This window comes from Caballeronia sp. BR00000012568055 (genome assembly GCF_029439455.1).
Lineage (GTDB): Bacteria > Pseudomonadota > Gammaproteobacteria > Burkholderiales > Burkholderiaceae > Caballeronia.
On record NZ_JAQFVG010000306.1, the window covers coordinates 1 to 48,029 of the forward strand.

General features: G+C 60.4%; 45 protein-coding genes and 2 tRNA genes. 26 read left to right on the forward strand and 21 right to left on the reverse strand.

Annotation, left to right across the window (positions count from 1 at the left end; translation table 11 throughout):
• Positions 1-334 precede the first annotated feature (334 nt).
• Positions 335-2,398, reverse strand: coding sequence for a polyphosphate kinase 1 (ppk1, locus tag P7F28_RS20885; protein ID WP_277186492.1), 2,064 nt, complete (start codon positions 2,396-2,398; stop codon positions 335-337).
• Positions 2,399-2,681: 283 nt separating this feature from the next.
• Between ppk1 and ppx the strand changes: the two genes are divergently transcribed.
• Positions 2,682-4,193 (forward strand): exopolyphosphatase, encoded by a 1,512-nt coding sequence (gene ppx / locus P7F28_RS20890; protein ID WP_277186493.1) that lies wholly within the window; start codon positions 2,682-2,684, stop codon positions 4,191-4,193.
• 59 nt (positions 4,194-4,252) lie between these two features.
• On the opposite strand, the gene P7F28_RS20895 is transcribed toward ppx, so the two are convergent.
• Both P7F28_RS20895 and P7F28_RS20900 read right to left on the reverse strand, forming a co-directional pair.
• Positions 4,253-5,077 (reverse strand): GNAT family N-acetyltransferase, encoded by an 825-nt coding sequence (locus P7F28_RS20895; protein ID WP_277186494.1) that lies wholly within the window; start codon positions 5,075-5,077, stop codon positions 4,253-4,255.
• 146 nt (positions 5,078-5,223) lie between these two features.
• Positions 5,224-5,682 (reverse strand): histidine phosphatase family protein, encoded by a 459-nt coding sequence (locus P7F28_RS20900; RefSeq protein WP_277186495.1) that lies wholly within the window; start codon positions 5,680-5,682, stop codon positions 5,224-5,226.
• A 148-nt stretch (positions 5,683-5,830) separates the two neighbouring features.
• Between P7F28_RS20900 and P7F28_RS20905 the strand changes: the two genes are divergently transcribed.
• Positions 5,831-5,907, forward strand: a tRNA-Pro gene (locus P7F28_RS20905).
• 75 nt (positions 5,908-5,982) lie between these two features.
• On the forward strand, positions 5,983-6,138 hold the full coding sequence (locus P7F28_RS20910; RefSeq protein ID WP_277186496.1) for a hypothetical protein: 156 nt from the start codon (positions 5,983-5,985) through the stop codon (positions 6,136-6,138).
• A gap of 456 nt (positions 6,139-6,594) precedes the next feature.
• Here the strand turns inward: P7F28_RS20910 and P7F28_RS20915 are convergent, their stop codons facing one another.
• The 3 genes from P7F28_RS20915 to P7F28_RS20925 all read right to left on the reverse strand — a co-directional run bounded on the left by P7F28_RS20915 (position 6,595) and on the right by P7F28_RS20925 (position 8,659).
• Positions 6,595-6,912 carry a hypothetical protein gene (locus P7F28_RS20915; RefSeq protein ID WP_277186497.1) on the reverse strand — a complete coding sequence of 106 codons (318 nt, stop codon included), beginning with the start codon at positions 6,910-6,912 and terminating at the stop codon, positions 6,595-6,597.
• Between the two features lie 32 nt (positions 6,913-6,944).
• Complete coding sequence (locus tag P7F28_RS20920) at positions 6,945-7,634, reverse strand: peptidoglycan DD-metalloendopeptidase family protein (RefSeq protein WP_277186498.1); 690 nt, start codon at positions 7,632-7,634, stop codon at positions 6,945-6,947.
• Positions 7,635-7,747: 113 nt separating this feature from the next.
• On the reverse strand, positions 7,748-8,659 hold the full coding sequence (locus P7F28_RS20925) for an aldose epimerase (RefSeq protein ID WP_277186499.1): 912 nt from the start codon (positions 8,657-8,659) through the stop codon (positions 7,748-7,750).
• A gap of 543 nt (positions 8,660-9,202) precedes the next feature.
• On the opposite strand from P7F28_RS20925, the gene P7F28_RS20930 reads away from it, so the two are divergent.
• Both P7F28_RS20930 and P7F28_RS20935 read left to right on the forward strand, forming a co-directional pair.
• Positions 9,203-10,033, forward strand: a complete 831-nt coding sequence (locus P7F28_RS20930; protein ID WP_277186500.1) for an undecaprenyl-diphosphate phosphatase — start codon at positions 9,203-9,205, stop codon at positions 10,031-10,033.
• 95 nt (positions 10,034-10,128) lie between these two features.
• Positions 10,129-10,205 (forward strand) — tRNA-Arg (locus P7F28_RS20935).
• 20 nt (positions 10,206-10,225) lie between these two features.
• On the opposite strand, the gene P7F28_RS20940 is transcribed toward P7F28_RS20935, so the two are convergent.
• Positions 10,226-11,296 (reverse strand): methyltransferase domain-containing protein, encoded by a 1,071-nt coding sequence (locus P7F28_RS20940; RefSeq protein WP_277186501.1) that lies wholly within the window; start codon positions 11,294-11,296, stop codon positions 10,226-10,228.
• A gap of 412 nt (positions 11,297-11,708) precedes the next feature.
• On the opposite strand from P7F28_RS20940, the gene P7F28_RS20945 reads away from it, so the two are divergent.
• Complete coding sequence (locus P7F28_RS20945; protein ID WP_277186502.1) at positions 11,709-12,164, forward strand: hypothetical protein; 456 nt, start codon at positions 11,709-11,711, stop codon at positions 12,162-12,164.
• Here P7F28_RS20945 and P7F28_RS20950 read toward each other — a convergent pair.
• Positions 12,064-13,365, reverse strand: a complete 1,302-nt coding sequence (locus P7F28_RS20950) for a cyanate transporter (protein ID WP_277186503.1) — start codon at positions 13,363-13,365, stop codon at positions 12,064-12,066. The two genes, P7F28_RS20945 and P7F28_RS20950, sit on opposite strands and share 101 nt — an antisense overlap.
• Positions 13,362-14,552, reverse strand: a complete 1,191-nt coding sequence (locus P7F28_RS20955; protein WP_277186504.1) for an amidohydrolase family protein — start codon at positions 14,550-14,552, stop codon at positions 13,362-13,364. The genes P7F28_RS20950 and P7F28_RS20955 overlap by 4 nt, the downstream gene beginning before the upstream one ends.
• Positions 14,553-14,664: 112 nt before the next feature.
• Between P7F28_RS20955 and P7F28_RS20960 the strand changes: the two genes are divergently transcribed.
• The gene (locus P7F28_RS20960; protein ID WP_277186505.1) at positions 14,665-15,339 is read left to right on the forward strand and encodes a GntR family transcriptional regulator; all 675 of its coding nucleotides are present in this window, start codon (positions 14,665-14,667) and stop codon (positions 15,337-15,339) included.
• A 60-nt stretch (positions 15,340-15,399) separates the two neighbouring features.
• Here P7F28_RS20960 and P7F28_RS20965 read toward each other — a convergent pair whose 3' ends face one another.
• Positions 15,400-16,956: an acid phosphatase gene (locus P7F28_RS20965; RefSeq protein ID WP_277186506.1), complete on the reverse strand. Its 1,557-nt coding sequence runs from the start codon at positions 16,954-16,956 to the stop codon at positions 15,400-15,402.
• Between the two features lie 253 nt (positions 16,957-17,209).
• Between P7F28_RS20965 and P7F28_RS20970 the strand changes: the two genes are divergently transcribed.
• The 3 genes from P7F28_RS20970 (at position 17,210) to P7F28_RS20980 (ending at position 19,556) form a co-directional block, all read left to right on the forward strand.
• The gene (locus tag P7F28_RS20970) at positions 17,210-18,565 is read left to right on the forward strand and encodes a cytochrome-c peroxidase (RefSeq protein ID WP_277186507.1); all 1,356 of its coding nucleotides are present in this window, start codon (positions 17,210-17,212) and stop codon (positions 18,563-18,565) included.
• A 126-nt stretch (positions 18,566-18,691) separates the two neighbouring features.
• Positions 18,692-19,087 (forward strand): RT0821/Lpp0805 family surface protein, encoded by a 396-nt coding sequence (locus P7F28_RS20975; protein WP_306805963.1) that lies wholly within the window; start codon positions 18,692-18,694, stop codon positions 19,085-19,087.
• A gap of 19 nt (positions 19,088-19,106) precedes the next feature.
• Positions 19,107-19,556 (forward strand): NUDIX hydrolase, encoded by a 450-nt coding sequence (locus P7F28_RS20980; RefSeq protein ID WP_277186508.1) that lies wholly within the window; start codon positions 19,107-19,109, stop codon positions 19,554-19,556.
• Here P7F28_RS20980 and P7F28_RS20985 read toward each other — a convergent pair.
• Positions 19,553-20,485, reverse strand: a complete 933-nt coding sequence (locus P7F28_RS20985) for a transporter substrate-binding domain-containing protein (protein WP_277186509.1) — start codon at positions 20,483-20,485, stop codon at positions 19,553-19,555. The two genes, P7F28_RS20980 and P7F28_RS20985, sit on opposite strands and share 4 nt — an antisense overlap.
• 114 nt (positions 20,486-20,599) lie before the next feature.
• The gene (locus tag P7F28_RS20990) at positions 20,600-22,309 is read right to left on the reverse strand and encodes a glutamine--tRNA ligase/YqeY domain fusion protein (protein WP_277186510.1); all 1,710 of its coding nucleotides are present in this window, start codon (positions 22,307-22,309) and stop codon (positions 20,600-20,602) included.
• 300 nt (positions 22,310-22,609) lie between these two features.
• Here P7F28_RS20990 and P7F28_RS20995 point away from each other — a divergent pair, with 300 nt between their 5' ends.
• Both P7F28_RS20995 and P7F28_RS21000 read left to right on the forward strand, forming a co-directional pair.
• On the forward strand, positions 22,610-22,810 hold the full coding sequence (locus P7F28_RS20995; RefSeq protein ID WP_277186511.1) for an ornithine carbamoyltransferase: 201 nt from the start codon (positions 22,610-22,612) through the stop codon (positions 22,808-22,810).
• A 136-nt stretch (positions 22,811-22,946) separates the two neighbouring features.
• Positions 22,947-24,488 (forward strand): amino acid carrier protein, encoded by a 1,542-nt coding sequence (locus P7F28_RS21000; protein WP_277186512.1) that lies wholly within the window; start codon positions 22,947-22,949, stop codon positions 24,486-24,488.
• On the opposite strand, the gene P7F28_RS21005 is transcribed toward P7F28_RS21000, so the two are convergent.
• On the reverse strand, positions 24,489-25,709 hold the full coding sequence (locus P7F28_RS21005) for a CaiB/BaiF CoA-transferase family protein (protein ID WP_277186513.1): 1,221 nt from the start codon (positions 25,707-25,709) through the stop codon (positions 24,489-24,491).
• A gap of 224 nt (positions 25,710-25,933) precedes the next feature.
• Between P7F28_RS21005 and alaS the strand changes: the two genes are divergently transcribed.
• The 10 genes from alaS to P7F28_RS21055 all read left to right on the forward strand — a co-directional run bounded on the left by alaS (position 25,934) and on the right by P7F28_RS21055 (position 34,716).
• Entirely contained in the window at positions 25,934-28,558 is a 2,625-nt protein-coding gene (alaS, locus tag P7F28_RS21010; protein WP_277186514.1) for an alanine--tRNA ligase, read from the forward strand.
• A 133-nt stretch (positions 28,559-28,691) separates the two neighbouring features.
• Positions 28,692-28,928, forward strand: a complete 237-nt coding sequence (locus P7F28_RS21015) for a hypothetical protein (RefSeq protein WP_277186515.1) — start codon at positions 28,692-28,694, stop codon at positions 28,926-28,928.
• A 137-nt stretch (positions 28,929-29,065) separates the two neighbouring features.
• Positions 29,066-30,124 (forward strand): low specificity L-threonine aldolase, encoded by a 1,059-nt coding sequence (locus tag P7F28_RS21020; RefSeq protein WP_277186516.1) that lies wholly within the window; start codon positions 29,066-29,068, stop codon positions 30,122-30,124.
• Between the two features lie 8 nt (positions 30,125-30,132).
• Complete coding sequence (locus tag P7F28_RS21025; protein WP_277186517.1) at positions 30,133-30,570, forward strand: thioesterase family protein; 438 nt, start codon at positions 30,133-30,135, stop codon at positions 30,568-30,570.
• A gap of 70 nt (positions 30,571-30,640) precedes the next feature.
• Complete coding sequence (locus P7F28_RS21030; protein ID WP_277186536.1) at positions 30,641-31,522, forward strand: branched-chain amino acid ABC transporter permease; 882 nt, start codon at positions 30,641-30,643, stop codon at positions 31,520-31,522.
• Positions 31,515-32,561, forward strand: coding sequence for a branched-chain amino acid ABC transporter permease (locus tag P7F28_RS21035; protein ID WP_277186518.1), 1,047 nt, complete (start codon positions 31,515-31,517; stop codon positions 32,559-32,561). Before P7F28_RS21030 ends, P7F28_RS21035 begins: the two co-directional genes overlap by 8 nt.
• Complete coding sequence (locus tag P7F28_RS21040; RefSeq protein ID WP_277186519.1) at positions 32,558-33,295, forward strand: ABC transporter ATP-binding protein; 738 nt, start codon at positions 32,558-32,560, stop codon at positions 33,293-33,295. The genes P7F28_RS21035 and P7F28_RS21040 overlap by 4 nt, the downstream gene beginning before the upstream one ends.
• The gene (locus P7F28_RS21045; RefSeq protein WP_277186520.1) at positions 33,292-34,008 is read left to right on the forward strand and encodes an ABC transporter ATP-binding protein; all 717 of its coding nucleotides are present in this window, start codon (positions 33,292-33,294) and stop codon (positions 34,006-34,008) included. Before P7F28_RS21040 ends, P7F28_RS21045 begins: the two co-directional genes overlap by 4 nt.
• A 43-nt stretch (positions 34,009-34,051) precedes the next feature.
• The gene (locus P7F28_RS21050) at positions 34,052-34,300 is read left to right on the forward strand and encodes a plasmid stabilization protein (protein ID WP_277186521.1); all 249 of its coding nucleotides are present in this window, start codon (positions 34,052-34,054) and stop codon (positions 34,298-34,300) included.
• Positions 34,297-34,716 (forward strand): type II toxin-antitoxin system VapC family toxin, encoded by a 420-nt coding sequence (locus tag P7F28_RS21055; protein WP_277186522.1) that lies wholly within the window; start codon positions 34,297-34,299, stop codon positions 34,714-34,716. Before P7F28_RS21050 ends, P7F28_RS21055 begins: the two co-directional genes overlap by 4 nt.
• 34 nt (positions 34,717-34,750) lie before the next feature.
• On the opposite strand, the gene iolB is transcribed toward P7F28_RS21055, so the two are convergent.
• The 7 genes from iolB to P7F28_RS21090 form a co-directional block, all read right to left on the reverse strand.
• Entirely contained in the window at positions 34,751-35,557 is an 807-nt protein-coding gene (gene iolB / locus P7F28_RS21060) for a 5-deoxy-glucuronate isomerase (RefSeq protein WP_277186523.1), read from the reverse strand.
• Complete coding sequence (gene iolE, locus P7F28_RS21065; protein ID WP_277186524.1) at positions 35,554-36,456, reverse strand: myo-inosose-2 dehydratase; 903 nt, start codon at positions 36,454-36,456, stop codon at positions 35,554-35,556. The genes iolB and iolE overlap by 4 nt, the downstream gene beginning before the upstream one ends.
• Before the next feature lie 9 nt (positions 36,457-36,465).
• Positions 36,466-38,346, reverse strand: coding sequence for a 3D-(3,5/4)-trihydroxycyclohexane-1,2-dione acylhydrolase (decyclizing) (gene iolD / locus P7F28_RS21070; protein ID WP_277186525.1), 1,881 nt, complete (start codon positions 38,344-38,346; stop codon positions 36,466-36,468).
• On the reverse strand, positions 38,343-40,340 hold the full coding sequence (gene iolC, locus P7F28_RS21075) for a 5-dehydro-2-deoxygluconokinase (protein WP_277186526.1): 1,998 nt from the start codon (positions 40,338-40,340) through the stop codon (positions 38,343-38,345). The genes iolD and iolC overlap by 4 nt, the downstream gene beginning before the upstream one ends.
• Positions 40,341-40,351: 11 nt before the next feature.
• The gene (locus P7F28_RS21080; protein ID WP_277186527.1) at positions 40,352-41,137 is read right to left on the reverse strand and encodes an ATP-binding cassette domain-containing protein; all 786 of its coding nucleotides are present in this window, start codon (positions 41,135-41,137) and stop codon (positions 40,352-40,354) included.
• 22 nt (positions 41,138-41,159) lie between these two features.
• Positions 41,160-42,323 (reverse strand): ABC transporter permease, encoded by a 1,164-nt coding sequence (locus tag P7F28_RS21085; protein WP_277186528.1) that lies wholly within the window; start codon positions 42,321-42,323, stop codon positions 41,160-41,162.
• A 157-nt stretch (positions 42,324-42,480) separates the two neighbouring features.
• Positions 42,481-43,533 carry a sugar ABC transporter substrate-binding protein gene (locus tag P7F28_RS21090; RefSeq protein ID WP_277186529.1) on the reverse strand — a complete coding sequence of 351 codons (1,053 nt, stop codon included), beginning with the start codon at positions 43,531-43,533 and terminating at the stop codon, positions 42,481-42,483.
• 222 nt (positions 43,534-43,755) lie between these two features.
• On the opposite strand from P7F28_RS21090, the gene P7F28_RS21095 reads away from it, so the two are divergent.
• The 4 genes from P7F28_RS21095 (at position 43,756) to P7F28_RS21110 (ending at position 46,954) form a co-directional block, all read left to right on the forward strand.
• Entirely contained in the window at positions 43,756-44,634 is an 879-nt protein-coding gene (locus tag P7F28_RS21095; RefSeq protein ID WP_277186530.1) for a MurR/RpiR family transcriptional regulator, read from the forward strand.
• Positions 44,624-45,628, forward strand: coding sequence for an inositol 2-dehydrogenase (gene iolG, locus P7F28_RS21100; protein WP_277186531.1), 1,005 nt, complete (start codon positions 44,624-44,626; stop codon positions 45,626-45,628). The genes P7F28_RS21095 and iolG overlap by 11 nt, the downstream gene beginning before the upstream one ends.
• Positions 45,625-46,641: a Gfo/Idh/MocA family oxidoreductase gene (locus P7F28_RS21105; protein WP_277186532.1), complete on the forward strand. Its 1,017-nt coding sequence runs from the start codon at positions 45,625-45,627 to the stop codon at positions 46,639-46,641. Before iolG ends, P7F28_RS21105 begins: the two co-directional genes overlap by 4 nt.
• Positions 46,642-46,726: 85 nt before the next feature.
• Positions 46,727-46,954: a sulfurtransferase TusA family protein gene (locus tag P7F28_RS21110; protein WP_277186533.1), complete on the forward strand. Its 228-nt coding sequence runs from the start codon at positions 46,727-46,729 to the stop codon at positions 46,952-46,954.
• A gap of 68 nt (positions 46,955-47,022) precedes the next feature.
• Here the strand turns inward: P7F28_RS21110 and galU are convergent, their stop codons facing one another.
• Complete coding sequence (galU, locus tag P7F28_RS21115; RefSeq protein WP_277186534.1) at positions 47,023-47,904, reverse strand: UTP--glucose-1-phosphate uridylyltransferase GalU; 882 nt, start codon at positions 47,902-47,904, stop codon at positions 47,023-47,025.
• Positions 47,905-48,029: the final 125 nt, after the last annotated feature.

Genomic DNA, 48,029 nt, shown 5'->3' on the forward strand with positions numbered 1-48,029 from the left:
TCTCTGTGTTTCCCTTATAGACCCCTACGGCGATGGCGCGTGAGCGCCGGACGTGCCGCGCTTATGAGCGCGTACCGCTTTGCTAAGGGAAAAGGGATGCTTGAATGGCGCGTACCGAGCGCTTGACAGGCCGGGCAGGCCTCAGTGGCGGCGGGCTATTGTCACCTAGGGAGCCCATTAATCCACTTGCCGTATCAAGAGGCAGTGTCCGGTTGAAAAAGCTGCTTTCTTTGGTGACTTTCTTTGCAGCAGCAAAGAAAGTTACCCCTCCGCCGGGGAGGCGGCTACTGCATAAGCCAAACAACAAACAGCAGCGGCACCCAAACAAAAAGACCTAAGAACAAAACTTAGCCAAAAGCCCAAGCTGCGCATTGCGCACAGACTTCCCCGAACGCCGCTTCCGATAATGCCCATCACTCTGCATGACCCACGCCGACTGATTATCCCCAAGACAAACAGACAAGCCCTCAGCAATCACACGCCGTTTAAGCCGCCGATCGCGAATAGGAAACGCCACCTCCACACGCCGGAAGAAATTCCGATCCATCCAATCCGCACTAGAGAGGAAAACATCCTCCCTGCCGTTGGCATAAAAATAAAAGATCCGATGATGCTCAAGAAATCGCCCGACGATGGACCGCACAGTAATGTTCTCGGACAAATCCTCCACACCAGGCTTAAGCGAACACACCCCGCGCACGATCAAATCGATCTTCACGCCCGCATGCGATGCCTCATAAAGCGCAGCAATCACAGTCGGCTCAAGCAACGCGTTCATCTTGGCAACGATGCGCGCCCGCTTGCCCTGACGCGCATGCTCAGCCTCAGCCCGAATCGCATCGATCAGCTTGGCGTGCAGCGTGAAAGGCGATTGCCACAGTTGATGCAGCGGAATCTCACCGCCAATCCCGGTCAACTGCTGAAACACATGATGCACGTCCTCACAGGTTTCCTGATCGGAAGTCATCAACCCGAAGTCGGTATAAAGACGCGCGGTACGCGGATGATAATTACCCGTGCCCAAATGCGCATAACGCTTGAGCACCATCTTGCCGCCCTGCGATACACGCCGCACGATCAGCATCATCTTCGCGTGGCACTTGTGGCCGACCACGCCATACACCACATGCGCGCCAACTGCCTCGAGCTGTGAAGCCCAGTTGATATTCGTCTCTTCATCAAACCGCGCCAGCAACTCGACAACAACGGTCACTTCCTTGCCGTTGCGCGCAGCTTGCATCAACGCATCCATCAACGGCGAATCGGTGCCGGTGCGATAGATCGTCTGCTTGATCGCCACTACTTGCGGATCTTTCGCCGCCTGAAGCAACAACTCCAGCACAGGCTGAAAACTCTCGTACGGATGATGCAGCAGGATATCGCCCTGATCGATCGCATCGAAGAGATTGGTCGTGTTGGCGATGGCCTTCGGGATCGACGGAATATGCGGGACGAACTTGAGATCGGGGCGATCGACCATCTCGGGCAACTGCATCAATCGCACGAGATTCACCGCGCCTTTCACGCGATAGCAATCGCGCTCGCTCAACTGGCTCTCATCAAGCAGGCGGCGAACCATATGCGGCGGCGTCTCTGCCGATACTTCCAGCCGCACCGCATTACCCAAATGCCGCGCGGGCAGTTCACCCTGAAGCGCGACGCGCAGATTGGTGATTTCGTCTTCATCGACGAACAGTTCGCTGTTACGCGTGATGCGAAACTGGTTGCAGTTCACCACCGTGAGATGCGGGAACAGTTCATTGACGAAGTGCTGCATGAACGAACTCAGCAGCACGAAGCCATGCGGATAACCCGACAGCGCTTCCGGCATACGCACCAGACGCGGCAGCGCGCGCGGCGCCTGCACGATACCCATCACCGCCTGACGGCCGAACGCATCCGTGCCTTCCAGCTCGACGACGAAGTTCAGGCTCTTGTTCAGCACGCGCGGGAACGGATGCGCCGGATCGAGGCCGATCGGCGTCAGCACCGGCAGCAGTTCGTTATGGAAGTAATCGCGGGCCCAGGCGGTCTGCTGTTCGCTCCAGCTTTCCGCGCCGTGAAAATAGATGCCTTCCATTTCCAGCGCAGGCAGGACGATGTCGTGCAGCATCGCGTATTGCTGATGCACGAGGCGTTGCGCGCGTTCGGAAACGAGGTCGTAGACGTGTTGTAGCGACATGCCATCCGGCGATAGCGAGCCGGGATTGTCGCGCATCTGCTCTTGCAGTCCGGCCATGCGGACTTCGAAGAATTCGTCGAGATTGGAGCTGGTGATACAGATGAAGCGAAGGCGTTCCAACAGGGGCACCGATGTATCGGCGGCTTGAGCGAGAACTCGCTCGTTGAAACCAAGAATGCCCAGTTCGCGATTGAAAAGCGGGTAGCGTATGGACATCGGCTGGAAGATATAGGTCTCGGACGAAAACGCAGGGTTGGGGTCTGATGATCTCACAGTATGATGTAATTTTTATGACATGGAATGTGACACAAATTCTACTCACATTCCGGATAGCGTCGCTAGCGCAAGCGGGCGCAACCCGACAGAAATCGGCGCGTTCCATGCTTTTACACCGTTGCCGAAAGGCGATCTTCGCATCGGCATAGAATAGAATTCGTGCGCCGCAACAGCAGCCACGCTGTGACGGTGCTTCCCCCACATCACGATTTCTGGATATCCGATGGTCCAACATCCTCATCTTCTTGCCGCAGTTGACCTCGGATCGAATAGCTTCCGGCTGATCGTCGGCCGCGTCGAGGAGACGCCGGCGGGCAGCCAGATCTATCAGGTCGATGCGCTGCGTGAGCCCGTCCGGCTGGGCGGCGGCCTTTCCAAAGACAAAATGCTCGATCGCGCGTCGCAGGTGCGCGGCTGGGAAGCGCTCAAGCGCTTCGGCGAGCGTCTGCGCGACTTCCACCCCGATCAGGTACGCGCGGTCGCAACCAACACGCTGCGCGTCGCTAAAAATGCGAACGACTTTCTGGTCGAAGCGGAAGCGGCGCTCGGGTTTCCCATCGAAGTGATCGCGGGCCGCGAAGAAGCGCGTCTGATCTATGCGGGCGCGGCGCATTCGGTGCCGGCGAGCGCGGGCAAGCGGCTGGTGGTGGATATCGGTGGCGGTTCGACGGAGTTCATCATCGGCTCGCATTACACGCCGATTCATATGGAGAGTCTGTATATCGGCTGCGTGAGTCATAGCCGCACATTCTTTCCCGCTGGCAATGTCGATGAATACACCATGCGCCAGGCCGAGCTCGCGGCCAAGCGCGAAATTCAGATCATCTCGCGCGAATACAAGCAGACCGGCTGGGATCAGGCGATCGGATCATCCGGCACGGCGCGCGCGCTCGCGGAACTGATCGAAGCGAACGGTTTCAACGACGAAGGCATCACGCACGGCATTTCGCGCGGCGGTCTCGAACGTCTGAAGCGCGCGCTCATCAAGGCGGAGAACGTGAATCGCCTGAAGCTGATCGCGCTGAAGCCGGATCGCATTCCGGTGCTGGCGGGCGGCTTGTCGATCATGCTCGGCGTGTTCGAGGAACTGGGCGTCGAATACGCCGATACCACCGACGCCGCACTGCGCCTCGGCGTGCTGTACGACCTGCTCGGACGTTCGCAGCATCAGGACATGCGCACGGTCACGGTCGAAGGTTTCAAGCGGCGTTATGGCGTGGATGGACCGCAGGCGGATCGCATTGGCGAATTGGCGATCAGTTTCTACGATCAACTCGGCGAATCCGACGAAGACCTGCGCGAAGAGAATCGCATGTTCCTGTCGTGGGCGGCGTCGCTGCATGAGATCGGCTTGTCGATTGCGCATAGCGCGTATCACAAGCACTCGGCGTATATCGCCAGCAACGCGGATATGCCGGGTTTCTCGCGCACCGATCAGGCGCGGCTGGCCACGCTCGTGCTTGGTCACGCGGGCAAGTTGGGCAAGCTCGCGCAGATGCGGGATATCGACTGGACCTTGCTGTTCTGCTTGCGCCTCGCGTCGCTGTTGTCGCGCCGTCGTGTCGATGTCGGATTGCCGGGCATCGAGGTGAGAGAGACGGCGGGCAGTTTCGAAGTGCGTCTGCCGAACGATTGGGTCGCGAGCAATCCGCTCACGGACTACAGCCTCGTGCAGGAAGCGATGGAGTGGGAAAAGATTGGGCGTCCTTATCGAGTGGTGTATACGGGCGATTGATCGATCACTCACGCATGTAAAAAAGCCCCGTTTTTACGGGGCTTTTTGCTTACTGACACTTAGCGAGTCTTGATATCGCCGATAAAGTGACGCGCGTATCGCGCATTGATATCTGACAGCCGGAACAGCGTCAGAAAGTCCGCCGTGTTGAAGTCAGGGTCCCACGCGGGCGCACCGCAAATCTTCGCACCGAGACGCAGATAGCCTTTGACCAGCGGCGGCGGGCTGACTTCCGCGCCCGTGCGCAACTCTTCGACCGGCAGCGGCGTATGCGGAAACGCGCGATATTCCGGCGCGCTCAAGGCATCGGCGGGAAGCGAGGTGTAGAGGTTCGCGGCGTAATGACCACCATCGACCATGCCGACGCTTGCGCAGCCGAGCATCGTCTCGTAGCCGTTGTGCATCATGTATTGCGCGAGACCGCCCCACAGCGACATGATCACCGCGCCGTTGCGATAGTCGGGATGCACGCACGAACGGCCCACTTCGACCAGCTTCGGGCGCAGATGCGTGAGACGCGATACATCGAATTCGCTCTCCGCATACAGCCGGCCGATACGCGCGGCCTGATGCGGCGGCAACACGCGATACGTACCGACCACGGTCAACGTGTCGAGATCGCGCACGAGCAGGTGATCGCAATAGGCGTCGAAGGCATCGACATCGAGACCGGCAGGACCGGACAGACGCGCGCCCATTTCGTCGGAGAACACACGATAGCGCAGGCGTTGCGCCTCGCGCAGTGCATCGTCGGAGCGGGCCCACGATACTTGCAGGCGCTGCTGGCCCGTAACGGTTTCGGACGTGCGCGGAAGATGGCGGCGCGAATCGAGCGAGAGCGAAGACGCTCCGAGTTGCAGAAGGGGCGTCGGCATATCTTGCATTGGCGTTCCTCGGCTGGCGTGGCTTGGGCTTTGTCCTCGCCAATGTAGTAACGCACAATGACGCTCGCATGGCATGGCAATGACGTTTCGATGAAACGACATTCGCATGAACGTGCGCTTACGCTCGCTTCCAGTATTTAAAGGATTTACAGGAGATCGGGGTTCATGATCGCGCGCAGCACGGTTTGACCATCGCCGTTGCGCGAGCGCGACTGAAACCACCACACGCCCGATTTCTTGATCGACCACTCCGCCTGATGGCCGGTCATCAGCAGTGCTGCGACATGGCCGAGCGTCGGCTGATGCCCAATTATCACCACCGTTTCCGCGATGCCATCGGGCCAGCCGGCGACATCGAGCACGGCTTGCGCGCTCGCGCCCGGTGCGAGCTGATCGACTACGCGATATTGATCGCCGAATGCTTCGACCGTTTGAATCGTGCGCGTCGCGGGACTGGCGAGCAAAAGCGCGTCATCGTCGATACGCGTCTTCAGCCATTTGGCGATGCCTTGCGCCTGCTTGCGTCCGCGCGCGGTGAGCTGCCGGGCGAGATCGCTCGATGCGTGATCTTCGGCTTCGGCGTGTCGCCAGAGAATGAGGTTCATCGACTGTCTCCGTTTGATCGATTTGATCGTTTGATTGGCGATGAGGTAAGGGCAACTATTGTGCCCCTGCCATCGGCGAATATTTTTGCGTGAATCGAAATAACCCGTTTGCGGGACGAGGAGAGGCACGCTATAATTTGCGGCTTGTCGGAGCGTAGCGCAGCCTGGTAGCGCATCTGATTTGGGATCAGAGGGTCGAAGGTTCGAATCCTTTCGCTCCGACCACAAAATATGAAGGGGTTACAAGTCACGCTTGTAACCCCTTTGTCTTTTCTGCGCGTCTTTTAGCCAAGGGGTCTCATGCTGCGTTTTGTTCTGTTCGTCGCCATCTCGCTGACGCTCGCCGCCTGCGCCGATTCATCGAATCAACCGAAGAAGCATCCGCCGCAAGATCCGCCTGATTATCACGGCGTGCCTACGGACATGACGCCGCCTTCAATGGCAACGCCCCAGTAACAAGCACAAAAAGCGAAGCCCCGATGCGCGCACACCGGGGCCTCTGACCCGCGCGGACTGTTCGCGCAGAGAGAAGCGCGGGCTGAGGACAATCTACCAAGCGAATACACGCGTGATTGTGTGCGTTGGTATCCGACCGTAACCGCCTGCAAGCAAGCGTGGCACGTTCAAAACGCGCGCTCGCCAAATCAACCGTTTGCGCGGTAAAAGTAACGTCCGGTCATGAATACCCGATGAAATTCTCTACTGCCCATTCGAGCGAAATTATTGCCGCGCGAGTATCATCCGACGACTTTGTTGCAATTCGTTACCGTCATGGATTTGCTCTGGGTGTTTCTGGTGATTGCACCGCTCGCGCTGGCACTGCTGATTGCGTTCGCCGCGCATATCGATCCGTTGTCCGGACGCTGGCGAACGCCTGGCCTCAAGCGTGAAACCACGCGCCGCGACAAGCGCTCATTGCTTGCAGCGAATGACCATCGATCGATTCTTGATGTTGGCGCCGAAAATCCCGCCCACTGAACCGCCCGCGGTTGCGCCGTTGTCCGCATCCTTCGATACGACTTCGTAGCCGTACGACCCACATTCTTCTCCCGCCTGTTTGTAGCACGCCGCCCAGCTCGTGCTGGCATCGCCACCGCTGCAATTGATGGCGAATCCCGTATCGCCCGAGGGCAGATACGTCATGGTCGGGCCGCTCGCGCAACCTACCAGCGCGCCTGTCAAAGTCAAAGCCAGCGCCGTGAGCAGCGTGGCTGTCGTGTTCCTCTTCATCTGAATTTCCTTGTTGATGACCGCGCGGGTTTTCAGCGCGGCGGCAGATAGCGCGCCGGATCGGTTGAGCGGCCCAGATAGCGCACTTCGAAGTGCAGCATGGTCTGATTGGTGTCGGTATCGCCCATTTCGGCGATCTGCTGGCCTTGCTGCACGGTCTGGCCTTCCTTCACCAGCAGCGCGCGATTGTGCGCGTAGGCGGTCAGATAATCGTCGTTATGCTTGACGATCAACATGTTGCCGTAGCCGCGCAAACCGTTGCCCGCATACACGACGCTGCCCGTCGCCGCCGCGAGCACCGGCGTGCCCGCCGAATTGGCGATATCGATGCCCTTGGAGTTCTTGCCGTCGAAGCTGTGGACCACCTGACCCTGCGCCGGCCAGATCAGCGAGACGCCCGGTCCCGCCTTGTTCTGCGCGAGCGAATCGGCGGCGGCATCGCTTTTTGCGCTGTTCGCCGATGAACCCGCGCCCGTCGATGCCGTCGCGCTTCCCGCAGGCGGCGCCACGCGCAGCACTTGCCCGACCTCGATCGCATCCGGATTCGACAGCGAATTCCAGCGCTTGAGATTGGCCACCGTCGTGCGATTCTCCCGCGCGATCTTGCTGACTGTATCGCCGCGTTCTACGCGATAAAACCCCGGCCCGACCGGCGCCGAGCCGCACGCGACCAGCGCCGTGGCGAGCGTGGCGCAAACGAACCGTCGAATTCCTGTGTGCAAAACCAAAACCTGCCCCCGCAGAACGCCGCGGCCCGTGGGAGTCGGGCGCGCGGATCGAAAAGGCAGGATTTTACCGTTTTGATATTGTCGGAACAGAAAGCAGCCGTCGGCGCTCATTCCAGCGGCGTAACGACGAGCCTCAGCGACGCGGTTTCCGTCTTGCCCGGCGCGAGCCAGCGCAGGCCGCGACCGTTGTGAATGGCGTCCGGCAGACCGATCCACGGTTCGACGCAATAGAAGTCGGAGGTGTCCGCTTCGGTCCACGTCGTCACCGCATACCAGGGCACCGAATCCGGCTGATCCAGTTCGAATTCGATCGATCGCTTCAAGCCCGGCAGATTCACTCGCACCGGCTGATCCGACGGCCCGGTCAGACAATGAAAGTTATCGACGATGCTCGCGTCGCCCAGCGAATAGCGCGGCTTGCCGGTCTGCGCCTCGCTGATCGCGCCATCGGGCAATTGATGGCAACGCTCCGTACGCGGCAGTTCGATGCTGCTTTCCTCGCGCTGATCGTGCGGCAGATGAAAATAAAAGTGATGCCCCGCGTAATACGGCAGCGCGACTTCGCCCGGATTCGATGTGGTCAACTCGACTTCGAGCGTATGCGCATCGACGATTCGATACGCCGCCTCGAAGCGAAACGCGAACGGATAGCCGCCGCGCGTGGCGTCGCTATCGACGAGCGTCATGCGCAGGCCGTGGCCGTCGGCATCGCGCCGGCAGGAGAAGGGCAGATTGCGCGCGAAGCCGTGCGTCGGCAGATCGTGGACGACGCCTTCCGGATCGCGCCATTTGTTGATCTGGCCATCGACGAAATGGCGTCCGAGAAACGGAAAGAGCAGAGGATTGCCGCCACGGATCTTGGCGGCGTTGGCCCAGGCGGCGGGATCGAGCGGATCGGGCCAGTGGATGACCGGCTCGCCGCCCACGCGCCAGGTCATGAGCCGACCGCCCGCGCCCGGCGCGAGCTGGATCGCGGCGCCGTCGCGCTCGATTTCGATGACGTCTGCTTCGGATGACATGGCAACGCGCTCCGTGAATGATGTTCGGGGAAACTCGATGATAGAGACGAGCCGGAAAGCGCGCCGGGAATCGTTTCAAATCGCGATGATTTTGCCTGCGTTCTTACTACGGAGAAACCCTTTGCGGGAAATCGCGGCTGTCGAAGCAAACTGCAATATGTTGTTATACGACTCCAATGTTAGGCAGCAGACGGACAGGAGCGATCATGGACTTGGCGATGGCAATGGGTGTCGGTATGTTCGGCCTTTTCGGCGCCGCCACGGCAATCTTTCTTTACAAGCTGAAGGGCTGAAGACCGGCCAGTCTTAGCTTATGTTTTCAGTCGTCCTTTCTGAGTTATTCGATTTAGCTAACGAATAACTGTCAACGTTGTTTGCGGCGCATCTATGTGCGCTGAGGCCTTGGCGCATATAGATGCGCTAGGCATAATCGGTCCGGTCTTGCGCGCCGTACCTTCCTACTTTTCCCCGTTCGATCATCGACATCCGACACATTGCTCGGGGCACGGCGCGTCCTTCCCATTTCACGAAAAGGACCGACGCGTGACTCTCTGGTTTCTCGTTTTTCTCAGCGTCCTGCAGGGCGTAACCGAACTTTTCCCGGTCAGCAGTCTGGGCCATACGCTGCTGGTTCCCGGTCTGATCGGCATGCATATCGACAAACATGCGCCGCAATTGCTGCCGTTCCTCGTCGCGCTGCATCTGGGCACGGCCATCGCGCTGCTCTGGTATTTCCGCACGCGCTGGATCGCGCTGATTCGCGGCTTCTTCGCGTCGCTCGGCGGCCGCAAGAACGATGACGGCCACATGATGTGGGCGCTGATCATCGGCACGATTCCGACGGGTATCGTCGGTCTGCTGCTGGAAAAGCGTCTCGAAGCGATCTTTCACGATCTGCGCATCGTGGCGGCGGCGCTGATCGTCAATGGCGTGCTCCTGTGGCTCGGCGACCGCCTCCAAAAAGCCCGCGCGATGCAGGCGCCCGACAAGCTCACGTTCAAGCAGGCGTTTCTGGTCGGCCTCGCGCAAATTGGCGCGCTGATTCCCGGCTTCTCGCGCAGCGGCCTGACGATGATCGCGGGTGTGGGCGCAGGCCTGACTGCCGAAGCCGCGGCGGAATTTTCCTTCCTGCTCGGCACGCCGATCATCTTCGCGGCGGGCGTGCTGGAACTGCCGAAGCTGTTCCACGCCCCCGGCCAAATGTTCGATGCAGCGCTCGGCGGCGTGCTGACCGGCATCGCCGCGTACCTGAGCGTGCGCTTCCTGATGCGCTATTTCGAAGGCCACGGCAAGCTGGCGTCGTTCGGCGTGTACTGCATGATCGCGGGGATTTTCTTCCTTGGCTGGTTCGTGATGCATCCGCAGCCGGTTTGATGCTTACTCGTCGCGATCGGATTTGAGTCGCGATTGAGGTAAAATCGCGGACTCGCGTGGCGGTTGTTTTTTCTTTTCGACCGCCGCCGCATCACCCGCCCTTAGCTCAGCTGGATAGAGCAACGGCCTTCTAAGCCGTAGGTCACACGTTCGAGTCGTGTAGGGCGGGCCAAGCGTAATCAAGCCACGCAGCTAGGCCGATTTCTTCCTCGCAAACAGCGCGATGCTCGCTCCGTTCGGATGCTGGGTATGGTCGTAATTAGCCGTGACGGTGAATCCAAGATCCTCGATGACGCCCAACAGGCTTTCGCGCGTCAGCCAGTAGCTGAATGGCGCTGCGCCGCCTGAAAAGCCGTCCCACTTCAACGCATCGAGATAAAACTGCTTGTGCATATGAACGGTGCGCGTGCCGCACTGAACAATGGTCGGTGAAGCGTCGAATTTAGGCGTGAGAGCCGGATTACCGGCTATGACTTCCGGGTGGTAGTAGTGCGTCCAGATGAAAAAAGACGAAGCCGCTGCTGCCATGTCTTGCAAGAGGCGAATCGGATCGACCATGTGATACAGGACTCCGCTTGCCACGATCAAATCAAAACGCTCATTCGTGGAAGATAAATACTTGCAGAAGTCACCGAACAGGAAATCAGTCTCGAATTTCAACGCATTTTGAACAGTAAGGCATTTGAGAAACGCTTTCGAGTTCGATTCAATCGAAGTTACTTGCGCGCCCATTTTTGCGAGCATATAGGTATGGCCGCCTTCGAGTGGGCCTAATTCCAACACACGCTTTCCCTTCAGATCTCCGAATTGTTCGGCGACCCAGTGCATTCGACGGTCTTCGAATAATTTGATCGTTCCGAAGCCATAACCTGGAATGTCGGAAGACCATGTGCCATCGAAGAGACCGAGTGCTGGCTTGTGTCCGGGGAACTCGGTCGAATGAAGATCGAGCACGGAAGTTTTGGACGGGGCGGCCTCGGTGGGCTGGGCCCGAAGCTGCGCAAGCTCTAGTTTCGTGCGCTCGAGTTCGGTGCTCGCTTTCTCTAGGTCGGCTTTCGCGTTCTCGAGTTCTGCACGCGATTCATCTGCCTGATTGATCGCAGCGCGAAGGTTTTCGTTCGTCTGATCTATCTGTACACGTTGGCTCGTGGCTAATGCGTCGAGTTGTTGTGTCCGTGTCGCATAGAAATCGCGGTTCGATGCAAGGCGCCGGATCGGCGGTACTGTAAGGACCGTTTGTCGCAATATCGATTTCAGGGTCATGAGTCTCTCGTCGGCGAAAGGGGCGAAAAGCATCATACATGCTGCTTAGCTCTCCATAAATGATTTTGAATCTTGACCCGGCGTTACTTATAGACGCATCGCGATTTTGGTCTGCCAATGCGAATCGCATTACTGTTTCTCTGCTGTTCCCGATTAATTAATCTGCATGTCAGCAAATTCGGGTATGCAGTCTGTTATTCGAGTGAATAATTCCTCGGTTAAAGCAATTATCTGAGTTTTGGCATTGCTCGCTGGCCCACTTCCTGCCCTAACTTCCCCCCATTACCGCCGATGTCCCGCCCCACAATGCATCGGCGGAATCAGCCGTCTCGCGCACGCGCGACACCGCCCTCAAACGGTGCGCCGATGCGCTATCGCAGCGCATTCACGCGCCCGCACGGAGAGCGATGAGGTGAACAATCGGGCCTACGAAACCAGTCCCGCGCAATGTTCGCGGTGGAATCGCAAGCAGTTGCGTCTGCAGCCGGAGGCGCGGCGGGTGCTGCTTGCCTCGTCGGAGCGGATGCTCGGGGCATCGCTCGTGTCGCTGTTCGAGCTGAAGGGCTTTCCGGCGCGGCTGGCGGTGGATGCGGCGTCGGTCCGGCATATCGTCGAGGAATGGCGGCCGCACGTGCTTTTTATCGATACACGCGTCGGCGCGTGCGGCAACTATTCGCTCGCGCGTGAGTTGTCACAGTTCGATGACAGCGCGGATCGGCTCATGATCGCGATGAGCGGTTTTCTGCCCGACGAGCCGATCGCGCATCTCAGGGATGCGGGCTACGACGGGCATTGCCGTCGTCCGTGTCCGGTGTGGCAGATGACCGATCTGCTCGATGAGTTTTTCGCGTGTCACGCGGTGCGCTGAACGTCGCGGACTGCATCGCGCGCGCGTAGCCGCGTGGACCGAACACGATGTTCAGCGCGATCATCGCCGCGACGCTCACGAAGAGCATCGACCAGGAAAGCGTGAAGCCGCCGCTCAGATCGCGCACAATGCCCGCAGCCACCGGCGCGAGTGCCGCGATCACAAAGCCCACGCCTTGCACGAAAGCGACGAGGCGCGCGGCGAGCGCGTGGTCATCGGCGTGATCGAGGGTCAGCACGAGCGTGAGCGCGAACACGCCGCCCAAGCCCGCGCCGAGCAGCGCGACCGCCGCCAGCGGCGCGCTCAGCGGCGCATATAAAAGAATCGCAAAACCGGACAATTGGGCGATGAGACCGAGCGCGAGCCACGGACGGCGGTCGCGTCCGCGTCCGCCGAAGCGCGCGGCGGCCATCGGCAGCAATAACGCGGACGACGCCTGAAACACCGTCAGCAAGGCGAGCAGCGCGCCGCTTTCCTTCACGCCTTGGCCGAGTTGCTGGTAGTACGCGGGCATCCACGCGACGAGGCTCGTATAGCCGCCATTCACCAGCCCGAAAAAGATGCCGAGCGTCCACGCGCGCCGGTTCCTGAATAGCGATGGCGCTTTCGTCACGCGCGCCGCCGCGCTCGAAACTGGCGTGGCATCGGCGCGCATCAACAGCAGCCATGCGGCAAGCGCGATCAACGCGGGCATCGCCCAGACGGCGAGTCCGGCCTGCCACGAAGCATGCGATGCCACCGCCGGCGTAATGCTCGCGCCCAGGCCGCCACCCGCCATGATCGATGCCGAATACAAGCCCATCGCGAACGGCAGGTTTTCAGAGAACCGCGTCTTCATCACGCCCGGCAACAGCGCCTGAATGATCGCGACGCCCGTTCCCGCGACTGCCGCACTGACGATCAACGTCGGCGCATCGCTGGCGAAGAAGCGGCCGGCGCACGCGATCACGATCGCCAGCAAGCCCGCCGCGACGCCGCGCGTATTGCCGATGGCACGCGACAGCGCGCTCGCGCCGAACGCGCACACGCCCATCGCGATGACCGGCAAACCGGTGAGCATCGACGCACCGCGAAACGACAAGCCGGTGGCATGCAAGATCGTATTCATCAGCGGACTGACGGACGTGAGCAGCGGCCGCAGATTTAGCCCGATCGCGACGATCACCGCGAGCCACGCGAGATTGGAAGTGCGTGAGTTCATCGCGTGAAATCCTGATCGATGACGACGCCGTTCGCCATCACGAAGCGCCTTGGCGGACGCATGGCGACCGCTTGTGCGACGGTGTCGGCATCGACTAAAACGAGGTCGGCGCGCATGCCTTCCTGCAAACCGTAACGCGCGAAGCCGCACGCACGCGCGCCTTCCACGGAGACGCATTCGAACGCGGCGGCGAGATCGTCGTCGCGGCGCAGGTCGTAGCGCATGGCGATCAGCATGGCGCGTTCGAGCATGTCGGGCGAGCCGAACGGCGTCCATGTATCGCGAATGCCGTCATTGCCGCCAAACAGCGTGACGCCCGCCGCGCGCGCTTCGCGAAACGGCGGCACGCTCACCGATGCCGGCGCGGTCGTCAGCAACGCCACATTCAGGCGCGCGATGCGCTCCAGCAACGCGCCGCGCCGCGCATCGGGCAACGCGCCGAGACAAAACGCGTGACTCACGACCACGCGACCCTGATAGCCATGCGCCTCCACGCGATCGAGCAGCAGATCGAACGTGAACGCGCCGAGATCGCCGGGTTCGTGGAGATGCAGATCGATCGGCTTGCCGTGCTTCGTCGCGAGCGAAAAGGTGATGTCGAGCGATGCAGCCGGATCGCCATCGATCGCAGCGGGATCGAGTGCGCCGAGCACATCGGCGTCGTGCTGCAAGGCGCGATCGAGCAGTTCGCGCGTGCCGGACCGCTTCATCACGCCCGATTGCGGAAACGCGACAATCTGCATATCGAGCACATCGGCGAGCGCCGCGCGGGTCTGCGCGACGCCTTCGAGATGGCGCAGACCCGCGTCCGTATCGATATCGACATGCGTGCGCAAACGCGTGGTGCCGCGCCGCAAAAATTCGAGCGCCAGCGCACGCGATGCCCGCGCCGCATCGTGACCACTGTGCGCGCGCCAGGCACGCTCGTTTTCAATACGATCGGTCAACCGCGCGCCGACCTCGTTGCGATACCACGGCATGCCCCACGTGGTTTTGTCCAGATGCGTATGACCTTCGACGAAGCCGGACAGCAGCAGCGCGCCGTGCGCCTGAATGACGCTATCGCCGGGTGCGGGCGTGCGCTCGCCGTGCGGCGCGATCGTATCGATCGACGTTTCCGTGACGCGGATGTCCATTGGCGCGCCGCCGAACGGTCGTGCATCGACAATCCAGATCGATGGTTTCATGTGACGTTTCCCTCCCACTTTGGTTGACCATTTTACGCACATTTGGTCAACCAAAGATACGCGAACGCTGATAGACCGAATACAATGGGCAGCAGAGAAACGAGAAACGCACATGGAATTGACACAGGAAGACCGCGTCTACGACGCCATCACGTCCGCGCTGCTGCAAGGCAAACTCGCGCCGGGCGCGCAGTTGGTCGAGCGCGAACTCGCCGCTGCGTTCGACTGCACGCGCGGCGCGATCCGCAAGGTGCTCGCGCGGCTCGGCGCGGAAGGCAAGCTTATGCTGGAGGCGAATCGCGGCGCGTTCGTGCCGTCGCCATCGGTGGACGATATCCGCGAGGTTTATCGGGCGCGGCAGGTGGTGGAGGCGGGGATCGTCGCGGCGTTGTGCGGGACGCTGAAGACGCCGGACAAACGTGCGTTGCGCGCGCACGTGAAGAACGAGCAGCGCGCGGTGAAGGCGGGCAGTGTCGAAGAATGCGTGCGACTCGCGGGGCAGTTTCATCTGCTGCTCGCGGAGCTTGCAGGCGCACCGGATGTGTCGGCGTTTCTCGGCAGGCTCGTCGCCAAGACCGAGCTTTACAAGGCACTGTTCGATCCATCGAAGGTGTCGAACTGCGCATCGGACGAACATGCACGGCTCGTCGATGCGCTCGAAGCCGGCGATCTCGCTACCGCCTTGTCCGATATGCGCGAGCATCTCGACGAACTCGAAGCGCGCGTGCTCCGGCAGGCGAGCGGCGCGCGTGCGGGCGATCTGGCGTCCGTGTTCGCATCGAAATGAAAACGGGCCGCGTCATCAAGCACGCGGCCCGTTCTTGCTACCACTCAATCAAATGATGCGTTACTGACTGAAGTCCAGCGCGTTCGTCAGATCGCCCATCTTCGCGTTGCCGTTCGCGACCAGACCGGCGTCACGCGATGCGAGACCCGGCAGCGTCGGCAGCGAGTAGCGCTTGGTGATGAAGCGCAGGATCGACGTCGTATCGTATTGCGTGTGATCGACGAAGCCCTTCTTCGAGTACGGCGAGATGATGAGCGCCGGAATACGCGAGCCCGGACCGAAGCGGTCGCCCTTCGGCGGCGCGACGTGATCCCAGAAGCCGCCGTTTTCGTCATAGGTCACGACGATCACGGTGTCTTTCCACATCGGGCTGTTCTGGATATGCGTGATGACGTCAGCAATGTGCTGATCGCCCGATGCCACATCCGTGTAACCGGCGTGCTCGTTCAGGTTGCCCTGCGGCTTGTAGAACGACACCGCCGGCAAGGTGCCCTGGTCGATCGCAGCGATAAAGGCCGCGCCGTTCACGCCGCCGTCGCGCAAGTGATCCGCGCGTGCTGCGGTGCCCGGAGCCAGATCGGCGAAGTAGTTGAACGGCTGATGATGCGTCTGGAAGTTCGGGATCGCGTTCACGCCGTACGTGATGGCCGTGCGGCTGGCCAGCGCCGCGCCCCACGCACCGCCGTACCATGCCCAGCTCACGCCGGCCGCGCTCAGCAGATCGCCGATATGCTGTTGCGTCTGCGGCGGCAGCGTGGTGGCTTGCGACGGATCGGCCAGCGTCTGATCGCCGCCCGTGACCGGCAGATTGCCCGACGGCTGATACGGCGGCTGCATCGTGTTGACGGCGTAGAAGTCGGGCGTGAGATTGCCCGAATTCACGTACTTCGGTGCGCCCGTCAAAGCCGAAACCGGCGAATTCGATGCCGTCGTCAGCGTCACGCCGTCCGCGTTGACTGACGAGATCGAACCCTTCGCCACGCTCTTGTCCGCGTTCGGGTAGATCGGCGTACATGCGCAGATCAGCCATTGGTGGTTCAGGAACGAACCGCCGAATGCGCCCATGAAGAAGTTATCGGCCAGCGTGTATTGCTGAGCGATCTTGTACAGCGGCAGCTTGTCCGGCGTCGTGCCGTAGTGACCCATCACGAGACCACCGGAGTCGGCCCATGCGGCGAACTTGTCGTTCTTGCCGCCGTCGATCTGCATCTGGTTCTCGTAGAAGCGGTGATACAGGTCACGCGTGGTGACGTTCAGCGCCGTATTGAAACCCTTCGGATCGTCGATGGCGAAGGGCGCGTTCGGCAAGTTGACCGTCTGCGCTTCCGTGATCGCGGGCGTCACGCCCGTCGCCGTCAAACCGCCCCAGACCTTCGGAAGCGTCGCGAGCACGCTGCCGTCGCGGTCGAGCTGCTGTGCGGCTGCGGCCGTCACGTTTTGCAGACCGTTGGCGCCCGGGAAGCTGCCGTAGAGGTTATCGAAGCTACGGTTTTCTGCGTAGATCACAACGACGTGCTGCACCTGATTGATATCTTTGTGGTCGTCGCCGCCGCAGGCGTAGAGGCCGAATGCAACGATTGCCGCCATCGGCACCGCGCAAACGAGTTTCTTGTTCATGAGCTCTCTCTTGTGTTGGGGACCGGCGCACGACTCGGGCTTTGTACGGAAAAAGAAAGCCTTTGTTCGCCGGCGTGCGCAGTGTCGCAACGAACTTTTACGGACTCGTGTAATAAGCCTTTCGAATACGTAATGTTGATGAAATAAATTTATTGTCAGACCACTTGAAATGAAGGGTTCAAGACGTGTCACGTGTAAGACATATTGGCGACATACCCTTCGGCATCTTTTCATTTGCCTGTTTGCCAACTTCATGTCTTCGATGCGTTTGCCTTTCGTTTTTGGTTCCCTCGCGCTTGCCGCGTTGTCTTTAACAGTGGGTTTGAGCGGGTGCGATTCGAAAGCCGCCGATGCCAGGGAATCAGCGCAAGGCGCAATGCAGAAGGTGGCCGCACAGGCTCCCGCGCAAGGCGGCCAGACGCGCGCCGAAGTCTTCGCGCATGTGAAGAACATGCAGGCGGTCGGCGAGAAGCTGTTCATGGACCCGTCGCTGTCGGGATCGGGGAAGCTGGCGTGCGCGTCGTGCCATAGTCCGCAGCACGCGTTCGGTCCGCCGAATGGTTTGTCCGTGCAACTGGGCGGCAGCGATATGCATCGGCCGGGCTTTCGCGCGGTGCCGTCGCTGCGTTATCTGCAATCGGTGCCGCAGTTCGCCGAGCATTTCCACGATTCCGACGACGAAGGCGACGAATCAGTCGATGCCGGCCCGACCGGTGGCCTGACGTGGGATGGCCGCGTCGATCACGGCGCGGATCAGGCGCGCATTCCGCTGACATCGACATTTGAAATGGGCAGCACGCCGGCCAAGGTCGTCGCTGCAGTCAAGGCCGCGCCGTACGCGGATGACTTCAAGAAGGCCTTCGGCCCGAACATCTTCGATAACGACGACAAGGCCTTCGCGTCCGTGCTCGAATCGCTCGAAGCGTTCGAACAGACGCCGGAAAAGTTCTTCCCGTACACCAGCAAGTTCGACGCGGTGCTCGCCAATCGCGCCAAACTCAGCGATGCCGAACTGCACGGCCTGCATCTCTTCAACGACGAGAAGAAGGGCAATTGCGCGTCGTGCCATATCAGCCAGCGCGCCAAGGACGGCACGCCGCCGCAGTTCAGCGATTTCGGTCTGATCGCCATCGGCGTGCCGCGCAATAACGATTTGCCGATCAACAAGAATCCGAAGTTCCACGATCTCGGCGCGTGCGGTCCCGAGCGCAAGGATTTGAAGGGCGACGAGTTCTGCGGCATCTTCCGCACGCCGTCGCTGCGCAACGTGGCGACGCGCAAGACCTTCTTCCACAACGGCATCTATCACTCGCTGGACGAAGTGGTGCGCTTCTACGTCGAACGCGATACGAACCCGGAGAAGTTCTATCCGGTATCGAAAAAAGGCGCGGTGCAGAAGTTCGATGATCTGCCGAAGAAATACTGGGAGAACATCAACACCGAAGCGCCGTTCGATCGCAAGAAGGGCGAAAAGCCCGCGCTCGACGAAGCCGAAATCAAGGACCTCGTGATCTTCCTCAACACGCTCACCGACGGCTACGATCCCGCGAAGGACCCGAACTCGCAGAAGGGCACGGGCCTGAAAGAGATGGAGAACGCGTCGAGCTGAGCCTGACCTTGCCGGCGCAACGGCCATAAGTTGCGCATCATGCTATCCTCGTTGCGGCCCGCGTCAGATGTTCACGCGGGCCGCCGTTCGTGAATCGCCTCTCCAGACGTTATACGCAACGAGGACATGAATATGTCGATCGAACATCGAGCGCTTGCTCGCACGGTGACCGTTACCGCGCTTATCGCCACACTGAGCACCGGTGCATTCGCCGCCAATCTCGGCTTTCTCAACAACACGCCGATCACGTATATGAAGCAGCGTGATCTGCAGATGCTCAATAACGCCGCGCAAACCGCGCTCAATACCAAGGGCGATGGCGAATCGCTCGAATGGAACAACAAGGGCGCGGGCAATCCGGTGCCGGTCAATGGCACGGTGACGCCGCACGAGACTTTCGATTCGGGCGGACTCAAGTGCCGCAAGATCACGCTGGTCGCCAACGCGAAAGGGCAGACGCAAACGTGGACACCGACCGCGTGCAAGCATGAAGACGGCAAGTGGCACCTGAAGAAACAATGACAAGAAGAAGGTTTATCCGATGACCGGGCGCAATGTTTCATGCGGCGTGGTCATTCTGAACGCGCATGGCGATGTGCTGCTGTGCCACGCCACCGAAACCACGCATTGGGACGTGCCCAAGGGCGCCGCCGATCCGGGCGAAAATCCGCGTGAGGCGGCGCTGCGTGAACTCGTGGAAGAGACCGGCATCGTGCTGGACGGCGCGCGGCTGAAGGATCTCGGGCGCTTTGTGTATCGGCGCGACAAGGATTTGCACTTGTTCGCGGTGCGCGTGTCGGACGAGGAAGTGCGGATCGAGAACTGCGTGTGCGAGTCGTACTTTCCGCGTTACAGCGATGGCACGATGATTCCGGAGATGGACGCGTATCGCTGGGTGAATCCGATTGAAGTGGATCGCTTTGCGAGCCGCAGCCTGGCGCGGCTTTTTCAGACCACTTTATCTTTGAGCGATCTGCACGAGACGCTTTAATCCAGCGTGTGATCGTTCGGATGCGCGAACAGAGCTTTCATCTCCGCCGACAGCGGGAATTGCAGGTTGATGCCGTCCGGTGGAATCGGCTGCATAAACCAGGTGTCATAGAGCTTTTCCGCCGCGCCTGAACGCTGCATATCGGCGATCACGTCATCGACGATCTGCTTGAACTGCGGATCGCCCTTGCGCATCATGCAGCCGTAGGTTTCGTTGGCGAGGGAATCGCCGGTCACCTTGTATTCGCTGCGCGCCGCGCCTTCCTGCGCGATCTTTCCGTAGAGCAGCGGATCGTCCATGACGAAGGCGACGGCGCGATCACTCTTCAACGCGGCGAACGCTTCCGCATGGTCGCGCGCGCTGATGATGCGCAGATTCAGCTTCTTCTGCAGCGTCATTTGACGCAGCAGCCGTTCATCCGATGTCCCCGCCGTCGTCACCACGGTTTTGCCCGCGAGGTCGTCGTAATTACGGATGCCCGACTTCGTCTTCACCGCCATGCGGATGCCGTAGCGAAAGAAGCTGTTCGAGAACGCGACGAGGGAATCGCGCTCGGACAGATGCGCGGTCGAACCGCATTCCAGATCGATCTGATTGTTCACGACGTAAGAGATGCGATTGGCCGATGTGACCATCACGTTTTTGACCGCAAGATTCGGCAGATTGAGACGGCGTTTGATGTCATCGACGACTTTCAGCGCGATGGCATAGGAATAGCCGACGGTTTGCTGATTCGCCGTGTAGGAAAACGGCACCGACGATTCGCGCGTGCCCAGCACGATCGCGCCGTTTTCGGCGATCTTGCGCAGCGTCGCGGAAGCCGGCTGCGGATCGCCGGTGGTTTGCGCTTTGGTTGGCGTGGCCCGCGCGCCTGCTATGACACACGCAGAGCCAATGACGACGAGCGCAAGTGAATGCGGCAGTTTCATATCGTTCTCGCTCGAAGCGACGCCCATCCGCCGCTGGTGATCGATGATGCGATGCGCTGCAACGCGCTACAAAGTGCGACGCCGCGTGAGGACGCGGCGTCGCAGTCGTCATACTTAAGCCGGCTTGCCCCAGCTATCGCGCAAACTGACGATGCGGTTGAACACGGGCTTGCCCGGCTGCGAATCCACACGATCCGCGACGAAGTAGCCGTGCCGTTCGAACTGGAAGCGGTCTTCCGCCTGCGCCTGCTGCGCGCTCGGCTCCAGATACGCCTGTACGACCCGCTTGGAGTCGGGATTCAGCGCATCCAGAAACTCCGCGCCGCCCGCGCCCGGCTGCGGTTCCTTGAACAGTCGGTCGTAAATGCGCACTTCGGCGGCGTAGGCGGTCGCGGCGCTGACCCAGTGGATCGTGCCCTTGACCTTGTAGTTGTTCGCGCCTTCCGTGCCCGATTTGCTGTCCGGGAAATAATTGCAATGGACGGCGATCACGTTGCCGTTCTCGTCCTTGTCCGCGCCCGTGCACTCAACCACAAAACCGTATTTGAGGCGCACTTTATTCCCGGGGAACAAGCGGAAATAGCCTTTCGGCGGCGTTTCCTGAAAATCTTCCCGTTCGATCCACAATTCGCGCGAAAACGGAAACTCGCGCACGCCACGATCCGGATGATGCGGATGCACCGGCGCGCTGCACGCATCGGTCTGGCCTTCCGGATAGTTGTCGATGATGAGCTTGAGCGGGTCCAGCACGGCGATGGCGCGCGGCGCTTTTTCATCGAGATCGTCGCGCAGTGCGCCTTCGAGAATGCTCATGTCGATCCACGAATCGACCTTGGTCACGCCCACGCGCTCGACCATCAAACGAATGGCTTCCGGCGTAAAACCGCGACGACGCACGCCGACGATGGTCGGCATACGCGGATCGTCCCAGCCATCGACGTGCTTTTCCTGCACGAGTTGCAGCAGCTTGCGCTTGCTGGTGATCGCGTAAGTCAGGTTCAGCCGCGAGAATTCGATCTGTTGCGGCAGCGGACGCTGGAACACGCCGTCGTCGGCGAGCTGCGCGAGGAACCAGTCGTACAGCGGACGATGATCCTCGAATTCCAGCGTACACAGCGAATGCGTAATGTTTTCGATCGCGTCCGACACGCAGTGCGCGTAGTCGTACATCGGGTAGATGCACCACGTGTCGCCGGTCCGGTAGTGATGCGCGAAGCGAATGCGATAGATAACCGGATCGCGCATATTGAAGTTCGGCGACGCCATGTCGATCTTCGCGCGCAGCACGTGCTCGCCTTCCTTGAACTCGCCCGCTTTCATGCGGCGGAACAGGTCGAGGTTTTCCTCGGGCGTGCGGCTGCGATACGGCGAATTCGTGCCGGCTTCCGTGGCCGAGCCGCGCGTGGCGCGCATTTCTTCGGCCGTCTGGCTATCGACGTAAGCCTGCCCCTTCTTGATCAGCATTTCCGCGTACTCGTACAGCTTGTCGTAGTAGTCGCTGGCGAAATACTTGTGTTCGCGGCCGTCCTTGTTCCATTCGAAGCCGAGCCATTTCACTGCGTCGATGATCGACTCGACATATTCGACGCTTTCCTTCTCGGGATTCGTGTCGTCGAAACGAAGATGGCAGACGCCGCCGTATTGCGCGGCGAGACCGAAGTTCACGCAGATGCTCTTGGCATGGCCGATATGCAGATAACCATTCGGCTCGGGCGGGAAGCGCGTTTCGACGCGCTGCGACCATTTACCTGAGCGGTTGTCGTCTTCGATGATGTTGCGAATGAAATTGGATGGCGCCGGAGCGTCGTTGCGATCGGTGTTCATGCGGTAGTGAGTGCCAACGGATGCGCTCGCGCGCTTGATTGGATCGGAAAGCGTTCGTTTCGGGGCGGAACGCGTTCGAATGGTTCGAATAGATCGAATATTGGATCGATTCTACCTTACGCAACCGTTCAAAGCAGACGAGTTCCATTACAGGCGCAGCGGGCTGTGGCGCGGATCGTAACGGCCGTAACGGGAGGTAAATCGCGTTGAAAGCTGCGTGAACGGCTTTTTAAGATGGCGTCGCGTGGCGGAAGTATCGCCCGAGAAAACATCACAACGACAATATAAGGAATGTCATTCATGAAGAAGATCGCCAGGCTTTCGGTTGTGGCCGCCATGCTGACCAGTCTCGCGGCGTGCGGCGGCCTGTCGCGGCAGCAGACGCACGCGGCCATCGGCGCGGGCGCGGGCGGCGCGCTCGGCTACGTGCTCACGGGCGGGCCGGTCGGCACGATCGCGGGTGCGGCGGCGGGCGGTCTGATCGGCGCGGGAACGCGTTAAAGACGTTAGGAATCGGGCGGGCGCGCGACACGTATAATGCCGCCCTTCGATGGAAAGCAAACCAGCCAGATTCGAAGCGAATCTGGCTTTTTTATGTCCTGCTTCGATGCAGTTGAATAAATGAAAGGAAGGTCGCGTGGAGCAACTTTTTCAATCGGTGAATGCGTTTTTCGCCTTCATCGCGCCGATCTCGGACTTCCTGTGGGACTTTCCGACCAATTTCGATTGGTACGCGCACATTCCCGTGCTCGGCCGTTTTCCCTTTGCAATCCTGCTACTGGTCGGCGTCGGCATCCACTTTTCGATCCGCACGCGCTTCGTCCAGACGATGAACCCGCGCACCATCGTGCGCATCATGCTGCGGCGGCAGTCGTCCGGTACGGGCGTGTCGGCGCTGGCGTCGTTCATGCTGGGTCTCGCGATGCGCGCGGGGCCGGGCAATATCGTCGGCATTACGGGCGCGATTTCGGTCGGCGGGCCGGGCGCGTTGTTCTGGATGTGGGTCGCCGCGTTCTTCGGCATGGCGACGGCCTTTATGGAATCGACGCTCGCGCAGCTTTTCAAGGAGCGCAAACACGACGAGTTCGTCGGCGGCCTGCCGTTCTACGGGCGGCGCATTCTCGGCGATAAGCGCATCGTCGGGACGGTTTTGTCGCTGGTGTTTATCGTATATGCGCTTTTCAACGTGCCGCCGCAAACGTTCAACGTGTTCACTGCGATCGGCACGATTGCGGATACCGTGAGCGGCACGCATCTGGCGCGGCAATCTACCGTTTATTACTGCATCGCGGTCGGGCTGGTGGTGGCGTGCTCGTTCATCATCATGGGCGGCATCCGGCGCGTGACGGCATATACGGATGTGCTCGTGCCGATCAAGGCCGCGTTGTTCTGCCTGATGTCGCTCATCATCATCCTGATCAATTTGCCGCTGATTCCGTACTTCTTCCATGAGGTGATCGTCGGAGCGTTTGCGCCGCATGCGCTGTTCGGCGGCGCGATCGGCACGGCGCTGGCGCAGGGCGTGAAGCGTGGATTGATGTCGAACGAAGCAGGGCAGGGCACGATCACGATGGCCGCCGCCATCGCCGATAACGATCATCCGTGCGAGCAGGGTTTCGTGCAAAGCCTCGGCGTATTTTTCGACACGATGGTGATCTGCACGATGACCGGATTTATCGTCGTGATGGCGCATGTGTGGACCGGCACGGTGGATGGTCAGGCGTGGGAGACGGTGCGCGCGTCGAAGATCACGGTGTATCTGGCTTCCGTGCAGGCGCTGGTGCCGATGGCGGTGGCGCAGGGCGTGAAGATCGTGATGTGCGTGTGTTACGGGCTGTTCGCGTTCACCACGCTGCTCGGGATGATTTCGTTCGCGGAGATTTCGGCCAACTTCATCTCGCGCAGTGCGTGGTTTATCGGCGGGATTCGCGTGGTCGGGTCACTCGTGTTCGTGCCGTCTGGCGCGCTGACGGTTTTGGCGGGACTGGAATTGCCGAATCTGTGGGCGCTGTCCGATCTCATGAATATCGTGATGGTGCTGCTCAATGTGCCGATCGTGCTGATCGGCCAGCGCCTGGTTTATCGGGCGCTGGCGCATTACCGGACATCGCGCGGTGAGCGCTTCGTTTCGGATGATATTGGCGTGAAGACCGAGTACTGGTCTTCACGTGATCGCTGATTACACGATCTTCGCTTCACGCAGCGCGCGAAGTTTAGGCTCGTCGTAGCCGAGCAGCGTCGAGAGCACATCGAACGTGTGCTCGCCCAACATCGGCGGATGCGCGCGCGCTTCGACCGGCGTTTCGCTCATGCGGATCGGATTGGCGGCGAGATGCACCTCGCCGCCCGCGGGATGCGGCATATCCAGCTTCATGCCGCGCGCGATCACATGCGGGTCGTCGAATACTTCGCCGAGATCGTTGATCGGCCCGCACGGCACACTCGCCGATTCGAGCGCTGCGAGCCATTCGCGCTTGCCTTTCAGGCGGACCATATCGGCGAGAATCGGCACGAGAATATCGCGGTTGCGCACGCGTGACGGGTTGGTGGCAAAGCGCGCGTCATCGGCGAGTTCGGCGCGTCCGCCTGCTTCGACAAACTTGCGAAACTGGCCGTCATTTCCCACCGCGACGATGATCCAGCCATCGTTCGTCTGAAACGTCTGATACGGCACGATGTTCGCGTGCGCGTTGCCCCATCGCACGGGCGGCTTGCCGCTGGCGAGAAAGTTCGTGTTCATATTGGCGAGCATGGCGACCTGAACATCGAGCAAGGCCATATCGATATATTGCCCTTCGCCCGTTCTATCGCGATGCGTCAGCGCCGCGAGCACGCCGACCGTCGCGTACATGCCAGTCATGAGATCGGCGATGGCCACGCCCGCTTTCTGCGGACCGCCACCGGGCTGACCATCGCGCTCGCCGGTAATGCTCATAAATCCGCCGATACCCTGAATGATGAAGTCATAGCCCGCGCGATTTGCATACGGCCCGGTCTGCCCGAAACCCGTCACCGAGCAATAGACGAGATCCGGCTTCACCGCCTTCAGCGATTCATAGTCGAGCCCGTACTTCTTCAGTTGCCCGACCTTGTAGTTCTCCAGCACGACATCGCTTTGCGCCGCCAGTTCACGCACGATGCGCTGCCCGTCGGCGGTCCCGATATCCACCGTCACCGAGCGCTTGTTGCGATTCGCCGCAAGGTAATAGGCCGCTTCGCGCGTGTCTTCGCCATCGGGCGTTTTGAGGTACGGCGGTCCCCATTGACGCGTATCGTCGCCGGTCTCAGGCCGCTCGATCTTGATGACGTCCGCGCCGAGATCCGCCAGCGTCTGCGCGCACCAGGGACCGGCGAGCACGCGGGTGAGATCGAGTACGCGGATGTGGCTTAAGGCTCCCATTCGATGTTTCACTCCCGGATAAAGGAACCGCAAATGTCGCACGGAAACGACACGCGCGCGATAGCGGTTTGCGCGCGCCGTGCGCCCAAGCCGCTGCGTCAGGCCGCACGGAGCGAATCCCGTATAATCGAAAATTACCTCTGCCTGTCCGGAAGCCCTGTCGCAGCGCGATCGAAGGCAACTCCGGCTGGCCAAAACCGAAAACCGCAGAAGCCCCGTACGCCATGAAAGCCGCCGAAATACGCGAGAAATTCCTGAAGTTTTTCGAATCGAAGGGCCATACGATCGTCCGTTCGTCGAGCCTCGTGCCCGGCAACGATCCGACGCTGCTCTTCACCAACTCGGGCATGGTCCAGTTCAAGGACGTGTTCCTGGGCAGCGAGTCGCGTCCGTACAAGCGGGCGACCACCGCGCAGCGCAGCGTGCGCGCGGGCGGCAAGCACAACGATCTGGAGAACGTCGGTTATACCGCGCGGCATCACACGTTCTTCGAGATGCTCGGCAACTTCTCGTTCGGCGATTATTTCAAGCGCGACGCCATCCACTATTGCTGGGAGCTGTTGACCAAGGTCTACATGCTGCCGGCCGACAAGCTCACCGTCACCGTCTACAAGGAAGACGACGAAGCCTTCGACATCTGGGCGAAGGAAATCGGCGTGCCGGTCGAGCGCATCATCCGCATTGGCGACAACAAGGGTGCGCCGTACGCATCGGATAATTTCTGGCAAATGGCCGATACCGGCCCGTGCGGTCCGTGCTCCGAAGTGTTCTACGACCACGGCCCGGAAATCTGGGGCGGCCCGCCGGGATCGCCTGAAGAAGACGGCGACCGTTTTATCGAGATCTGGAATCTCGTGTTCATGCAGTTCAATCGCGACGCGCAGGGCAATATGACGCCGCTGCCCAAGCAGTGCGTCGATACCGGCATGGGCCTGGAACGTCTCGCCGCCGTGCTTCAGCATGTGCACAGCAACTACGAGATCGATCTGTTCCAGACGCTGATCAAGGCTGCATCGCGCGAAACGAAGACGGCGGATCTGGAAAACAACTCGCTGAAGGTGATTGCTGACCACATTCGCGCGTGCTCGTTCCTGATCGTCGATGGCGTGATTCCCGGCAACGAAGGCCGCGGCTACGTGCTGCGCCGGATCGTGCGCCGCGCGATTCGTCATGGCTACAAACTCGGCCAGAAAAGCGCGTTCTTCCACAAGCTGGTGGCGGACCTCGTCGCCGAAATGGGCGCGGCTTATCCCGAACTCGCCGATGCACAACAACGCGTCACCGACGTGCTGCGTCAGGAAGAGGAGCGCTTCTTCGAGACGATCGAACACGGCATGTCGATTCTCGAAGGCGAACTCGCCGATCTCGACAAGAAGGGCGTCAAGCAACTCGACGGCGAACTCGCGTTCAAGCTGCACGACACCTATGGCTTCCCGCTCGATCTGACCGCCGACGTGTGCCGCGAACGCGGCGTGACCGTCGATGAACCCGCTTTCGACGACGCCATGGCGCGCCAGCGCGACCAGGCGCGCGCGGCGGGCAAGTTCAAGCTCGCGGCCGGCCTCGAATATTCGGGCGCGAAGTCGACCTTCCACGGCTACGAAAAGGAAATTTTCGACGACGCGAAGATTCTCGCGATCTACGTCGAAGGCGCATCGGTGAACGAAGCGAAGGACGGTCAGCAAGCCGTCGTCGTGCTGGATCACACGCCGTTCTACGCGGAATCGGGCGGTCAGGTCGGCGATCAGGGCGTGCTGGCGAACGCATCGACACGCTTCGCCGTGACGGACACGCTCAAAGTGCAGGCCGATGTCGTCGGTCATCACGGCACGGTGCAACAAGGCACGCTCAAGGTCGGCGATGTCGTGAAGGCGGAAATCGACGCCGTGCGCCGCGGCCGCACCGCGCGCAATCACTCGGCCACGCATTTGATGCACAAAGCTTTGCGCGAAGTGCTCGGCGGCCACGTGCAGCAAAAAGGCTCGCTCGTCGATGCCGATAAAACCCGCTTCGACTTCGCCCACAACGCACCGATGACGGACGACGAAATCCGTCGTGTCGAGCAGATCGTGAATAACGAGATCATCGCGAACGCGCCGGGCGTGGTCCGCGTGATGGCTTATGACGACGCGGTGAAGGGCGGCGCGATGGCGCTGTTCGGCGAAAAGTACGGCGATACCGTGCGCGTGCTCGATCTCGGGTTCTCGCGCGAACTCTGCGGCGGCACGCACGTGCAGCGCACCGGCGATATCGGCTTCTTCAAGATCGTGATGGAAGGCGGCGTGGCGGCGGGCATTCGCCGTGTCGAAGCTATCACGGGCGACAACGCCGTGCGTTACGTGCAGGAATTGGATCAGCGCATCAATGCGGCGGCGGGCGTGCTGAAGGCGCAGCCTGCGGAACTGACGCAGCGTATCGCGCAGGTTCAGGAGCATGTGAAGTCGCTGGAGAAGGAACTGAGCGCGCTCAAGTCCAAACTCGCCGCGAATCAGGGCGATGAACTCGTCTCGCAAGCCGTCGATATCGCGGGCGTGCACGTGCTTGCCGCGCAACTCGAAGGCGCGGACGTGAAGACGCTGCGCGAAACTGTCGATAAGCTGAAGGACAAGCTCAAGAGCGCGGCCATCGTCCTCGCTTCCGTCGATGGCGGCAAGGTCAGTCTGATCGCGGGCGTGACGCCGGATGCATCGAAAAAGGTGAAGGCGGGCGAACTGGTCAACTTCGTCGCGCAGCAGGTCGGCGGCAAGGGCGGCGGCCGTCCGGATATGGCGCAGGCAGGCGGCACGGAGCCGGCGAATCTTCCGGCAGCGCTGGCGGGCGTGACGGGCTGGGTGCAGCAGCAGCTCTAAAACGCTTCGTTAAAACTTGAAAATAAGAACGGCTCGGTCGAAAAAACCGGGCCGTTTTTTATTACAACGCTTTCAGGCACATCGCGTGCAACGTTCTTCCCGTTTTCATTTCAACAACCAAGGGAGACGAACGATGAATCGCAAATTCATGTCGATTGCATTGACGGCGGCGCTGCTGGCAGCAACGGGCGCGGCTCAGGCGAAGGGCTGTATCGAAGGGGCGGCGGTCGGCGGCGTGGCGGGCCACGTGGCGGGCAAGCACGGCACGGCAGGCGCGGTGGGTGGCTGCGCCATCGGCCATCACGAAGCCAGCAAGAAGGAAAAGAAGGCGCAGGAAGCCAACGCGGCCAGCGCGCCGAGCGGGAAGTAACCGCAACCAAGCGTCGATGCCCGTCGTGAAAGCGGCGGGCATCGAATCGTCGAATCATTGAAGGTGCGGGAAAGCCTTGGCGGCTGAGAAAAAAACTAGAATAGGCGACTTGTTCCGAAGCACAGAGCACTCGCCCAATGACCGCTGCCCAAGAATCCGAACACTTCGCCTCCGATAACTACGCAGGCATCTGCCCCGAAGCGCTTCAGGCGCTGATCGAGTCCAACACCAGCGGCCACGAACCCGCCTACGGCGACGACTCGTGGACGCAAAAAGTCTGCGACCGCATCCGCGATCTGTTTCAGACGGATTGCGAAGTCTTCTTCGTGTTCAATGGCACGGCGGCGAATTCGCTGGCGTTGGCATCGCTATGTCAGTCTTACCATTCGGTGATTTGCCACGAACTCGCGCATATCGAAACCGATGAATGCGGCGGGCCGGAGTTTTTTTCGGGCGGCTCGAAGCTGCTGACGGCGAAGGGCGAGAACGGAAAACTCACGCCGGACGCGATCGAAGAACTCGTCACCAAGCGTGCGGATATTCATTATCCGAAGCCGAAGGTCGTGTCGCTGACGCAATCGACGGAAGTGGGCAGCGTGTACACCGTCGAGGAAATCCGCGCGATTGCCGCGATTGCCAAGCGCAGGCATCTGAAAGTGCATATGGATGGCGCGCGCTTCGCGAACGCGGTCGCGGCGCTGAACGTGCATCCGTCGGAAATCACGTGGCGCGCGGGCGTCGATGTGCTGTGTTTCGGTGGCACGAAAAACGGCTTGCCGGTGGGCGAAGCCGTCGTGTTCTTCGACAAGGCGCTTGCCACCGACTTTGCCTATCGCCTGAAGCAGGCGGGTCAGCTTGCATCGAAAATGCGCTTTATTTCCGCGCCCTGGCTCGGCTTGCTCGATGGCGATGTCTGGCTGCGCAACGCGCGTCACGCCAACGCGATGGCGCAATTGATGGCCTCACGCCTTGTCGATATCCCCGGCGTTTCGCTGCTGTTCAAGCCCGAATCGAACGCGGTGTTCGCGGAATTGCCCGCGCACGCGGCGGCCTCGCTCAGAGCGAAAGGCTGGCGCTTCTATCAGTTCATCGGCTCGGGCGGATGCCGGTTCATGTGCTCGTGGGACACGAAGCGGACAACCGTCGAACGCTTCACCGATGAAGTCCGCGCGCTCTGCGTGCCGAAGCCCATCTGACCATCACGATGACCAAGCCCACTCCGACCACGCGCGCCGACTACGCGCATTTCCTTTCGATCAGCACGCGCTGGGCCGATAACGATGTCTACGGCCATATCAACAATGTCGTCTATTACAGCTATTTCGATACGGTCGTGAACGAGTATCTGCTGCGCGCGGGCGTGCTCGATTTCACCGAAGGGCAGACCATCGGACTGGTGGTGGAAACGCGCTGCAATTACTTCGCGCCGATCGTGTTTCCCGATCGAATCGATGCGGGTTTGCGCGTGGAAAAGCTCGGCAACACGAGCGTGCGCTACGAAGTGGCGATCTTCGCGGAAGGCTCGGATCAGGCCGCTGCGCAAGGGCATTTCGTGCATGTGTATGTGGATCGCGAGTCGCGTCGTCCGGTGGCGCTGCCCGCGCCGCTCGTCGATGCGCTGAAGCGGCTCATCATCGGCTGAGGGCGGCGTCTTGCTTCAGTGGTTCTGCGTGAATCTGCTCAATGGCGTGAGCATCGGCTTGCTGCTTTTTATGTTGTCGGCAGGACTCACGCTGATCTTTTCGATGCTCGGCGTGCTCAACTTCGCGCATGCGAGCTTCTATATGCTCGGCGCGTATGTTGCTCAGGCGCTTGCAGCTTACGCGGGCTTCTGGGTCGCGTTGATCGTCGCGCCCTTGATCGTCGGACTCACCGGCGCGTTGTTCGAACGCAGCTTGCTCAGACGCGTGCACGCGCGTGGCGCGCTCGCGGAATTGCTGCTGACGTTCGGCGCGGCTATCGTGATTGGCGAGGGCGTCAAGCTCGTCTGGGGACTTAGGTCCTTACCCGCCGCAATGCCTTCCGTGCTCGATGGCCCGTTGTTCACGCTGTACGGCGCGGCGTTTCCGCGTTATCGCGCGTTCATGATGCTGGTTGCCGTGCTCATGCTCGGCGCGCTGTTTCTCGTGCTGCGCTTCTCGAAAACGGGGCTGATCGTGCGCGCGGCGCTGACGCATCCGCATATTGTCGAGACGCTTGGGCATGACGTGCCGCGCGTCTTTTCGATGGTGTTCGCCGCAGGCACCGCGCTCGCCGCGCTGGCGGGCGTGATCGGCGCGCCGCTCGCCGTCATCGAACCCGGCATGGCCGACGCGATGGGGCCGATCGTGTTCGTGGTCGTGGTGATCGGCGGGATCGGATCGTTGTCGGGTGCGCTGGTGGCTTCGCTGTTGATCGGTTGCGTGCAGACGTTTGCGGTCGGCGCGACGGCATCGGCGGGAAGCGTTGCTTCGATGTTCGGCATGACGTTGCCGCCTGCATGGGCCGCCTTGACGGTCACGCAACTTGCGCCTGTCTTGCCGTATCTGCTCCTCGTCGCGATGCTCGCCACACGCCCGCGCGGACTGCTGGGCGAGCGCACGCCCGATGCTTAAGTTCATCGCCTTGATCGCGGCGCTTGCCTTGCCGCCTTTGTTCTTCGATCAGTCGTGGCTGCTCGCCTATCTCGCGCAGACGGCGACGCTTATCGTGTTCGCGCTGTCGTATAACCTGCTGCTCGGCGAGACTGGTTTGCTGTCGTTCGGGCACGCGGTTTATTCGGGACTCGGCGCGTTCGCCGCCGCGCACGTGTTCAATCGATACGGCGTGCCCTTGCCCTTGTTGCCAATGATCGGCGGCATCGCGGCGCTGCTTGCCGCCGTGCTCCTCGGCGCGATCTCGACGCAACGCGGCGGCACCACTTTCGCGATGATCACGCTCGGCATCGGCGAACTCGTGGCGGCGAGCGTGTGGCTCGTGCCGGGATGGTTCGGCGGCGAGGGCGGCGTGACCATCGATCGCGCCAGCGGGCCGATGCTGTTCGCGTGGACCTTCGGGCCGTTGCGCGAAGCGTATGCGCTGATCGCGTGCTGGTGCGTCGTATCGTGCCTGGCGATGTTCGCCGTTTCACGCACGCCGATGTGCCGTCTCGCCAACGCCGTGCGCGACAACCCGGCGCGCGCCGCCGCGATCGGTTTCGCACCGCGACGCGTGCGCTTCACGATGCTCTGCGTGTCGGCGTTTTTCGCGGGCATTGCGGGCGTGTTGTCGCTGGTGAATGTGGAATTGGTGTCGTCGGAAAGCGTGGGCCTTGCACGTTCGACGAGCGCGTTGGTCGCGACGGTGATCGGCGGCGCGGGATCGTTTTTCGGGCCGGTGATCGGCGCGGTGATGCTGACGTTCTTCAGCACGGCGGTCGCGAGCGTGTCCGCCGCATGGCCGATGTATCTCGGCTTGTTCTTCGTATGGGTCGTGGTGGCGTCGCCTTCGGGATTGTTTGCGCGCAAGAACGTGTTGAAGAGCGTGGCGATAAGCGTGCTTGCCGTTGTTATCGTCGAAACGCTTTACGGGCGAGTGTTGCCTTACGGCGCGTGGTTTATCGCGCTGGGTTGCGCGCTGTTTCTCGCGTGGCATCGGACGAGGCGGGCGATATGAACGGCGCGCTCGAATTACGCTGTATAACTAAGCGTTTTGGAGCGACGCAGATTTTGCGCGGCGTCGATTTGCGCGTGGAAGCGGGCGAACGTCATGCGTTGATCGGACCGAACGGCGCGGGCAAATCGACGCTGTTCGATCTGATCTCGGGACGCGCGCGGCCAAACGAAGGGCGCATTTTTGCGCAGGGCATCGATATCACTGGCAAGCCGCCGCAGCGCGTGAGCCGCGTGCTCGCGCGCAGTTTTCAGACGACGAGCGTATTCGGTGGATTATCCGTGCTCGATAACCTGCGATGCGCGGTTTTGGGCGCATCGTCGTCGCGCGTGATAGACCGATGGTTCGCATCACGAACGATCGAGCGCAAGGCCCGCGCCATGCTCGATGCCATCGGCCTCACGGACCGCGCCGACGAACCCGCTGCGCGTCTCACGTACGCCGAGCAACGCGCGCTCGATCTCGGCCTCGCGCTCGCCACCGATGCGCCTTTGATCTTGCTCGATGAGCCCACGGCCGGCATGAATCGCGCGGAAAGCATACGTGCGTTGGCGCTGATCCGCGAGACGACGCGGGATCGTACGCTGCTGGTGATCGAACACGATATGGACGCGGTATTCGGTCTTGCGGATCGCATTTCCGTGCTCGTGCAAGGCCGCATCATCGCTACCGATACGCCAGACGCGATTCGCGCGAATCGCGATGTGCAGGAAGCTTATCTTGGAGCGACGCAATGAGCGAACTGCTGCGCATCCGCGATTTGCGCGCATGGTATGGCGACGCGCAAGTGCTGCACGGCGTGAATTTATCGATCGATGAAGGCGAGGCGGTCGCGTTGATCGGACGCAATGGATCGGGACGTTCGACGCTTGCAAAAGCCATCATGGGACTCGTGCGATGCGACGGCGAAATGCGATATCGCGGCACGTCTTTGATCGGATTGCGACCGTTCGAGGTTGCGCGCAAAGGCATCGGTTACGTGCCCGAAACGCGCGATGTTTTCCCGACATTGAGCGTGCGCGAGAATTTGCTGCTCGGCGAAAGGAAGGGAACGCGCTTTACCGTCGATGAGGCTTATCGCTTGTTTCCGGTGCTTGAGGAACGCGCATCGGTGAAAGCGGGTGCGTTGTCCGGCGGCGAACAGCAAATGCTGACGCTGGCGCGCACGTTGATGGGCGATCCTGCGTTCGTTGTTATCGATGAACCGGGAGAAGGACTTGCGCCGCGCGTGGTCGAGCAAGTGGGCGCGTGTCTCAAGACGCTGCGCAAACGCGGAATCGCGATTCTGTTGATGGAAGAACGCATGACGATCGCGCGCATGCTGAATGCGCGCGTCGCAGTGATGGGGCGCGGGGAAGTGCGGTTCGATGGGGCGATTGAGGCGCTGGCGCACGAGGCGCAAACTATTGGGGATTGGCTGACAATCGGGGCACTCGAAATTTCGCGGTAACATGCCAGTCAAAGTTCGATTGACTGATTAAACGGAGGTCCGCATGACAGCCATGACCATTCCAGATATCGACGAGCAACTTGAAACGCGCCTGCGCAAACTGGCGGCGCAACACGGTCGCTCGATGGAAGACGAAGCGCGCGATATCCTGCGTGCTGCGTTATCGACTGAGCCGGTAGGCGGAAAATCACTGGTCGATTCGATCCGTAGCCGCATCGTGCCGCTGGGCGGGGTCGATCTTGAATTGCCGCCACGCGATGGCATTCGCGAACCGAAGGACTTCGAAGAATGATCGTTCTTGATACGAATGTCCTGTCAGAAGTTCTGAAGCCGCAACCCGAACAACGCGTGCTGGATTGGTTCGCCGGTCAGTTACGCTCGTCGCTTTTCACGACTACCGTGACGCGTGGCGAAATTGCCTACGGCATTCGGATCATGCCGCAGGGCGCGCGCAGACAAAGCCTTTGGGTCGCCACTCAGTTCGTTTTCAATGAAGACTTTGCGGGCCGCGTCTTGAATTTCGATGGCGACGCGGCCGAACTCTACGCGCAAATCGCAGCATCGCGGCGCAGCATTGGAAAGCCGATCAGCCAATTTGATGCGATGATCGCAGCCGTCACGCGTTCACGCGGTGCGATTCTCGCCACGCGTAACGTAAAGGACTTCATCGACTGCGGTATCGAAATCGTCGATCCGTGGAACGCTTGAGCAAGGCGGGTGCGCGAAGTCACCCGCTAGTGCTTTAGACCTTACTATCCCGCTCCACGATCCACTCATGCTTTGGATCATTCTTGAAGTGCCACGTGCGCTTATCGCCCGCCATCACGTTGAGATAATAATTGTCGTACCCATAAGGCACGACCACCGGATGATACCCGCGCGGCACCATCACCACATCGTGATCTTCGACGGCCATCGTCTCGTCCAAATCACGCTCGTCGGTATAAACGCGCTGAAACGCAAAGCCTTGCGGCGGGTTCAATCGATGATAGTAAGTCTCTTCCAGTGAACTCTCGATTGGTACGTTATCCCGATCATGTTTATGCGGCGGATAGCTCGATGCGTGTCCGCCCGGCGTGCGCACTTCCACCACCAATAACGATTCCGCCGCCTCGGTCTGCGGAAGAATATCGCAGACGTAGCGCGTATTCGCGGCTTTGCCACGCGTCGAACGCTTCATCTGCGATGGCTCGATCAATCGTGGCGGATACACGCCTTTAGCGGGCGCGCTCGCCACGCCGATCTCCGCATCGCGATCCGCACGTACGATTGCCGCGAGTTTCGGCGGCACGTACACCGCATAAGGCGCGGAGTCTTCGAATACGCTGTCGCGCGAGCCGATCGCTTTCCAGTGCTCGTCGCCCGCTTCGATGCTCACCGTGCCCGTCAGCACCACGATGCAGCTCTCGCGATCTGCATCGTAGACATGAACGACATCGTCCGCATCGAGCCGATACGCAGCGAACCCCACATGCTTCCAGCCCGCGGAATCCGGCGTTACGCGCGCGATGGTCTGGCCTTCGCGCGATGCTTTCACCAGCAAAGTCATGCCGCCTCCTTATACGTTTTATCGACGAGCGCGCGCAGCGTTCGATAACCCTTATCCGCATACGCATAACTCGGCGCGATCACCGGGTCCTGTTCCGCTTCGACGACCAGCCAGCCTTCGTAATGATGCTTCGCCAGCAGCGCGATGATGCCCGGATAGTCGATGCAGCCATCGCCCGGCACGGTGAATGCGCCGTTGATGACCGCATCCAGAAAACTCCAGTTGCGATTGCGCGCGAGCTTTACGATCTCCGGACGTACGTCCTTGCAATGCACATGGCAGACGCGCGAAATATGCTTTTGCAGCACGCTCAAAGCATCGCCGCCGGCGAACGTGATGTGGCCTGCATCGAACAGGAGACCGACTGCATCGTTCGTTATGGACATCAAACGATCCACATCCGCAGGCGTTTCCACATACGCGCCCATATGATGATGGTACGCCAGACGCACGCCACGCGAGAGCGTGTATTCCGCGAATCGATTCAAACGATCGGCGTACTCGTTCCATTGCGCATCGGAAAAGAAGCGCGGACGTTGATAGAGCGGACGCGGCGAGCCTTGAATCGAATGCGCGACTTCGCCGTAGACCATCGCGGTTGCGCCGTTCTTCGCGAGCAGATCGAGATGCGGTCCAACCGCTTCGATCTCTTCCTCCGCGCTGCGCTCCGCAAGCCAGCCCGAATACCATCCCGACACCAACGCGAGATCGTATTGCGCGAGTAGCGTCTTCAAGGCCTGCGGTTCGCGCGGAAACTTGTTGCCGAGTTCGAAGCCTTCATAGCCGATCTTTTTGCCTTCCGTAAGCGCGGTAGACAACTCTGTCTCCCCGCCGAGCGATGGCAAGTCGTCGTTCATCCACGACAAAGGATTGATGCCGATGCGCACGTTCAATGCCATGTCTGATCCTTATCCGTTGTTGCGGTTTTTCACGGCGCTTTCGTAGGCCTCGCGCGCTTTCACGACCGACACCCGCTCCGATACTTCCGGCACCGCGACTTCCCACCACCAGCCGCCTTCTTCGGTCGGGCGCGCGGGATCGGTATCGATGGAAATGAGGTAGCTGCGATCGGCGGCGCGGGCGCGTTTCATCGCCGCTTCAAGTTCATCGATATTCGCGACATGCTCGGACAATGCGCCCATCGCGCGCGCGTGCATTGCGAAGTCGATATCGGGTGCGCCTTGCGGGCCCTGTTTCGAATCGGCGATAAGGTTGTTGAACGGCGCGCCGCCGCATGCCTGCTGCAATCGATTGATACAGCCGAAGCCGCGATTGTCGAGCAGCACGACGATCAGCTTCGCGCCCAGCATCACGGAGGTGGCAAGCTCGCTGTTCATCATCAGATAGCTGCCATCGCCTACGATTACGATCACTTCTTTTTCAGGCTTTGCGAGCTTCGCGCCGAGTCCGCCCGCAATCTCGTAACCCATGCACGAGTAACCGTATTCGACGTGATAGCCGCCCGTATCATTCGTACGCCAAAGCTTTTGCAAATCGGCGGGCAAGGTGCCGGCTGCACACACGACGATATCGTTCGATGCCGATTCCGGCGATGAACGCTGCACCGCGCCGATCACATCGGCTTCGCGTGGCAAGGTGTTATCGGCAAGCGGCGTGTTGGTCACGTGGGCGACGGTATCGCGCCAATCATTTGCCAGGCGATGCGCATGCGTCGTCCATTGCGGTGACGCTTTCCAGTCGCCTAACGCTTGCGACAGCGCTTCCAAAGCAAGCCCTGCATCGGCCTGAACGGCGTGGGCGTTGCGCTTCAATGCATCAAACGGATTGGCATTGATCGCGACGATGCGCGCCTGCGAAAACAGCGTGTTCGATCCGGTCGTGAAGTCCTGCAAACGCGTGCCGATCGCCAGCACGCAATCGCACGCCTGCGCAAGTTCATTCGCCGACGAACCACCCGTCACGCCGATACCACCGACGTTCAACGCATCATCCCATGCAAGTGCGCCTTTGCCTGCCTGCGTTTCCGCAACCGGTATGCCGTGCTTGTGCGCGAACGATTTCAAGGTATCCGAAGCAAGTCCGTACAGCACGCCGCCGCCGGAAATAATCATCGGTTCACGCGATTCGCGCAGCAACGCCGCCGCACGTTCGATTTCACGCGACACCGGCGCAGGCGCATGAAACTCCACCTCACGCGGCTCGAAGAACGAAGCAGGGTAGTCGTACGCCATCGCCTGCACGTCTTGCGGCAAGGCGAGCGTGACGGGACCGCATTGCGCGGCATCGGTGAGAATACGGACCGCGCGCGGCAGGGCGCTTAGCAATTGCGCCGGATGCACGATGCGATCGAAATAGCGCGACACGGCCTTCAACGCGTCATTCGCCGATAGACCGCCATCGTGCGCATCTTCGACTTGCTGCAGCACAGGATCGGGCGCGCGCGAGACGAAGATATCGCCCGGTAACAGCAGCACGGGCAACCGATTCACATGCGCCAGCGCCGCTGCCGTAACAAGATTCGTCGCACCCGGCCCAATCGATGTCGTCACCGCCATCATCCGCCGCCGCATATGCGCCTTCGCGAAAGCAATCGCGCTATGCGCCATCGCTTGTTCATTGTGCGCGCGATAAGTCGGCAATCCCTCTCGATGCCGATACAACGCCTCGCCAATCCCCGCGACATTGCCATGCCCGAAGATCGCGAACACGCCACCGAAAAGCGGCTCGCCGTGCGCGGTTTTCAAAGCCGCGAGATAGCGCACCAAAGCCTGCGCGGCGGTCAATCGAATGGTGGTACTCACAGCGTTTTCCGTTGCACGTTGATTCATGCCGCTTGCTCCTGTTTCACGCGACGATCCTGAACATGATCCGACGAAGCACGCGCATCGCGCCACGCATCGATCAGCGTTTCGAAGGTACGACGCACGCGCGCAATCAATTCCTTATCGTCGATTTCATTCGCAAGCCACGCACGACTCGGCTCATGAAAAATGGTGCGCCCGACCGTAAAACCGCGACATGTCTTCGATAAAGCCGCTGCCTTGAAGCCATCGCGCAACTGATCGACCGCTGCCGACAATCCCAGCAACACGACGCCACGGCAATACGGATCGCGTTCGGCGATCAGCGCATCGACCGATTGCCATTGCTTCGCGCTCATCGGTTCGAGCTTCCACCATTCCGGATAGATGCCAAGGTTATACAAGCGCTTCAACGCGCGATACACCGTGTCTTCTTCCACCGGCAAACCGTTCTTCGGCACGATCACTTCGAGCAGCAGTTCATTGCCGCTGGCCTGACATGCTTCGTAGAGCGAACGAATTTGCGCTTCCTGTTCCAGACGAAGTTCATGCGGATGATCGGGGTGATATTGCACCAGACACTTCGCTACTTGCTCGCGCGGCCATTCAGTCAGCGATGTACCGATCGAACGTCCGTGATCGAAGACGAGCGGCATGGAACCCGGCAACTCGACCGGGCGGCCGATCCACCAGCCGCGTCCCGTTGCTGCGTTCAGCGCGTCCTGACCATATCGATCATCGATCAATACGCCGATGCGGCCTTCGAGTTTCAACTCCTTTTCGGTCTGCGCGACGGCATCGACAAACAGGCTCTTTAGCGTAGAAATGCGCGTTTCGCTTGCACCCGTTTGCTGCGCGAGTTCGAACAACTGATTGCGATGATCGAACGCGAAACCAAGCACTTCATCCCATTGTTTGCGATTCGGACTCACGCGATGCAAGCGTGCAAGCGTCGCGTCCTTGTCGGGACGTCGCATGCGAACGGGGTCTTGTTTTGCGGCATCGAGAAAGTAATCGAGTTCGGCGGGCGTGGGCATCGCGGGCGCGCAGCCGTGTCGTGAGACGACGAGCGCGCCACTTGCATTGGCCGATCGCGCGCACGCTTCCAGCGATTCGTCGCGCAGCCAGCCGGAGAGGAAACCGGAGGCAAACGCATCGCCTGCGCCGAGCACGTTGAGCACTTCGACTTCGACGCCGCCATGGATCGGTGCATCGTCGATGGAAGCGGGAATCGGGCCTTCGATAATCGAACAGCCGAGCGGTCCGCGCTTGACGACCAGGGTTGCACTCGTCACTTTGCGGACCATCGCCAAGGCATCGACTAAACGATCCTTGCCGCCCGCAATGCGAAACTCTTCTTCCGTGCCGGTGACGAGGTCCATCAACGGCAGAATGCGCTGCAAATGCGCGGTCACGCCTTCATTGGCGACGAAGCGCGTTTCGCCATCCGCCTTGCCGGTAAGTCCCCACAACACGGGCCGATAGTCGATATCGAGAATCGTGCGCACGTTATTGCGGCGCGCATATTCGAGCGCGCGCCGGCTCGTGCGATTCACCTGCTCGGTCGAAAAGTGCGTACCCGTGATAAGTAGCGCCTTGGACGATGCGATATACGCCTCGTCGAAATCGGCTTCATCCACAGCCATATCCGCGCAATTCTCGCGATAGAACACGAGCGGAAACGTATCGCGATCTTCGAGGCCGAGCAGCACGAGCGCGGTGAGTCGTTCGTTATCCGTACGAACGTGGCTGATGTCGCAGCCTTCGCGTTCGAGCGTTTCCAGCAGAAAGCGCCCCATATGATCGTTACCGACGCGCGCGAGCATCGACGATTTCAAGCCCAGCCGCGCGCACCCGAACGCGATATTCGCGGACGACCCGCCCAGATACTTCGCAAATGTCGATACATCTTCCAGCCGCGCACCCACTTGCTGCGCGTACAAATCGACCGCGAGCCGCCCGAGACACACGATATCCAACGGGCGATCCGCTGCAAAACGAGAGTGATGTTGTTCTGCCATGACTTGGGTCCTCAGATCGTCGCGCCTTCGAGTTCGGTCATCATCTGCTGCATTTCGGCGCCACCGGCCATCATGTCGAGCACTTCGTTCTTGCTGATGGTGTCCTTGGTGTACGTGCCCATCGACTTGCCGCGATTGAGCAGCGTGAACGAATCGCCGATCGGGTAAGCGTGATGCACGTTGTGCGTGATGAAAATTACCGAGATGCCTTTTTCGCGCGCCTTATGAATCAGCTTGAGCACATTGAAGGATTGCTTGACGCCGAGCGCGGCAGTCGGCTCATCGAGAATCAACACGCGTGCGCCGAAATGGATCGCGCGGGCAATCGCGAGACATTGCTTTTCGCCGCCGGACATCGTGCCGATCGGCTGATGCGGATCGCGCACGTTGATGCCCATTTCCGCGAGCTTGGCGCGCGAGGTTTCGGCGGCGAGATCGAGGTCCATCACGCTGATGCCGAAGCGCTTCTTCTGCGGCTCGCGTCCCATGAAAAAGTTGCGCGCCACGGAGAGCAAAGGCACCAGCGCCAAATCCTGATACACGGTCGCAATGCCGAGATCGAGTGCTTCCTTGGGCGACTGAAAATGCACCGGCTTGCCATCGACGAGATATTCGCCGGAAGAGGGCGCGTGCACGCCTGCCAGCGTCTTGATGAGCGTGGATTTACCCGCGCCGTTATCGCCGAGCAGGCAATGCACTTCGCCGCGTTTGAGTCGCAACGTGACGCCGTTCAGCGCGATCACCTTGCCGAAGAATTTGCTGACGTTTTCAAGCGCGAGGATGTTGTCGTCGTTCATGTCGGTTCTCCTCTCATTGATCTCATTGAGCCTGCGAAACGCGACGGCGCACGTAGTGGTTGAACAGCACGGCAATCAGCAGCATCACGCCGAGGAACACGCGGAACCAGTCCGAACTCACGTTCGTATAAGTGATGCCGATCTGCACGACGCCGAAGATCAGTGCTCCGAAGCATGCGCCGACCACCGAACCGTAACCGCCCGTCAACAAGGTTCCGCCGATCACCGCCGCGATGATCGCTTCGAATTCCTTCTGCAAACCACGATCCGCCGCCGCCGAACCGATATCGCACACTTGCAGCACCGCAAACAGGCACGAGCAGAACGCGGTCAGCACGAACAGCGAAATCTTCACGCGACGCACCGGCACACCGACATTCTTCGCCGCATTCGCATCGCCGCCGACGGCGAGAATCCAGTTGCCGTAGCGCGTCTTGGCGAGCACGAATGCGCCGATCGCAGCCAGCACCAGCCACCAGATAATGACCTTCGGAATGCCCGGCACCAGCGGTTCACCGCTATCCAGCAATTTGCCGATACCCATATGCGCCAGCGACGCAAACAAGCCATGAAACGCGACGCCGTGAAACAGGAAGTCGGCGACCGGATCGGCCTGAGCGAGATCGCCCACGCCGGAAATGATGGTGCGGTCCGCGAACATGATCGACAGCGCCAGCGTCAGGCCGCGCAGAATAAACAGGAACGCGAGCGTCACGATGAACGAGGGCAGGCGCGTCTTCATCACCAGATAGCCGTTCAACGCGCCGAGCAGCATCGACATGACGAAAGCGAACAGGATGGCGATAGACAGCGGCCAATGCAGATAGACAGCAGGCAGCGCGACCATCATGCCCGCGAAACCGATCATCGAACCGATGGACAAGTCGAACTCACCGGCGATCATCAACAAGCACGCGCCGACCGCGAGCAGACCAAGATACGCGGCCACTTGCGACCAGTTCATCACGCCGTCGAGGTTGAACATGCCCGACGAACCTGCGCCGAAGCCGAACACGATGAACACCAGCACGGTGCCCGAAATTGCCGCGAATTCCGGTCGATTCAGCAAGTGGCCGAACCACGACTGACTGCGAACACGCTCGTCGGAAGGCTTCACCTTGTCGGGGGTTTCAGCGTTGTCCTGCTGATTCGCGTGAGGAGGGTAATGCTTTCCGGCTACGCCCATGATGGCTCCTTGAAACTCAAATCGGTTCGGTACGGATGCGCGCGCTCCCGCCGCGTCCGCGAACGGACGCAGCAAGCGCGAGGAACGTTTGATGAAAGCGGGCGGTTCTACAAACCTAATAAGTCAGAGCAACCGCCCGAAGAAGGTCACACGTCGATCAGCGATACTGACCGGCGTACTTCACGACCTTGTCGAGATTTTCTTTTGTGATAAAGCCCGGACCCGAACGAATGTTCTTCGGTCCGTACGACGGCGCGAGGCCATAGGTTTCCAGACGCGCCTTGAACTTCGGATTCGCTTCGAGAATCTGGCGGATCTTCGCGGGATCGGTGGTGTGTTCCTTGTGCACGATCGCCAGCACTGCCACCGGAATATAGCCTTGCAGATACGGCTGCTGATCGATCGCGAACTTGATCGTGCCGTCCTTGATCGCCTTGGCGATATCGTCGGAGAAGTCGAAGGTCACGAAATAGATCTTGTTTTGCAGGCCCATTTGCGTGACGGCCTTGAGCGTCGCCGAGGCAGGCGTCGGTCCGAGCGTCAGAATCGCGCCGGTATCCGGATGATTGCGCAGATACGCCGATACCTTCGATTGAATCTCCGTCGGGTCCTGTCCCGAATCGATCGTCGAGGCCTTGTAGTCGATGCCGAGTGCATCGGCAAAACCCTTGCATCGATCGAACGAAACGGTGTTGGTGGCGATGTGATTCACGCACAGGAAGGACTTGATGCCCGCAGCCTTCGCCTTCTTGCCGGCTTCGTTACCCGCCACATATTCCGGCTGGCCGATATGCATGATCGCGCCCAATTGCGCGCTCTGATCTTCGGTGCCGGAGTTGATCGTCACCAGCGGAATCTTCTTCGCGGTGACCTTGTTGATTGAACTCTTCAGTACGTCGAAGTCCGCGATGGTGGTGATGACGCCGTCGTAGTTGCGCGCCGCCGCCTGCTCGATCAGACGCGACATATCCGCGATATCGCCGTTGGGCGGATTGCGGTAATCGGTCTGCACGTTGAAGTCTTCATCGGCCTGCTTGATGGCGTTCTTGATCACGTTCCACCACGAATCCGAATCCGGCGCGTGGCTGATGAGCACGAACTTCGCATCCGGCGCCGCTTGCGCGGGACTCGCCGCCATCATCGCCGTGCTGCACAGGGCAGCCGCGGCCACCAGCGCACGCAGCGCGGCCCGACCGTTGCAAATGGTCATTGTCTCCACCTATCTCGGTTGTTGTTTGGTGTGATGTTTTCGCGAGCGCCGGGCTTGGGTAGCGCCGTGCTCAGGACCAAGAGTAGGTCAGTTTTCCACCGTCTGCAATAGAAATTTTACGCGTGCGAAGAATGGAAAATACATTCCAATTTGCCTGCGGCCTTCCTATAATCGGTTCCACGGCGTTCGTCTCTTCGAGCGCGCAAAGAGATGAGTGTTTACATGGATGACACCAGCACCGACGTCCAGAGCGTCGACGAACTCATGCAGCGCATCACCGATGCCTACGATTCACTGCCGCGCCAGCTGAAGAGCGTGGCGACGTATATCGAACAGCACCGGCCAAGTGTGATGATGGACCGCACCAGCGATATCGCGACCGCGTGCGGCGTGCATCCGTCGGCGGTGGTGCGCTTTGCGCAGCGTTTCGGCTTCTCGGGATTTTCGGACTTGCAGGCGGTGTTCCGGCAGGCGTACACGGGCGCGGGCGGATCGCCGCAGAGCTATCAGCAGCGCATCCGCAAATTGATCGACGAGAAAGCGGGCGATGCATCCGGCGTTTCGGTGGCGCGCGAGTTTATCGCCGCGAGCCGTACGGGACTCGATGAACTCGAAGCTGGTTTGGACGACGAACAATTCGAAGCCGCCGTCGAGATGCTTTCTCAGGCCGAGAACATCTACGTGATCGGCGTGCGCCGTTCGTTCGCGGTGGCGAGTTACATCGTCTATGCCTTGCAGCACACGCGCAAACGCGTGCATCTGATTTCGGGCTTCGGCGGCATGTTCCGCGAGCAGGTCCGCAGCGTGAAGAAGGGGGATGTGGTGGTGGCGATCAGCTTCGCGCCCTACGGCAAGGAGACGCAGTATTGCGTGCGCACTGCGCAGCATCACGGCGCGAACACCCTCGTCATTACCGATAGCCAGCTTTCGCCGCTCGCCCGACACGCGAGCGCCAGTTTGTTCGTGAAGGAGGGCAGCGCATTCGCGTTCCGTTCGCTCACGAGCACCATCTGCCTGTGCCAGGCGTTGTTTATCGCGCTCGCGTACCGGCTTGAATTGAACGTCGAAGAATCCAAGGAGACAGGTGGCTATGACGATTGATGTAGCGGTGTTTGGCGCGGGTCGGATCGGCAAGATACATGCAGCAAATCTGGCGCGGCAGCCGGGCGTGCGGCTGAAATACGTGGTCGATGTGAACCGTGACGCTGCGGCCGCGTTGGCCGCGTTGCACGGCGCGCAGGTGGCCGATGTCGATGGCGCAATGGGCGATGCTTCCGTCGGCGCGACCGTCGTATGTTCGAGCACGGATACGCATGCGGATTTGATCCTGGCATCGGCGGCGCAGAAGAAGCATGTGTTCTGCGAGAAGCCGGTGGATTTGACCATCGAACGAGCGCGCGCCTGTGCGGATGCGGTGGCTGCGGCGGGCGTGGTGTGCATGATCGGCTTTCAGCGGCGCTTTGATCCGACGTTCTCGGCGGTGAAGGCGCGTATCGATGCGGGCGAAGTGGGCGAGCCGGAAATGCTGATCGTGACCAGCCGCGATCCGGGCGCGCCGCCGGTGGAATACATCAAACATTCGGGCGGCATTTTCAAGGACATGCTGATCCACGACTTCGATATCTTCCGCTGGATTCTCGATGACGACGCCGACACGCTTCACGCCACCGGCAGTTGCCTCACTGATCCATTGATCGCCGAAGCGGGTGACGTCGATTCCACCGCAGTCACGATCCGCACGAAACGCGGACGCTTGTGCCAGATCAACACGACGCGGCGCGCGGCGTATGGCTACGATCAACGCTTCGAACTGCTTGGCAGTTTGGGGATGCTGCAAGCGGGCAATGTGCGGCCGACTGAAGTGACGTCCTATACGAAGCACGCGGTGTCGTCCGATGTGCCCGAAGCGTTCTTCCTCGAACGTTATCGCGCCGCGTACGCCGCTGAAATCGCCCATTTCTTCGATGCGGTCAATAACGGCAAGCCGGTGCGCACCACCGTCGCCGATGGTCTCAAGGCCTTGGAACTCGCCGAAGCGGCGACGGTATCGTGGAAAGAGAAGCGCATCGTGAAACTCGGGGAGAGCGCGGCATGAGCACGATTCGCTTCGGTCTGGTCGGATTGGGACGGCTCGGGCGTCGTCATGCCGAGAATCTCGCGTGGCATGTGCCGGGCGCGCGGCTCGTCGCGGCATGCAGTCCCGTCGCCGATGAACGCAATTGGGCGCGTGACAAGTTTCCCGAGTTGATTCTTCACGCCGAGTACGACGCGCTTTTAAAAGATCCTTCAGTCGATGCCGTGTGGCTCGTCACGCCCACGTCCTTGCACGCGCAACAGATCATCGCGGCCTTGCGCGCGGGCAAGCACGTCTTCTGCGAGAAGCCGCTATCGCTCGATCTCGCCGAATGCGATGCGGTGATCGAAGAGCACGCACGACATCCTCATCTGAAAGTGATGATCGGCTTCGTGCGCCGCTTCGACGCGAGCTATCGCGATGCCTTTGAGCAGACCACGTCCGGCGCGATCGGCCGGCCGTTCATGGTGCGCTCGCAAACCTGCGACAAGAACGACCCCGATGGCTTCTTCGTGCGATTCGCGCCGACATCGGGCGGGCTGTTTCTGGACTGCAGCGTGCACGATATCGATCTGGCGCGCTGGCTATTGGGCAATCCGCGCCCGAAGCGCGTGTACGCAAGCGGCACGATTGCGATCCACGAAGGCTTGCGCGAGTGCAATGACATCGACAACGGCGTGGGCATCGTCGAATTCGATGGCGGGCAACTTGCCGTGTTCTACGCGTCGCGCACGATGGCGCATGGCCACGATACGCAGACGGAAGTGATCGGCACGGCGGGCGCACTGAGCGTGGGGCGCAATCCGCGCGCGAATCGCGTGGAAATCGCGGATGAGCATGGCATGCGCAACGCGTGCACGCCGACGTTCTTCGAGCGTTTCGAGGATGCATTTCTGCGTGAGGCGCAGGCGTTCGTCGGTTTATTACGCGATGGCAAACCCACCGGCCTGACGCTCGACGATGCGCGGGAAGCGACGCGTATAGGGATCGCGATGCGGGAGGCGGTTCAGAGTGGGAGGGCGGTGGAGTTTTGAGGAAACGGGGTGCCTGCGTTCGGGGCGGACGCAGGCGTCCCTGCGCTAAAATCCCCCTTTCCCCAAAACACACCAGAAAAGCGCAATGGAGATTCACAAGGAAGTCGACGCACGCGGCCTGAATTGCCCGTTGCCGATTCTGCGGGCCAAGAAAGCGCTCGCCGACATGACCAGCGGCCAGATTCTGAAAGTGTTGGCGACCGATCCCGGTTCGCAGCGCGATTTCGCTGCGTTCGCCAAACAGACCGGCAACGAGATCGTCGAAGTGACGACACAGGACAAGGTGTTTACCTTCCTGATGCGCCGCCGATAAAAAAAGCCCGCCACGCTGAAAACGTGACGGGCTTTTTAACAACCGAAAAAACCGAAGCGCCGAAAAACTCAGCCTTCCAAAATCGGCGCGCGATTACGCAGATATTCTTCGAAGTCCTTCGCCACTTCCGGGTGACGCAGCGCGAATTCCACCGTCGCCTTCAGATAACCAAGCTTGCTGCCGCAATCGAAACGCGTGCCGTGATACTTGTATGCGAGAACCTGCTCATCCGACAGCAACGATTGAATCGCGTCCGTCAGTTGCAGTTCACCGCCTGCGCCCGGCTTCAACGCGCGGATGTGATCGAAAATACGCGGCTTCAGCACGTAACGGCCGACCACGCCCAGATTCGAAGGTGCCACCGCCGGTTCCGGCTTCTCAACGATGCCCGACAACTTGAAAATGTTGTCTTCCCATTCCTTACCATCGATCACGCCGTAGGACTTCGAGTCCTGTTGCGGAATCTCTTCGACGCCGATCACCGAGCTGTGATAGTGGTCGAACACTTCGATCATCTGCGACATGACCGGCGGCTTGCCGTACAGCAAATCGTCCGCGAGGATCACGGCGAACGGGTTGTCGCCCACGAGCTTTTCCGCGCACAGCACGGCGTGACCGAGACCGAGCGCTTCGGCCTGACGCACGTAGAAGCAGTCCACGTGACTCGGCTTGATGCTGCGCACGAGGTCGAGCAGCTTGTCCTTGCCGCGCGCTTCGAGCTCGGCTTCGATCTCATAGGACTTGTCGAAGTGATCTTCGATCGCGCGTTTGCTGCGGCCCGTTACGAAGATCATTTCGGTGATGCCGGCAGCCATCGCTTCTTCCACCGCGTACTGAATCAGCGGCTTGTCCACGACTGGCAGCATTTCCTTCGGGCTGGCCTTGGTCGCGGGAAGGAACCGCGTGCCCAGGCCAGCGACGGGGAATACCGCTTTGGTAACTTTTAGCATGTGTAACCCTGATCCTCTTAATCGTTTAAAACATCGAGCCAATGGAGGTGAAATGCGGGTACTGCGTGAACCGTGATCGTCCGCGAAATATTTCGAACCCCCAAATCAAGCAGGCAGTCGCAATA

What these genes read in the sequence shown, in the direction of transcription:
- ppk1 (WP_277186492.1), bottom strand. Translation starts at nt 2,398, where the DNA reads ATGTCCATACGCTACCCGCTTTTCAATCGCGAACTGGGCATTCTTGGT.
- ppx (WP_277186493.1), top strand. Translation starts at nt 2,682, where the DNA reads ATGGTCCAACATCCTCATCTTCTTGCCGCAGTTGACCTCGGATCGAAT.
- P7F28_RS20895 (WP_277186494.1), bottom strand. Translation starts at nt 5,077, where the DNA reads ATGCAAGATATGCCGACGCCCCTTCTGCAACTCGGAGCGTCTTCGCTC.
- P7F28_RS20900 (WP_277186495.1), bottom strand. Translation starts at nt 5,682, where the DNA reads ATGAACCTCATTCTCTGGCGACACGCCGAAGCCGAAGATCACGCATCG.
- P7F28_RS20910 (WP_277186496.1), top strand. Translation starts at nt 5,983, where the DNA reads ATGCTGCGTTTTGTTCTGTTCGTCGCCATCTCGCTGACGCTCGCCGCC.
- P7F28_RS20915 (WP_277186497.1), bottom strand. Translation starts at nt 6,912, where the DNA reads ATGAAGAGGAACACGACAGCCACGCTGCTCACGGCGCTGGCTTTGACT.
- P7F28_RS20925 (WP_277186499.1), bottom strand. Translation starts at nt 8,659, where the DNA reads ATGTCATCCGAAGCAGACGTCATCGAAATCGAGCGCGACGGCGCCGCG.
- P7F28_RS20940 (WP_277186501.1), bottom strand. Translation starts at nt 11,296, where the DNA reads ATGACCCTGAAATCGATATTGCGACAAACGGTCCTTACAGTACCGCCG.
- P7F28_RS20950 (WP_277186503.1), bottom strand. Translation starts at nt 13,365, where the DNA reads ATGAACTCACGCACTTCCAATCTCGCGTGGCTCGCGGTGATCGTCGCG.
- P7F28_RS20955 (WP_277186504.1), bottom strand. Translation starts at nt 14,552, where the DNA reads ATGAAACCATCGATCTGGATTGTCGATGCACGACCGTTCGGCGGCGCG.
- P7F28_RS20960 (WP_277186505.1), top strand. Translation starts at nt 14,665, where the DNA reads ATGGAATTGACACAGGAAGACCGCGTCTACGACGCCATCACGTCCGCG.
- P7F28_RS20965 (WP_277186506.1), bottom strand. Translation starts at nt 16,956, where the DNA reads ATGAACAAGAAACTCGTTTGCGCGGTGCCGATGGCGGCAATCGTTGCA.
- P7F28_RS20970 (WP_277186507.1), top strand. Translation starts at nt 17,210, where the DNA reads ATGTCTTCGATGCGTTTGCCTTTCGTTTTTGGTTCCCTCGCGCTTGCC.
- P7F28_RS20975 (WP_306805963.1), top strand. Translation starts at nt 18,692, where the DNA reads ATGAATATGTCGATCGAACATCGAGCGCTTGCTCGCACGGTGACCGTT.
- P7F28_RS20980 (WP_277186508.1), top strand. Translation starts at nt 19,107, where the DNA reads ATGACCGGGCGCAATGTTTCATGCGGCGTGGTCATTCTGAACGCGCAT.
- P7F28_RS20985 (WP_277186509.1), bottom strand. Translation starts at nt 20,485, where the DNA reads ATGAAACTGCCGCATTCACTTGCGCTCGTCGTCATTGGCTCTGCGTGT.
- P7F28_RS20990 (WP_277186510.1), bottom strand. Translation starts at nt 22,309, where the DNA reads ATGAACACCGATCGCAACGACGCTCCGGCGCCATCCAATTTCATTCGC.
- P7F28_RS20995 (WP_277186511.1), top strand. Translation starts at nt 22,610, where the DNA reads ATGAAGAAGATCGCCAGGCTTTCGGTTGTGGCCGCCATGCTGACCAGT.
- P7F28_RS21005 (WP_277186513.1), bottom strand. Translation starts at nt 25,709, where the DNA reads ATGGGAGCCTTAAGCCACATCCGCGTACTCGATCTCACCCGCGTGCTC.
- alaS (WP_277186514.1), top strand. Translation starts at nt 25,934, where the DNA reads ATGAAAGCCGCCGAAATACGCGAGAAATTCCTGAAGTTTTTCGAATCG.
- P7F28_RS21015 (WP_277186515.1), top strand. Translation starts at nt 28,692, where the DNA reads ATGAATCGCAAATTCATGTCGATTGCATTGACGGCGGCGCTGCTGGCA.
- P7F28_RS21020 (WP_277186516.1), top strand. Translation starts at nt 29,066, where the DNA reads ATGACCGCTGCCCAAGAATCCGAACACTTCGCCTCCGATAACTACGCA.
- P7F28_RS21025 (WP_277186517.1), top strand. Translation starts at nt 30,133, where the DNA reads ATGACCAAGCCCACTCCGACCACGCGCGCCGACTACGCGCATTTCCTT.
- P7F28_RS21030 (WP_277186536.1), top strand. Translation starts at nt 30,641, where the DNA reads ATGTTGTCGGCAGGACTCACGCTGATCTTTTCGATGCTCGGCGTGCTC.
- P7F28_RS21035 (WP_277186518.1), top strand. Translation starts at nt 31,515, where the DNA reads ATGCTTAAGTTCATCGCCTTGATCGCGGCGCTTGCCTTGCCGCCTTTG.
- P7F28_RS21040 (WP_277186519.1), top strand. Translation starts at nt 32,558, where the DNA reads ATGAACGGCGCGCTCGAATTACGCTGTATAACTAAGCGTTTTGGAGCG.
- P7F28_RS21045 (WP_277186520.1), top strand. Translation starts at nt 33,292, where the DNA reads ATGAGCGAACTGCTGCGCATCCGCGATTTGCGCGCATGGTATGGCGAC.
- P7F28_RS21050 (WP_277186521.1), top strand. Translation starts at nt 34,052, where the DNA reads ATGACAGCCATGACCATTCCAGATATCGACGAGCAACTTGAAACGCGC.
- P7F28_RS21055 (WP_277186522.1), top strand. Translation starts at nt 34,297, where the DNA reads ATGATCGTTCTTGATACGAATGTCCTGTCAGAAGTTCTGAAGCCGCAA.
- iolB (WP_277186523.1), bottom strand. Translation starts at nt 35,557, where the DNA reads ATGACTTTGCTGGTGAAAGCATCGCGCGAAGGCCAGACCATCGCGCGC.
- iolE (WP_277186524.1), bottom strand. Translation starts at nt 36,456, where the DNA reads ATGGCATTGAACGTGCGCATCGGCATCAATCCTTTGTCGTGGATGAAC.
- iolD (WP_277186525.1), bottom strand. Translation starts at nt 38,346, where the DNA reads ATGAATCAACGTGCAACGGAAAACGCTGTGAGTACCACCATTCGATTG.
- iolC (WP_277186526.1), bottom strand. Translation starts at nt 40,340, where the DNA reads ATGGCAGAACAACATCACTCTCGTTTTGCAGCGGATCGCCCGTTGGAT.
- P7F28_RS21080 (WP_277186527.1), bottom strand. Translation starts at nt 41,137, where the DNA reads ATGAACGACGACAACATCCTCGCGCTTGAAAACGTCAGCAAATTCTTC.
- P7F28_RS21085 (WP_277186528.1), bottom strand. Translation starts at nt 42,323, where the DNA reads ATGGGCGTAGCCGGAAAGCATTACCCTCCTCACGCGAATCAGCAGGAC.
- P7F28_RS21090 (WP_277186529.1), bottom strand. Translation starts at nt 43,533, where the DNA reads ATGACCATTTGCAACGGTCGGGCCGCGCTGCGTGCGCTGGTGGCCGCG.
- P7F28_RS21095 (WP_277186530.1), top strand. Translation starts at nt 43,756, where the DNA reads ATGGATGACACCAGCACCGACGTCCAGAGCGTCGACGAACTCATGCAG.
- iolG (WP_277186531.1), top strand. Translation starts at nt 44,624, where the DNA reads ATGACGATTGATGTAGCGGTGTTTGGCGCGGGTCGGATCGGCAAGATA.
- P7F28_RS21105 (WP_277186532.1), top strand. Translation starts at nt 45,625, where the DNA reads ATGAGCACGATTCGCTTCGGTCTGGTCGGATTGGGACGGCTCGGGCGT.
- P7F28_RS21110 (WP_277186533.1), top strand. Translation starts at nt 46,727, where the DNA reads ATGGAGATTCACAAGGAAGTCGACGCACGCGGCCTGAATTGCCCGTTG.
- galU (WP_277186534.1), bottom strand. Translation starts at nt 47,904, where the DNA reads ATGCTAAAAGTTACCAAAGCGGTATTCCCCGTCGCTGGCCTGGGCACG.